The sequence below is a fragment of the Microbulbifer echini genome (genome assembly GCF_041447225.1).
Taxonomy (GTDB): Bacteria; Pseudomonadota; Gammaproteobacteria; order Pseudomonadales; family Cellvibrionaceae; genus Microbulbifer; species Microbulbifer echini.
In genome coordinates, this window is the sequence record NZ_JBGMEL010000001.1 from 346,027 (window position 1) to 403,697 (window position 57,671).

Genomic DNA, 57,671 nt, shown 5'->3' on the forward strand with positions numbered 1-57,671 from the left:
GACTATTCACTACCGCGACCGGTAATTCGCCGAACGGGCGCAATGCTTGGAGGAAGAGACTGTGATCTTCACACAAGTCAGCCTTACTCAATATCAAGTGGGGACGACAACCGGACTCCTTTGCCAGGGCCAGGTAGCGCTCAATGCGAGACAGGTTAAAGTCCTCATTCATGGAGGAAACAATAAAAACGCTATCCACATTGGCGGCAATCATTTGCACCTGCTGACCTCCGGGGGCCATTCGTTCAAACTGGCTGCTGCGATTCAGCATACGCTCAAAGTGAGCGGTTTCCCGCTGTAACAACAGCCAGTCGCCCACCGTAGGCATGTTCAAGGCCACGTTAGCGGTTAATGGCAGGGACACTATTCCTTGCTCACCCGCCAATTCCAACCGGTTGCGGTGCACCGCCATGACCCTCAGTGGAAGCGTTTGCTCCAGCTCTTCGAACGACAACTGCTGTAGAAAGAATGGCTTCCAGCCGAGTTTTTCTAGTGGAGAGACCTCGCGCGTGCGCTCATTAGAGAGGCCTGCAGATTGGATGCCGTGCCTGCTGACAGAACGACGGAAAAAGTGTGATTTACTCAAGATTGAAACCCTCTGGGCGCAAGAATGCACCTAGCGACCACCAATATGCGGTCAACAGAGCTTTCTTAAGGGAAAGCCCGACGTTTTGGAGTCTATCGCCGGGCGAAGCAGCTCGAGGCTACTACGGGACCCGGCGGAGGGTTGTAACAATCATCAATCATCCTCCGCGGTAAAATGAAATTCTGGACCCGGCCAAAAGCGCTGGCGGGTTAAGGGCAAATTAGCACTGCTTGGGTATCGGGGCAAGTCGATGGCTTCAGAAGAGTTCCCCCGCCACAAAAAGTAAAGCCGGCAAAAGCCGGCCTTCGAATCCGATTACAGCGAGTGCATCACCTTTCTCGACCCACAGTAACCTGATCAGTTGAGTATAGATCCGGCTTTTCCTTTCGCCATCTCCCTTACTCGTGAAACATCTTCTCCCGCAGGTATTTCCACCAAATGACGCTTTTATAACGGTTTTATGACAACCCTAATCTCTCGACCCGCGGCCTCCACCTCCATGGGGTGGGAGGTCACCACTGCATGACTGCGCTTCAATGCTTGCTGAGAGAAACGCAAAAGCCATTTCCAAGCTTACAAAGCACATAACAACAAACGGAAAAAACCATGCCAATCGCAAAATTCACAGAACCCGGTACAAGGATGGGGCTGATTCTGGGTACGCTTTTCTGCTCCATTCATTTACCCGCCTGGGCCTCAGACACGCCAGATCCCACAGCGGTCAATATTCCCGGTAACCTACAAAGCCAACTGGGTTGCGATGGGGACTGGCAGCCGGACTGCGCGGCCACCATGCTCCGTTATGACAGTGACGACGACAAGTGGCAGGGCCGCTTTTTAATGCCCGCTGGCAATTGGGAATATAAAGCGGCCCTCAACCGTCGCTGGGACGAAAACTACGGTCAGGGCGGGCACAGCAACGGTGCCAATATTCCACTCAATCTGGACGAGGCCCGCGAGGTCAAGTTTATCTACGACCACGAAAGCCACTGGATCACCGATAACACCAACAGTGTGATCGCAACCCTAGCTGGCAATTTCCAATCTCTGCTGGGTTGTCCGGAAAACTGGCAGCCGAATTGCCTGCGCACTTGGATGCAGGACGCCGACGGTGATGGCACCTACGCCTTTGTCACCTCCGCGCTACCCGCTGGCACCTACGAGTTCAAAGTGGCCCTGCATGAGGGTTGGGACGAGAGCTATGGCAATGATGGGGACAATGTCAGCTTTTCCGTGGCGGCAGACCATGACGAAATCTACTTTGCTTTTGAATCCACCAGTAAAGCGATAACCGTCAGCAGCGACGGCTTTGCCAAAGGTGATCTCAGCCGCGATAAAGCCCACTGGGTAGATGCCACCAGCTTCGCCTGGGATATTCAGCTTGAGGAGGGCGGCACTGTCAAATTGCACTACAGCCCGAGTGCCGAATTAAAGTTGGAAGATGGCGATGTCCTCTCAGAGGGCGCCATCGATCTCACTGCTCTCACCGCCCTGCCCGACAGCACCCAGCAAAAATTCCCACACTTGGCCGCCTTCAGCTCCTGGCAACTGCCCGAGCAGGCTTCCCTGAATGATCTGGTAATCCAGCAGCTTGCCCTCGCCGCTTACGATGCCGATGGCAAGTTACTCGACGCCTCCGGTGTCCAAATGGCCGGTGCCCTTGACGATCGCTTTTACTACGACGGTGATCTGGGTGCCCGTGTTGGCGAAGACCATATCCAGCTCGATCTCTGGGCCCCCACCGCGCGCTCGGTAAAACTGCATCTCTTCACCGACCCATCAAGCGAAACCGCCGATCGGGTTGTCTCCATGCAGCGCGACGAATCTAGCGGCGTTTGGACTGCCGATATCAACAAGCATTGGGACCGGGGCTTTTACCTCTATGAGGTAGAGGTTTACTCCTATTTCAGCCGCCAGATTGAAGCCAACCTGGTAACCGACCCCTATTCCCTCAGCCTCTCGATCAACAGCGGCAAGAGCCAGATCGTCAACCTGGACGACCGCGACCTGAAACCGCGTGGCTGGGATCGCCTGCGCAAACCCAAGCTGGCCCAACCGGAAGATATCAGCATCTACGAACTGCATGTGCGCGACTTCAGTATTGCGGACAGCACTGTGCCCGAAGCAGAGCGCGGTACCTTTAAGGCCTTCACACGATACTACAGCGAAGGCATGCGCCATCTGCGTAAACTGTCCCGTGCGGGCCTCACCCATATCCATCTCTTGCCGGCCTTCGACTTTGCCACCGTGAATGAAGACCGGGCGCAACAACAGCAAACCCCAGATCTTTCCATCTACGCCCCAGATAGCAGCGAGCAACAGGCCCAAGTGGACGCGGTGCGCGATACCGACGGCTTTAACTGGGGTTACGACCCGTTGCACTACACCGTTCCCGAAGGCAGTTACAGCACGGCCCCCGATGGCATTGCGCGCATTCACGAGTTCCGCCAGATGGTACAGGGGCTCTCCCACTCCGGCCTGCGCCTGGTAATGGACGTGGTGTATAACCACACCAGTGCCTACGGCCAGTACGACAACTCCGTACTCGACAAGATTGTCCCTGGCTATTACCACCGCCGGAGTGTGAATGGCGATGTGGAAATGAGCAGCTGTTGTGCCAACACCGCCAGCGAACACGGGATGATGGAAAAGCTGATGATCGACTCCCTTGTCACCTGGGCCCGGGCCTACAAGGTGGACAGCTTCCGCTTCGATCTGATGGGGCACCACAGCCTCGCGAATATTCTCAAGGCCCAGGCGGCACTGCAGTCGCTTACCCCTGAAGCCGATGGTATCGATGGCAACGCCATTTATCTTTATGGCGAGGGCTGGAACTTCGGCGAAGTGGCCGATGATGCCCGTTTTGTGCAGGCCCGCCAAACCAATATGGCCGGCAGTGGTGTGGGTACCTTTAACGATCGCCTGCGGGACTCAGTGCGCGGTGGCAATCCCTTCGGCGGCTTTGAGGAGCAGGGTTTTGCTACCGGCTTGTTCACCGACAGCAACGGCAAGTTCGAGGGTAATGACGAGCGCGCCACCCTGCTGACCCTGGCAGATAAAGTCCGAGTTTCCCTGGCCGGTAACCTGGCGGATTACCCTTTTGAAGATGCCAGCGGCAATATCATCACAGGCAGCGAGCTGATCTACAACGGCCAGCCCACCGGCTATACCGCCGACCCGCAGGAGTCCATCAACTATATCGCCGCCCACGATAATGAGACGCTATTCGACGGCATCCAAATTAAGGCCAGCGATAACGCCAGCTTACGCGAACGAGTGCGTATACAAGCCTTCAGTAACGCTCTAGTGCTCTTCGCCCAGGGAGTGCCTTTTATCCACGCCGGCCAGGATTTCTTGCGTTCCAAGTCGATGGATCGCGACAGCTACAACTCCGGAGACTGGTTTAACGCCCTGGATTTCAGCCTCGCTACCGATAACTGGGGCGCGGGCCTGCCGATCGCGGATAAAAACGAGGACGCTTGGCCCCTGATACAGCCTCTACTGGCAAACCCGGAACTGGCGCCCAAGCGTCGCCACCGTTGGTGGAGTGCCGCCCTGTTCCGCGAGCAACTGGCCATCCGCAACAGCTCGCCCCTCTTCCGCCTGCCGGAGGCCGAATTGGTAGAAGCGCACCTCAACTTCCTCAATACGGGGCCCGACCAGGTGCCGGGACTGATTGTGATGGAACTATCCGATCAGGACGGCAGCATTGATCCACGCTTTAAGCGTGTGGTGGTGCTGTTTAATGGGGATGATGAAACGGTAGAATTTTCCAGTGAAAACCTGCGTGGCAAATACTTACACAAGCACCCACGCCAGCGCCGCTCTATCGATCCGCGCCAGTACTGGGTGAAGTTCGATCGTGATAACGGTCGCTTTACCCTGCCCGGCCGCACGACCGCGGTATTCGTACAATTCCATCGCAGAGATTAATTTTGCGGAAATTAAAAAGGCCGGATAACTCCGGCCTTTTTATTGAGGAGAAAAAAGAGAGAGTTACTTTTCCTCTCCCCCTCCCTCTCCTTCGCCTTCGCCTTCATCCCCATTCTCAAACAGGTGTCCAAGTTTCCCCTTCTTGGTGGATAGATACTTGGCATTGTGAGGGTTGCGCCCGGACTGGTGCGGCAGACGCTCGAAAACCTCGATACCCAAATCCTGCAACGCTTTCACTTTACGCGGGTTATTGGTCATCAGGCGAATCGCATGAATACCCAGATGCTCAATCATCGCTTTCAGAATCGAGTAGTCCCGCATATCGGCTCCAAAGCCGAGCTGCTCATTGGCTTCCACCGTATCCGCACCGCAGTCCTGCAAATGGTAGGCACGAATCTTATTCAATAAGCCAATACCACGTCCTTCCTGACGCAGATAAAAAATCGCACCGCGTCCCTCCATGGCAATACGATGCATCGCGTGTTGAAGCTGGGCTCCGCAGTCGCAACGCAGGGAGAAAAGCGCATCACCGGTCAGGCACTCGGAGTGAATGCGGGCCAGCAGAGGTTCATCGGTATCGAAGTCCCCCATAGTGAGCACCACGTGCTCCTTACCGGTCTCCACTTCTTCAAAACCGTGCATCTCAAACATTCCCCAAGAGGTGGGCAGCTTTGAGGATTCCACATAACGAATGGTCAACTTAAAACCTCTTCAAGTCAGTTGCGGGCGCGCAGTATCAGCACACCACTCTGCTGTTGCATATCTACCCGGCCGAGAAAACTGTTTCCCAGAAGTACCACTTGGGGAAAGTTATCCGTGTGCACGGTAGCTTCTACATTGTGCAATTTAATGCCACCGATGGTGACACTGCTGAGATTGATCAAATAAGCACTGGTCATACCGCTTGCCGTCGACACCGGTATACGTTTGGCACCGCTGAGATTTAAACCGAGACGCTGGGCGGTAGGGTAATTGATCGCCAGGGTGCTCGCCCCCGTATCCACCATCACCCCAACCCGCATACCATTGATCCAGGCTTCGGTATTAAAGTGGCCGCGACGATCCCCCATCAAACGCACCTCGGCGCGCTCGGCCTGGGCATAACTGGCCGCGATCGGCGCATCGAGTGTCAGTTTTTGCTCTCGCCCATTCACACGAATGCGGGCGTAGCTAGTGGTCGCCTCAAGGAGACTCACCCCTTCCGGTGATTTTTTCCCCGGTTTGAGAATGTGCTGCCGACCGTCAATCTCCAACATGGCACTATCGCCAAACAGGCCCTTCAGCTGTACCTGCTGGGCATTAGCTGCGCAGGAAATCAGTACACCCAACAAAAGCCAAAATGCCTTTCGCATCGATAATCCCTATCTGCTAAGCACCCATAAACCACGCAGTGATTTGCAACACCAAGCCCGCGTAAACAGCCGCCAGTATATCGTCCAGCATAATCCCGACGCCACCTTGAACACGCCGATCCGCCCAACCAATCGGCGGGGGCTTGGCGATATCGAACAGGCGAAATAGTACAAAACCATACAGGGCCCAACCCCAGCCTACCGGAGCTAGAAACATGGTCAGCCAATAGCCCACCATTTCATCCCAGACAATTCCCCCGTGGTCGTGGACCCCCAGTTTGCGCGCGGCCGTGCCGCACAGGTAACAACCCAGCAGGCCCGTCACCACAAGGATTCCCAGGTACCAAAGCGGGGAGAGATCCTTCATCAGCCACCAGAAGGGAATCGCGGCCAGGGTGCCAAAGGTGCCCGGCGCCTTCGGCGCCAAACCCGAACCAAAGCCAAATGCCAGCATCAGAGAGGGATCACGCAAAAGCTGGGAGAAACTTGGGTTTTTTATGCTCATCGTTTTATTTCCGGCTCTTCCCGGCCAATGCCACTTAAAAGTGCTTATATCCCGTGGAGGATACCTGCCAGGGATTGCCATTATGCCAACAGCGCACCCCGGCATCGCCCTCGGTGAGGATACCGATCGCAAATATCTCCAGGTCCAGCTTGTTTAATTTCGCTACCTGCTGTTGGGGCACAGTGAAACACAGCTGATAATCATCGCCACCAGTCGCCGCCCGTTCCAGGGCCTCCTTTCCGGCGAGTGCCTGCGCCAGGGGGGCAACGGCCAGCTGCTCCAGATAAACATCGGCACTGACACCACTGGACACACAGATATGTCCCAGATCCGCCAGTAGACCATCGGATATATCCAAGGCGCTACTGGCTAACTCGGAAATGGCCGAGGCCAAGGCAAACTGGGGCTCTGGAAAAAAGTAGGCCGCTTCGGCCTGGCGCTGTGTCTCAGGATCTACCCGCTGCTCTCCCAGAATCACCGGCAGGGCAGCGGCGGCGGCGCCGAGGGGGCCACTGATATAGACATGATCACCTGGGGAGGCGCCGTCCCGGCGCAGAGGCATTTCCGTGTGTCCGATCACCTGAAGTGTGATCGATAAGGGACCTGCGGTCGTATCGCCCCCCACCAGGGAAACACCAAACTGCGCGGCAGTCTGCAGTAAGCCATCGGCAAACTGGCGCAGCCACTGCGCATCACTGCGAGGCAGGGTCAATGCCAAAGTGAACCACAGAGGGCGGGCATTCATGGCGGCCAAATCGCTGAGGTTTACCCGCAGCGCGCGCGCGGCGATCGCCGCGGGGTCCGCATCCTCAGGAAAGTGCCGGCCCGCCACCAGGGTGTCCATGGAGGTGGCCAGCTGGCCCGAGGCAGGTGCTTGTAAAAGCGCGCAATCATCGCCAATTCCCAACACAACGCCCTCGCCCTGTGCGGCACTGGCGAAATAATCGCGGATAATTTCAAACTCGCCCGGCGCAGTTCCCATAGCGTTGACTTCAGGATTTCTTGTCAGCGGTCACTTCCGAAGAACGCAGGTCTGCGGCAGTTTTATCCAGAATACCGTTGATATACTTGAAGGCATCGGTAGGACCAAATTTCTTCGCCAGGGCCACCGCTTCGTTGATCACTACTTTGTAGGGTACATCGATACGGCTTTTTAGTTCGTAGGTTGCCATGCGCAGCAGAGCACGGGATACCGGGTCCAGGTCTTCCACTTTGCGATCCAGGTGACTGGAGTAAGCGCCTTCCACTTCGTCGAGATTCTTGGCGACCCCGTGGAAAATATCGCGAAAATAGGCCACGTCGGCTTTGCTCATATCGTTGTCGGCGTGGAACTCGGCCTCAATGGCATTGAGACTGGCGCCAGCCATTTGCCATTGGTAGAGCGCCTGCATGGCGTAGTGGCGCGCCTTGCGGCGAGCGGATGCAGTTACGGTCATTATCTTTTCCGGTAAATACTTCTCAGAGTGGGCAGTGCCGGCATCATTGGCCGGCGCTGTGGCAATTAAATTTTGCCGAGCAGTGAAACCATTTCCAGTGCGGTTTCGGCGGCTTCACAGCCTTTGTTGCCAGCCTTGGTGCCGGAGCGCTCAATGGCCTGTTCAATGGAGTCCACGGTGAGTACACCGAAGGTCACCGGGATTCCCGTGTTGAGGGAAACCTGGGCCAGGCCTTTCGTACATTCACCGGCCACATATTCAAAGTGCGGGGTTCCGCCGCGAATCACCGCGCCCAGGGCGATAATCGCATCGAATTTCTTGCTCTCAGCCAGCTTCTGCGCGGCCAGCGGGAATTCGAAAGCACCCGGTGCGTAGTAGATGGTGATGTCCTCATCCTTGATCCCCTTGCGGCGCAAAGTATCGAGGGCGCCATCTTTCAGGCTCTCCACTACAAAGCTATTCCAACGGCTCACCAGCAGTGCGTACTTGCCAGTGCTGCCGACAAAATCCCCTTCAATCACTTGAATATTGCTCATAATTATTAATCCGTATTTTTCCCAATCCCGCGCAGCGACGAAAGTGCCGGGGCATTGCTGTACTGTTACTCTTCGACGTTCAGGTATTCTTCCACTTCCAGCTCAAAGCCGGAAATAGCGCTGAACTTAAACGGCGCACTCATCAAGCGCATCTTGCGCACTTTGAGATCGCGCAATATCTGCGAGCCGGTTCCCACTTGCTTGTATACCAAGTCCTGGCTCGGGCGCTGCTGCTTACCGCTGATCAGCCAGTCGATACTCTCTTCGATTTCCTCGGTCGTCTCGTTGTGACAAATCAACACCACCACACCCTTGCCCTCTTTCTCGATGCGCTGCATCGCGCGGCGGAAAGTCCAGGGGATAAATTTCTCATCACCGCGCTGAATCGTGAGTACATCGCGCAGAGTGTTGCCCACATGTACACGCACCAGAGTTGGCTCCTCTGGCGTGGGCTCTCCCTTGATAAAGGCGAAGTGGCGCTCACGACGCGCCTTGTCGAGGTAGGTAAGCAGCTTGAATTCACCGAATTCGGTACGCACTTTGCGCTCATTCACGCACTCGACGGTCTTTTCGTGTAGAGCGCGGTAGGTGATCAGATCGGCGATGGTGCCGATCTTGAGGTTGTGCTCCTTGGCAAACTGCTCCAAATCCGGGCGGCGCGCCATGGTGCCGTCTTCATTCATGATCTCAACGATCACCGCCGCCGCCTCGAAACCCGCCAGGCGGGACAGGTCACAACCCGCTTCCGTATGCCCGGCGCGACTCAGAACACCGCCGGGTTGCGCCATAATCGGAAAAATATGTCCGGGTTGTACGATATCGCTGGCCTTGGCATTTCTGGCAACCGCAGCGCGCACAGTGCGGGCGCGATCTGCAGCAGAAATACCCGTGGTCACACCTTCGGCGGCTTCGATGGAAACGGTAAAGTTGGTGCTGAACTGGGCACCGTTATCCCGCGACATAAGCGGCAGGTCCAGTTGCTCGCAACGCTCGCGGGACATAGGCATACAGATTAAGCCGCGGGCGTGGGTGGCCATAAAGTTGATGTCTTCGGCGCGCACCTGCTCCGCCGCCATCACCAGGTCACCCTCGTTTTCGCGATCCTCGTCGTCCATCAGGATCACCATCTTGCCCTGGCGGATATCGTCGATCAGTTCTTCAACTGTATTTAGTTCCATTGTTAACTCTGGATAAATTTATCAATTGCAAATTGAGTGGCTTTCCCTGCAGTGACACTCACCCGCCCTCACTGGCGCGGCATGCCGGGATGGGGCCAGCTAGCGCTTGTAAAACCCGTTTTGGGCAAGAAATTCTAGGGTCATACCCTGGCTACTGCTACTGGATTGCGCAGCCTCCTCACCGAGGAGCAGACGCTCTAAATAGCGCGCAATCAAGTCCACTTCCAAATTGACCCGGGTGCCGGCCGAGTAAGCCTGCATAATGGTTTCCTGCAGGGTATGCGGCACTATGGTGAGTTCAAACTCAGCGCCATCCACCGCATTCACCGTGAGGCTGGTGCCGTCGACGGTAATCGATCCCTTGTGGGCAATATAGCGGGCCAGGTTATCCGGCGCGCGCAGTCGAAAACGCTCGGCGCGGGCCTCAGATTTACGCCACACCACCTCGCCGATGCCATCCACATGGCCGCTGACAATATGGCCGCCAAGGCGGGTTTGCGGTGTGAGGGCTTTTTCCAGATTGACCCGATCGCCTTTTTTCCAGCGGCCTACACTGGTCACATCCAGTGTTTCCGCAGAGACATCTGCCCAGTAACCATCGCCGGGCAGGCCCACAACAGTGAGACAGACACCATTGGTGGCGATGCTGTCACCCAGCTGTACATCGGCAAGATCCAGCTTGCCGCTCCTGACCCGCACCCGCAGATCACCACCCTGGGGATTCAGCTCAGCAATCTCGCCAACGGCTTCAATAATTCCGGTAAACATCAGCGCTCGATATCCGTGGTTGCGGTAATGCGCCAGTCGTGTCCGACCGCGCGCATATCGGTAATCGTTATCGGCAGAATCGAGCCCATGCGCTCGATCGGCAATTCAAACAGCGGGCGTGCAGTGCTGCCGAGCAGCTTGGGGGCGAGGTAGACAATCAACTCGTCTACATGCCCCCGGTACAGGAACTCACCGGAGAGCGTCGCGCCGCTTTCAATCAACACCTCGTTACATTGGCGCCGCGCCAACTCTTTTAGCAGAGCCAACAGATCAACCCGGCCCTCTTTGTCCTGGGGCAAAACGACCACTTCGGCACCGGCCTGCTCAATACGCGCGCGACGCTCAGTATCGGCGCGCTCAGTGGTGCACACCAGTGTGGGGGCATCCCCCTGTAAAATAAAGGCTCTCGCCGGTGTACGCAGCTCGCTGTCGACAATTACCCGCAGGGGCTGCACTTCCGCCGCCTGCTCAGCTTCGAGCAGCTCCAATGCCATCTCATCGGCGCGCACATTCAGGTTCGGGTTGTCGGCACGCACTGTCTCGACCCCGGTCACGATTGCGCAGCTGCGCGCACGCAGGCGCTGCACATCGGCGCGCGCAGCGGGGCCGGACACCCACTTGGATTCCCCGCTGGCCATGGCGGTGCGACCGTCCAGGCTCATCGCGGACTTGCTGCGCACTAGGGGTAAACCCAACGTCATGCGCTTGATAAAACCGGGGTTGAGGGCACGGCAGCGCTCTTCGAGCACCGGCCCTTCCACTTCAATGCCCGCATCGCGCAATTTCTGCAGGCCACTGCCGGCAACTTCGGGATTTGGATCTTCCATGCCGTAGACCACCCGGGCAACCCCGGCCTTTACCAGCGCCTCGGCGCAGGGCCCGGTGCGGCCGGTATGGCTGCAGGGTTCAAGGGTCACATACACCGTGGCTCCGCGAGCCCGCTCAGCGGCGACACGCAGAGCTTCGATTTCAGCGTGAGCTTCACCTGCGCGCTTATGCCAGCCCTCGGCAACGAGATTGCCTTCACCATCGGTGATCACACAACCTACCCGGGGATTGGGCATGGTGGTATAGAGTCCGCGCTCCGCCAGCTGAATAGCGCGGCCCATAAGTGCCCGGGCACTCTCTACAGCAGATTGAGTCATTGCGTTTGGTTTTCCTTACTGGTCAGGCGTTCAATCTCTTCACTGAACTCGCTGACATCTTCAAAGCGCCGATATACAGAGGCAAAACGCACATAGGCCACCTGATCCAGCTCACGCAACTGCTCCATGACCAACTCACCGATAGCCCTTGCGGGCAACTCTCGCTCACCGGTTGCGCGCAGGGCGTGCTTGATCTGGGAGACTGCGGATTCCACCCGCTCAATACTGACCGGGCGTTTTTCTACTGCGCGCTGGATACCCGCGCGTAACTTGTCTTCATTGAAGGGTTCGCGCTGGCCATTTTGCTTGATGACTCTGGGCAACAGCAGTTCGGCAGTTTCAAAGGTGGTAAAGCGCTCATGGCATTCGAGGCACTCGCGCCGGCGGCGCACCTGATCGCCCTCGGCCACCAGGCGGGAATCAACTACTTTGGTTTCTTCTGCGCTGCAGAAAGGACAGTGCATGTGGGATCGTCCCCAGGGGAGTGGAAAATGGCCCGCAGTTTACCACAGCCGCTGCACCCTGTGACTGCACAGCGCACTGCGCCGGTGCAGCGCCCGACTACAGCCATAAAAAAAGCGGCTCGCCGAGCCGCTTTTCTTTACAAGGCCGATCAGGCCTTCTTGTACACCGGGAACTGTGCACAGATTTCCAGCACCTTCTGCTTCACATCGGCGATGGTCGCCGCTACATCGCCACCTTCCAGTGCGTCCAGAATATCGCAGATCCAGTGCGTCAGTTGCTGGGTTTCCTTTACACCAAAACCGCGCGTGGTAATGGCCGGAGTACCGACACGCAGGCCGCTAGTGATAAAGGGCGAGCGCGGATCATTGGGCACCGCGTTCTTGTTTACGGTGATATTGGCATTACCCAGAGCTTCATCGGCGTCTTTACCGGTGTACTCTTTACCAATCAGGTCAACCAGCATCAGGTGGTCATCCGTACCGCCGGACACAATGTTAATACCGCGATCGAGGAAGGTCTCTGCCATTGCGCGGGCATTTTCTACGACCTTCTTCTGATAAGCCTTGTATTCCGGGGTCATGGCCTCTTTGAAGGAAACCGCTTTTGCCGCAATGACGTGCATCAGGGGGCCGCCCTGGCCACCGGGGAATACGGCTGAATTCAGCTTCTTCTCGATGTCTTCGTTGGCGCGGGCCAGGATAATGCCGCCGCGCGGTCCGCGCAGGGTTTTGTGGGTTGTGGAAGTCACCACATCTGCGTGCGCAATTGGCGAGGGGTATTCACCGGTAGCAACCAAGCCGGCCACGTGCGCCATATCCACAAACAGGTAGGCACCCACTTTATCGGCGATCTCGCGGAAGCGAGCCCAATCCATGACTCGGCTGTAAGCGGAGAAACCGGCCACAATCATTTTCGGCTTGTGTTCCAGAGCCAGACGCTCCACCTCTTCGTAATCCACCTCGCCGGTTTCCGGGTTCAAACCGTACTGCACCGCGTTGTAGATTTTGCCGGAGAAGTTGACGCGGGCACCGTGGGTCAGGTGACCACCGTGGGCCAGGCTCATCCCTAACACTGTGTCGCCGGGAGCACACAGGGCCTGGTATACCGCGGAGTTGGCCTGAGAGCCGGAGTGCGGCTGCACATTGGCGTAGTCGGCACCAAACAGCGCCTTGGCACGCTCAATCGCCAGGGTTTCCACCTTATCCACATACTCACAGCCACCGTAGTAACGCTTCCCTGGGTAGCCCTCTGCATATTTATTGGTGAGGCTGCTGCCCTGGGCTTCCATGACTTGCGGGCTGGTGTAATTCTCGGAGGCGATCAACTCAATATGGTCTTCCTGGCGAGAATCTTCTTCGCAGATAGCTTCCCAGATTTCGGGGTCGTAAGAAGCGAGCGTGACAGATGAATCAAACATGGTGTTCCCTCGGTAATGCGGGCTGAGTAGAGACTTGTGAACTCGAAACCACTGTGCTCAGGCCTTGCAACTTGGCCTCAGGCGCCAACAGGTCGCACTGGCTACTCAAACAATCCTGAGCATTTTAGAAAGGCGCGCATTGTACACCAAGGCTCGAGGTATTGCGCAAAAACGCAAACGCAGCCCAATGGCCGCGCTTAGAAAAAATGACTGCCTTAAAAACGAACAACCAAAGAGCCCGACCAATAGTCCACGTCAGACTCAATAAAGGTGTATTCCGTCTCGAACAAAACCCGCTCGGTCAGCTTAAATCCGGCACCAATGCCCGCAGACGCACCGCTATCCGAGTATTCGCCAAAGTGATCAATCTCCAGCTCTTCACGGAGGTAACCAAGGCGACCCTTGAGATAAATATCACCCTCGGAACGGTAAGTTGCATAAATCGCCTGGGTCGCCAGAGAGTAATTCTCTGCGCCCCAGTAGTGGTAATTGAACTCACCTTCGACTACAGAATTAGTGAGTTCTGTTTCCAGGCCCCAACCGGAATTCCAGCTATACCCCGCACGAATGCCGGCATTGAGGGGGCTATCATCCCCGCTGACATCGGTGTTCATTACACCAAAAACAGCTCCGACATAGGCGCCTTCTGCCTGAACAGCTGTGGAACATGCTAAAACCACAACGGCAACCAAGGATCTAATACCAAAACCCATCACCTTCCCCTTACTTATGAAGATATATAAAGGCGGCGGATTATAGATTCCAACGAGATGTATGCAAGTGCTCACTTACCTGAATAGAGAACGACTGAAACCGTGCGCTAAAAGAGTTGCAAGGAGCAGCCTTACAAGCTGGAAAGGACGGGGGAAGCACAGCCTCCTCCGATTGAAGAGAAGGCCCAACCCCTCGGGTAAGGCTTATGTATTGACCACAGATTGCTGACCACAGAGACACTAAACAAAAATTCAGTACCGAGCGTGAATCCCTCGGTCTTCTTGCCCAAACAAACGGAACACTGGGTCAGATACACGACTCTGTCAGTATCGCACCAACCTTCAACGCGAGTTCTTCGCACTGGACGGTATCACGCCATGAATTAATAACGGCAAGAAAAGTATTCCTGCAGCCGACCCGCTCGAGCCTCCGCGGCGTTGCACTTGCCTAACTGCGCCAAAAGCCTCCCGCTAAATAGTGAAACTTTCCCCCACTTGATCCACATCAATTCTCTCCCCCCCTGCCGAGCAACAATAAGTCTCGAAACTGATCGCGGAGGTCTGGGATGAATAGCATCTACCGACAGCTCTGTTTAGACCATAAAAACATGCAGCAAATGCTCAACGCCTTTGAACATCTTCTGCAGGACCTTTTTGGAGATAGTGAGAGAGATCCGAATACCCTCTCGCTCATTTTGGATGCACTGGATTATTTTTCTGTCTATCCAGACAGGTATCATCATCCGGTGGAAGACCTAATTCTGGCCCGGCTTCTCACTAAGCCGGTACATGATCGCAATGCGATCTATGAAGCGCAAATGCAGCACGAACAAATTGCAGCAACCACCAAGCATATGTGTGCACTTTTTTATGCTGTTGCGAATAATGCCATGGTGGAACGAAGAGTTTTACAAGGAGCCAGCCGGGCTTACCTGCAGCTTCAACGCAGCCATATCGATCTGGAAAACTCAATAATATTCCCCCAAATAGAGCAATACCTACAGGTGGAAGACTGGAAGCAGATACGCAGGCAAGTAGAAGAAATTAAGGACCCATTGTTCAACAAAAGCACCAAAAATATTTATGAGTCTTTACACGAATACCTTACGCAACCAGAACAACCGATAAAAGCCTTCGCATAAAGCGTTAAAATTGGTCGCCAATTCAACAAGGAGGAAAGATGCAAATCAAGCGCCACGGAATCTCTATTGGCATGGAGAGAATGAACAGCGATTTCTTCCTGTACATTAAAGCCATCGGCCAACTTACACACGAAGACTACGAGCACATCACGCCCCTGCTCGAATACGCGCTTGCGGGAGTAAAAAAACCGCAAGTACGAATGCTGATAGATCTCAGAGATTTTGAAGGGTGGGGTCTACATGCTATCTGGGATGAACTTAAACTGACCCTAAAACACGGCAATGAATTCTACCGAATAGCCGTGCTAGGCGATGAGGGCTGGCAAGAGCTAGCCACTAAAGTTGGAGGATGGTTTGTCAGTGGCGAAGTGCGCTACTTCGAAAAACAGCATAAGGCCATGGATTGGCTCTCTCAGGCTCTAGAAAAAGAGTCAAAGAAAAGCGGTACCGGCAAGGAATTAGCTTTCTCCACACACTCCTGATAAGTAGTGGATTAAGGGGGCGTTTACGCCCCCCTTTTTTCTTCGTAAAACTCTTTCAGCTCAGTAAAGTCACACGCTTTCCCTTCAGAAAGCAACCCTCACAAGCCCTATCACGCATAGCCTCAACTATATATCGCCTTCATAACCGCAGTGAGTCCCAGCCAATTCACTAAGCCCAAGTAAATCTATTACCTGCACGACCCTGCCATTTACCCTGATAAGGTTCTGCCGCTGAAAGCGTGAAAATAACCGGCTAACCGTTTCTGCTGTCAGCCCCAGGTAATTAGCAATATCTGTACGCGGCATAGAGAGAATAAATTCACTGTGTGAATAACCGCGACTGGCGTAACGACTGGAAATATTGATCAACAATGCAGCGAGGCGAGTGTCTGCGGAACGCTTTCCCAACAACATTAATATTTCATTTTCCTGGCGTAATTCCTCAGAGAAAATACTGTATATCTGTTGCTGCAGGGCCGGAACCTGCTGAGCCAGGATTTCCAATTGCACAAATGGCAATCGGCAAACACTACTGTCTTCAAGTGCCTCAGCATAACTCGAATGCACTTGCTTGCTGTAGGCATCGAGTCCGAGCAACTCCCCTGGCAGGGCAAAATGTGTTACCTGCGTATCGCCATCTGCAGCAATAATTACACTTTTAAAACTGCCTGAACGAATGGCATAAAGATTTTGAAATGAGTCCCCTGGGCGGTAGAGAGACTCTCCCGCTTTGATCACTTTCTTTTTTCGAGTGACTTGCTCAAGACGAGCAATATCCTCCAGGGAAAGGCCTGCCGGTAGACACAGACGCCTGACAGAACAATTACTGCAACTTACCGCTACTGATGAGTCAATCATACCCAAGTGGCCGGATAACACTTTTCACAATTGTATCGGCAATAGGGAGAAGCGTCTCTATCCACAAATAAACATCAAAATCCATAGAACATTTTCCCAGAAAAGATCCATTCATTTCCTTAAAAAACTTTCATTTCCTGAAAAATTAAAATATTTTATCTGCCATTTTTGCAGGGAATAATTGACCAAAGGGTATTACTTGTTGTGATCCACGAGCCAACAATGCCGTGAACGGGCTACCGCGATCTCCAGGTGCTTTACGGATTCCTTCGCAACATGGTATCTATCACCATCTTCTGCTGTGCCTTACCACTTGGGTCTGCCTCTGTTTTATAAGCACAAAACTCATTGGCCCAAGTGGAGGTGCGCACCCGCACCGGCGGCTGATCACTCTCAATGACCTGCAAAACCACTTGTGCCACCTGCTCTGTGCTCTGGTAAAGGCGGGCTGTTTGTTCTGCTGTGCGCCCCTGGATACTCTGCAGGTATTGCTCAAAGACATCCCGGTAATCCCCCTCAGGCACGCCACCCTCTGCTTGCAACTGGGACAAAATACTGTTGGCAAATTCTGAATAGATGCCGCCGGGCTCAACGGCTGTAAATAAAATATTGAAGCTAGGTTGGATATAGCTGGCCATGGCCTCGGTATAGCCCTCCACGGCAAATTTGGCCGCACAGTACAACTCGTTAAAAGGCTGCCCCACCAGCCCTCCCACCGAGGAAATATTAACAACCCGGCCACTACGGGCTTTACGCATATAGGGGAGTACAGCCTTGGTACAGCGCACCACGCCCAGATAGTTCACATCCATCACCCAGTGGATCTCTGCTTCAGAGGCCATCTCTGTGGACTTTACAAAACCGGCACCGGCATTATTAATCAATATATCGATATGTCCCTGCTCCCGGATAATCGTATCCACACAGCGCTGGATAGTGTCCATATTTTGCACATCCAGTGGCAAAACCTTGAGTCCAGCACCGCGCTCAGCGGCCTCCTGCAACGGGGTAGCCTTCGCTAAATCCCGCATAGTGGCATAGACACAATATCCCAGTTCAGCCATTTTAATCGCCAAACTCAAACCCAGCCCCGTAGATGTTCCGGTAATCAGCACAACCTTACTCATAACCTTGCTCCGATGTCTCAATCCCCCTGCGAACAAGTAAACTTCTTAGTTTACCTATATGCTGACAAGTCTTTCTCTCATACCATCACAATGGGTTTTCTTGTACCTGGGCATTGGCCGGCTTTTCAGCCACCCAGGAGAAACTGTTACCATTGCCGGATTTAATGCCGCTGTTCGATAAAGGTAGCCCCTGGCTCCCGCAACAGCCCCCAAACCCACCCCCTAACACAGTTATTACTATGAGTATCGCCGACCTGGATTTTATTAAGGCCCTGCCCAAGGCTGAGCTACACCTGCACATTGAAGGCTCCCTGGAGCCGGAGCTGCTGTTTGAGCTCAGCAGGCGCAACAATATTGGGATTCCCTTCTCCAGTATTGATGAAATCAGAGCCGCCTATAAATTTCATAATTTGCAGTCCTTCCTGGATATTTACTATAAAGGCGCCTCGGTACTTATCCACGAACAGGATTTTTACGACCTGACCATGGCCTATCTGCAGCGCTGTCGCGAAGATAACGTTGTACACACAGAAATTTTCTTTGATCCCCAGACCCATACCGAAAGAGGCATTGATATTGGCGTGGTTATTCGGGGGATTCACCGTGCGCTAAAAGCCGCAGAGTCAGAGTGGGGAATGAGCAGCCAATTGATTCTCTGTTTCCTTCGCCACCTGAGTGAAGAGGACGCCATCGCCACACTGGAGTCCGCCAAACCCCACTTGGAATTTATCAAGGGCGTGGGCTTGGACTCCTCCGAGCTAGGTCACCCACCCAGTAAATTTCAAAAAGTATTTGCTATGGCCAAGGCGTTAGGTTTAGAGCGTGTTGCCCACGCGGGCGAGGAAGGACCGGCAGAATATATAAGGGAAGCCCTGGATTTACTCGAAGTCAGCCGGATAGATCACGGGGTTCGCTGTGTGGAAGATGAAACTCTGATTGAGCGCCTGAAGGAACAGGAAATTCCCCTCACTGTTTGCCCTCTCTCCAATACCGCGCTCTGTGTGTACGATGATATGAGCCAGCATCCCATTTTGGGCCTGCTGGAGCGCGGATTGTGCGTCACTGTGAACGCCGATGATCCGGCCTATTTCGGCGGCTATGTAAATAGAAATTATCTGGCACTAAGTGAAAGCCTGGGCATGACGAGAGAACAAGCTAAACGCCTGGCCATCAATAGTTTCAAAGCCAGCTATCTTACCGATAGTGAAAAACAGAAGTGGATAGATACTATCGAAGCACTTTAAAGAATCATTGGCCTGGCCCAGAGCATGGCCAGGCCAATGATTTAATCGTCATCATAGCCGCAGTGGGTACCCGCAAGCTCACTCAAACTCACCAAATCCAGTATCTCTACCGCACGGCCACTCACCTTGATCAGTTTTTCTTTTTGGAAGCGCGAAAATAATCGGCTCACGGTTTCGGCCGTCAACCCCAGATAATTGGCAATATCGGTACGTGGCATCGAGAGAACAAATTCGCTGTGGGAATATCCACGACGAGCGTAACGGCTGGAAATATTTATCAGTAATGCTGCCAAACGAGTGTCGGCTGAGCGCTTGCCCAAAAGCAGTAAAATATCGTTTTCCTGGCGCAGCTCCTCAGAAAAAATACTGAAAATTTGTTGCTGCAATGCAGATACCTGATGGGCCAGCAATTCCAACTGGGTAAAAGGTAAAAGGCAAACACTGCTATCTTCCAGGGCCTCGGCGTAACTGGGGTGAACGCGACTGCTGTAGGCATCCAGCCCCAATAATTCACCCGGTAGGGCAAAGTGGGTTACCTGGGTATCGCCATCCGCTGCGATAACGACGGTTTTAAAACTGCCGGAACGGATAGCATACAGGTTTGCAAAAGGATCACCGGATCGATACAGCGTCTCGCCAGCTTTTACAATTTTCTTGCGGCGCGTAACCTGCTCCAATCGATCAATATCTGCCTGGGATAATCCCGCGGGCAGACACAAACGTCTAACGGAGCAGTTGCTGCAGCTAACCGCTACTGAGGAGTCCATCATACGAAACCAGCCGGTAAACTAATTTGCGGCTATTGTACCCGCTGTGCCCTCGATCGTCTCCTGCAGAGAATTAAAGAACTCGGGAATATTGCGCATCCGTTTGCTGGTTGTGTAAATACATATCAAAAGCCGAGGCAACATTGCGTACGAACCAACGCCCCTGTTCGGTGACGACGATCGTTTTTTCATCCTGATAAATAAGACCATCGTCAAACATAGGCTGAAGACGCTGAAGCTCCTCGTGAAAATACTCGTCAAAGGGCACTCCAGCTCGACACTCTGCTTCAGTTTTGTCCAGATGCAGGCGACACATTAGCTCGGTAATCACCCATTGGCGCAGCTTGTCTTCATCATTCATCAGCCACCCGCGACTGGCTGCGTTGCCTCGCTCACCCACCGCCTGGGTATAGTCCTTCAGACGGTGCAAATTTTGCCAAAAGCCATTGCGGCTGTAGCTGATTGCCGATGCCCCTAATCCTACGAGGGCATCCGCGGGCATTAATGTATAGCCCTGGAAATTTCTCTGCAGCATCCCCGCATGTGCGGCCTTGGCTAATTCATCGCCTGGGCGGGCAAAATGGTCCATACCGAGGAATTCATAACCAGCATGGCCCAAATGCGCCACCGCCGCCAACTGCATGGCTACTTTTTCTGTGGAGGAGGGAATCAATTCGGTATCGATAAGGCGTTGGGCCTTAAAACGGTGTGGCAGATGTGCATAGTGATAGAGGGCGATACGATCCGGCTGCAAATCCAGTACTTTATCCAGGGTACTGTGCAAGCTGTTGAGATTTTGTTTGGGCAGGCCGTAAATCAAATCATAGGAAATTGACTCGAACCCTCGTTCGCGCGCCGCAACCGTCAGCTCGGTTACCTGATCAGCGCTACAAATCCTATTAATGGATCTCTGCACATCGATATCAAAATCCTGGACCCCAAGACTGAGGCGATTAAAACCCAGTTCCCGCAGGGTATCCAAAGTCTCCAGCTCGAGAGTGCGCGGATCGGCCTCGATGCTGTACTCCACCCCGTCGCCAGGGTGCAAATTGAAGATTTCACCAAGCCCTTCCATCAGGCGACGCATATCACCATCACTGAGGAAAGTGGGCGTGCCTCCCCCCAGGTGCAACTGGGTGACGGGCACCTGTGCCACTTTGTCCCGATACCAACGCGCTTCCTGCAACAGATTATCCAAGTAGCTGGAGGCGAGGCCATATTGCGAGGTGATTACCTTGTTACAGGCACAGAAATAACAAAGTGAGCGGCAAAAGGGGATGTGAACATACAGAGATAGGCTGTGAATATCTTGCAAGGTATCCCAGGGGCGGATGCTGCCATCCAGGGGTTTGAACCGGTCGGCGGTGGGGTAGGAGGTGTAGCGTGGGCAGGGTCCACTGTAACGGGACAGCAGCTCTTCCGACAAACCACCCATATTGCTCTTTGTCTCTTGCATCATATCTCGACAACCTCAATCAATCGTTTGCGACAGCCCCCCGCACAAACTAAAAGGCAGCTGCCGAGTTCTCACAGAGAAAACCACAGCAACTGCCCCACCCCAAAAACGAGAGTGTCGCTACCTTAGAAGCGGTAGCCAAGACCCGCCATATAGACCAGCGGATCGATATCTACATTGGCAGTCACTTTACCCAAGCCTGGTACCTTGACAGTGGCATCGGTCTCGATATCCATCCAGAACACAGACATGTTGAAAAGCCAGCGCTGGTCGGCGCCAAAGGCAAAGTCGATACCGGCTTCGGCGGCCAGACCGAAGGAATTATCCAGGGACAGCTTGGAATCACCACTGGCACCGAGACTCTTAAGAGTCGCATTACCTGTGCTAGTGATTTCCTCATCGAAGAAAGCGGTGTAGTTTACCCCCAAGCCCACGTAGGGCTGGATTGCAGACTGTGGTTCCATAGGGTACCACTGCAGCAGCAGGGTGGGCGGCAGGTGTTTGGTTTCACCCAGTTCAAAAGTCGCTCCCAGGCCCTCTGCGTTAATCTCGTGGCTAAAGGGCGTAGCGGCTACCAGTTCCACACCCCAGTGGTCGCGGAACATATACACACCGGTCAGGCCCAGTGCCGAGCCATTTTCCACATCCACACCAGTACCATTTTGTGCATCTCCATTTATGGAAAGTGCGCTGGAATTGGTGTCGGGTGCTACTGTGGCCATACCACCGCGCACAATAAAGCTGCCCTCTTCATAGGCCAGTACCGGTGCAGAAAGTACGGCGGTCAAGGCGGCTGTTGCACAAGCAGTTATACGATTCATCAACTTCTCCATATAGCGATTTAGCATTTTCCCGGCTCAGGAAGGCCCCCTCCAGGCACAATCACAAGTCGCAGGCAGGTTAACCGCTGGCCACGAGCCAAAGCTTGATCCAAATCAAGCAGTTGAATTTCGCAGAGTGAAAACCAGCGAACGCCCTGTTGCGCCATGTCTAGCCAAAATTTAAAGGATCCCGAACCGGGCGGCGAAGATAGCGACAGAGTTACAGCGAAGGAACTGGGAGGGCGGCTCTATTTGGTACCTATTGCCAATTTTGCGAACTGGTGCCAACTTTTACCGTTAGATGACAACGCTTTCTCCCCGGCTTCTGCCGATATCAGTCGGGGAGAAAGCAAGAGAAGCTTAGGGGATAAGACCGGCCAACCCTACCAGCTTAAGCCTCCCGCCGGACGGCGAAACATATTTTGGATACTGGAGAAGTCCAACGGCTGATTCTCGGCACTGGCCCCATGCAATTGATATAAATTTTTCGCCAGCGCGCCCATGGGTGTGGAGGAAGCGCTGGTCGCGGCAGCATCCATGGCAAGCCCCAGGTCTTTCAGCATCAGCGCCACGCTGAAGCCACCGGCATACCCATTGGCCGCGGGTACATTTTCCATGGCACCGGGGTAAGGGTTGTAATTAGCCAGGGACCAGTTATTGCCAGAGCTCGCGGTCATGATCTCGCTCAATACCTTGGGGTCTAACCCTTTATCGACGCCGAGCTGCAGCGCCTCGGCGGTGCCTGTCATATGAATCGCCAGCAGCAGATTGTTACAAATTTTTGCCACCTGCCCCGCCCCTGCTGCACCGGCGTGGAAAATCTTAACCCCCATCGCCTGCAGTGGCGCACGCGCGGCATCAATTACCGCCTCCTCACCCCCGCACATAAAGCACATGCTGCCCGCTTGAGCAGCGGCGGTACCGCCGGAAACCGGCGCATCGATAGCGCGCAGGCCCCGCTCACGCGCAGCCTCAGCCACAAGGCGAGCATCTTCTGCAGAAATAGTGGAGCAATCGATAACCAAAGTATTTGCAGGAAGCCTCTGTAACAGACCCTCCTCACCCAGGTAGAGCCCCTTCACGGCCTCGCCACTGGGCAGCATAGAAATCACAATGCCGGCACCATCAACGGCCTGCACAGAAGAGTCACAGGGTGTGCAGCCATCCCGCCGCGCCTGCTCCAGTGCTGTAGAATTCAGATCGAAAGCCGCTACCCTGTAACCGGCTTTCACCAGATTGGCAGCCATTGGGCCACCCATATTACCCAGACCAAAAAAGGCTATTTTTTCCATAAATGCCACTCCATATTTTGTTGTTGGTATCCCGCGCGTAAAGCGGCCCGGGTCGCTTTATAAATCCGCAAGCGGATGCGCCCCGCTCCATGGCGCCGCAAAGCAGTCCGCCAGCTGTTGTGGAATAATCTCCGTCAAGTACTGAGGTCGCCATTTAGGCGCGCGATCCTTATCGACCAACAGGGCCCGCACCCCCTCTTTAAAGTGGCCACTGGCACACAGGTTCACCGCGAGTACCAACTCCATGCGGAACACATCGGCGAGAGACCGATGGCGCGCGCGGCGCAACTGTTCCCACACCACCCAGGGTGTCAGCGGTGAGCCGCCGGCCAGTGTGGTTGCGGCGCGCTGCAGCCACTTATCCTCACCCTGGTAAGTGCTGATTGCCGCACAGACCTCAGGCAGACTGGCAAAATCCGTGAGTTGCTGGATCTGGTCAAAGTGCTCGCGTAGCACCGACTCGGGCCGCTGCAAAACGGGGAGCTCCTGGAGCTTAAGGCAGTGGCTGATTAATTGATGGTTAACATCGCTATCCAGTGAATATTCCAGTTCAGCCAGCGCGGCCAAAACGGGCTCACGCTGCGCCTGGGCAATAATGCGGTCGGCCATACCGACAAACAGGGCATCCGCACCGTTAAACTGGGCCCCGGTCAATCCCAGGAAAAGGCCCAGGCGACCGGGCATACGATTTAAAAACCAACTGCCGCCCACATCGGGAAATAAGCCAATCGTGATTTCCGGCATCGCCATTCGCGTGGTTTCAGTGACGATACGGTGGCTGGCGCCGGCCATAATGCCGATCCCCCCACCCATAACGATACCCCCACCCCAAACCACGATCGGTTTGGTATAAGTATGGATTTTGTAATCCAGGCGATATTCGCGAGAAAAGAAATCACTAGGGTAGCTATAGTCCGGGCTCTCGCCGTAGGCTGCCGACTGCTCGTACAACGCAACCACATCGCCGCCGGCGCAGAGAGCCTTGTCGCCACTGCCATCGATCCACACCGCAGCCACTTCATCATCCCTAGCCCAATCATCCAATTGTGCCGAGAGTCGATCAATCATCTGCAGATTCAACGCATTCAGCGCCTTGGGCAGGTTGAGGGTCGCGATCGCCAATGCGCCGCGCCGGGAGAACAATACCGGGGAGTCCTGATCCATTGCTTTCTATCTTATTGCACTTGTACTAGTTAGCGTCGCAGTTAATCACATATCAGATTCGGCGTCAGCCACACGCGGGTACAGTGGCGACAAGCGCTGGGGTGCGGTTGCACTTTTTACGCAAACTGATAAGTTGCGCGCAAATTCTGACCGATTCCAACACCCATTACGGAAGCTCAAATGGCCGAATACGTATACACCATGAACCGGGTGGGCAAAGTAGTGCCCCCCAAGCGCGAGATCCTCAAGGACATCTCTCTATCCTTCTTCCCCGGCGCCAAAATTGGCGTACTGGGCCTAAATGGCGCCGGTAAATCCACCCTACTGCGTATTATGGCTGGGGTTGATCAGGACTTTAACGGCGAAGCCCGCGCCATGCCCGGTATCAAAGTGGGCTACCTGCCCCAGGAACCCCAGCTCGACGCCAGTAAAACCGTGCGTGGCAATGTGGAAGACGGTGTGCGCGAAGCCATCGACGCCCTCGCAGGCCTGGAGCAGGTCTACGCGGATTACGCCGAGCCCGACGCCGACTTCGATGCCCTGGCGAAAAAACAACAGCAATTCGAAGACATCATCCAGGCCTGGGATGCCCACAATCTGGAGCACCGCCTGGAAGTCGCGGCAGATGCCCTGCGCCTGCCCCCCTGGGACGCCGACGTTAACAATCTATCTGGTGGTGAAAAGCGCCGTGTGGCCCTGTGCCGGCTGCTGCTCTCCCGCCCCGATATGCTACTGCTGGACGAACCCACCAACCACCTGGATGCCGAATCCGTATTCTGGCTGGAGCGCTTCCTGCACGACTTCACCGGCACCGTAGTAGCCATCACCCACGACCGCTACTTCCTCGACAACGTCGCCGGTTGGATTCTGGAACTGGACCGCGGCCACGGTATTCCCTGGGAAGGTAACTACACCACCTGGCTGGAACAGAAAGAGAAGCGTCTAGAGCAGGAACAGCGCGGCGAGCAGGCCCGCGCCAAAGCCATGCAAAAAGAACTGGAATGGGCCCGACAGAATCCCAAGGGTCGCCAATCCAAGAGCAAGGCTCGTCTCGCTCGCCTCGAGGAAATGCAATCCCAGGACTTCCAGTCCCGCAACGAAACCAACGAAATCTATATTCCGCCCGGTGAGCGCCTCGGCGACAATGTGATTGAATTTAAAGGGGTGAGCAAAGGCTTCGGCGAACGTCTGTTGATCGACGATCTCACCTTTCGCGTACCCAAAGGTGCGATTGTGGGCATTGTCGGCGGTAACGGCGCCGGTAAATCCACCCTGTTCCGCATGATTACCGGCACTGAACAGCCCGACTCCGGCGAAATCAATATTGGTGAGTCCGTCAAGGTCGCTTATGTGGAGCAGGGCCGCGAGAACCTGGATGATAGCAAGACCGTATGGGAAGCGATCTCCGACGGCCACGATATGCTAAAGATCAACAACTACGAAGTGGGCTCACGCAACTTTGTTGGCCGCTTTAATTTCAAGGGTGGGGATCAGCAGAAGCGCGTAGGTGAACTTTCCGGCGGTGAGCGCGGACGCCTGCACCTGGCCTACACCCTCAAGCAGGGCGCCAACGTACTGCTACTCGACGAACCTTCCAACGACCTGGATATCGAAACCCTACGCGCCCTGGAAGAGGCCCTGCTCAACTTCCCCGGCTGCGCCCTGGTAATCTCACACGATCGCTGGTTCCTGGACCGCGTAGCTACCCATATCCTCGCCTATGAGGGTGAGAGTGAAGCGGTCTTCTTCGAAGGCAACTACACCGAATACCACGAAGACTTTGTACAGCGCAAAGGGGAAGACGCCGCACCACATCGGATGCATTACAAAAAGCTGAAGACCTAAAAATAAAAAGCCCGCTTACGCGGGCTTTTTACAAAACGGTAAAGCTCATATATCAGTAATATTAGATTAGCAAGTTCCTAAACAATAGCTACCAACCTAAATAACCACCTGGAAAAGAAAGCCCTCAATCATTGCCCTTTAGCAATCATAAGCATCTTCCTCACCAAAGTAACAAGCTTTAATCATTCATCATATAGAAATTAATTTTCATCAGGCAGTGCAACACCTGCCTCTGGGCCAGCATAAATATTAGTTTCAGTATGCATACCATTTCTCCATATAAAATTTAAATAATGTCCCTAACGAAACATAGTTAAGAACAACACATAGCTTAACCTGAATCTAACACGACACACCATAATTAACCAAAAATTATGGGTGAGCGATCACAATTAGGCTGTTCGAATTTTTTCGCACACACTGGAACGATTGTCTCAAATTCTCAGGATCCAATGCCGCAAAACTTTCATCCAGTACTAGTAATTCCGCATTTTGCAGAATTGCCCGGGCTATAAACAAGCGACTCATTTCTCCGTGAGATAACCGCCAGCCCATTTCCCCAACTGTCTGCAGCATACCTGCGGGCATTTTTTTTAATAATGGCGTCAGCCCCAGTTCATCACAAATACTGTAAGCCCGGATTACGCTTTCTGGCTTTGGTGGCCATTCATCGCCCATTAATAAGTTAAATAAGAAGGAATCACCAAGTACATGATTTTCATGGAATTGGGGGGCTGACGCGACTAACTTGCGCCAATGTTCCGCGCCGATACTAGTTCGATCGTACCCATGAATTAGTAGGAGTCCATTATCCGGTTTTTGAACACCAGTAATTACATTCGCTAAAGTAGATTTGCCAGAACCGGAAGCACCTTGAAGAAGCAGACGGTCTCCCGGATAAATACTCAGGTTGCAATCCGCTAGTGCCGCTTTGTCTTTATCGGGATAACAAAAATACAACTCACGGATATAGCACAAGGGCTGACCTTCCCCTGGTATACTTGTCTCGTCACCATTCGCTTTGACGGCCGTGGACGTTACTCGCTTTGCGGGAGTCTCCAATGAAAAAAGCTCGCGTACTTTCTCCCAGGCGACAAGAGCACTGAGGGCGCTCGTAAATCCGCCCATGCACTTAAGTACCGCGCGATAACCAAGCAGTACCCCACCCAGAGCCACTGCAATCTGTGCACTTTCACTGTTGCCACTGACAAAAACCGGCATCAAGCCAACCACCCCCAACAGCAGCCAGAAACGCGGTAACAGGGCAATCAGGCGGGTCATAGTGCCATCCATAGTGGCAGAACTCTGTAAGTACTCCTCCTGCTCCCGATCTTCACCCTTGTGCCAATCCGCTGGGGGCTGTTGTACCAAACGGGTTCGGTGGCCAAGCATCTTCTCAATCAAGCGATGGGTCATGCGCAGGCGATCGCTGGTCCAGCGCCTTCGACTGAGGTACTGAGCCCGCCCCAGGACAAAGGCAAAAAGCAAAAAGATTGGGAGTATCCCCAAAAGCACTGGCCCACCAACACCCAAAAACAGCACCAGAGAAGCCAGTACCAATTCCACACCGCCAAGCAGTAACAAAAAGCCCCCCTGCAGAGCGCTGGCTTCGATATTTTCGGCATCGTAGACACGCCCAAGTACCTGACCCGAACCCATATGACGCACCTTCAAGGGATCTATACGCAAGGCACTGGCGAGTAAGCGCTGCTTTAGCAGCGCACCAGTTTCTAACGATATTGAGCCTTGTAAGCGCGCGGTGAGCATTGACAGAGGAATCTGTGTGATAAGTAGTAGCACCCAGGCGGCCAGCCAACCGGTATCTATACTGCCTTCGAGAACGGCGTAACCAATTAACCACCAGCTGGCCATAAATAATGCCATTTGTAGGGTATGGCAAACCATCATACTTAAAAAACGTATATGCTGGCGGCGGTGGTGCAACTGCTGCAAAAAAGGGCGGTGTGCAGGGAGACGAAGCAACCAACATTCATCAATTTGTAGTTCTGTCAGGTTCTCCCGCAACAGTGCTGAAGTCGCACGAATACGTCGCCGCCCAACGATACTGGCACTGTCGAGTAAATCGGTAATACGTTGATGCTGTAGGGCTTCATGCGCACGAGTTAGTTGGCTCAGCACTATCTGCGGACGCAACTTTACAACCTGCAAAGATGGAGTGAGCACGCGCAGATAGCGCCGGCTCCCGCCACACAAAGCGACAAAGAGTTCCTCATCAGCAACGCGCAAGCGAACCAATGCCGGCGCAGCCCGCACCAACAACTGTTCCAGCTCCCCATACTTACAACTGACACGCTCTATTTTTAGATCTAGCGATTCCGCGCCAAACAGCAAGTGAGCTTCCAGGTCCGATAGCACTTCTGAATTTGTACCATCACTAAGATCTACCGGGTCAAGGCCAGCCTGCTGAGCCAGGGCCCTCAAGGCGCTATTCGCTTGATTTACCGGCCAACAGAGGCTTTTCAACTGGCTATGCGAGCTCTCAGGCTTCACAATCCACCTCTTTGGATTGAGTGGCTCTTTGTGGTGTTTGCACTTTATTTGCAGGCTGCACCTCGCTAACACGCCCATCACTCATATAAAGGCGGCGCCAATCTTCATTCTGCCAGCACTCTTTCCAGAGGTTTTTTTCCGCTAATAACAGCTGGGCATAACGGGATTGTCTCTGTGCTTCGAGGTCTTTAGGGGCAGCATCTTCAACAATTTGCCCATCTTCCACGACCAATACACGGGGAAAGTTTTTAGTTTCTGAAATATCGTGAGTGATACAAATCAAGCTAACCCCTTTCCACAACTTTCGTACCCGATCGAGCAAGCGCTGACGCTGCTCGCGGTCAAGCCCTCGAAATGGTTCATCCAAGATCGCGCAAACAGGCGATTCCCGCCCCAAAGCACGCCCCAGGCGCACACGTTGGCCCTCTCCTCCACTGACCAGCGCGCCGCTTTCTCCCAGAGTGCCCTGCAAACCGTCAGGCAGAGATGCCACCAGCTTTAGAAGATCTGCCTGCTGGAGAATTGGATATAGGGGAGCATCGGCACTGTTGCCGTAGTGCAGGTTATTCAGCAAGCTACTGTTCCACAGTTGGATGGCAGGATCGACCCAAGCACACTGCAAACGGAAGCGGGCCTGTAATTCTCCTGTCAGCTCTTCACCATTCAGTAACACACGCCCTGTGGCCGGCTTGTACCAACCCAATAACAAACCCGCGAGGCTAGACTTGCCCGCACCGGATGCTCCAACAATGGCGATATGCTCACCAGGAGCAATTTTAAGATTTATATCCCTAAGAATGTTTCGCCCGCTGGCATTGACACTGACATTTTCGAAATGAAAAGACACGGGCTCTTTTAGACGAGGAATCTGTGTGTCCGCCGTATCTTTACTCTCCTCGCCGGGTACCGCCTGAAGAGGCTCCAGGGCTCTCAAGAGAGTATTGCGCTGACGCGGATATTCTCGCATTAATACCGCGATATCTTCTCCGAGTGGTGGCAGCGCCAGCACCCAGTAAATCAAGAGAAGCAGGTCGGGACTGGCTCCTCGAATCTGGACGCAGTAAATAACCAGAGCGCTCGTTAAAATACTATTCACCAGCAGCTGCACTACTTGGCTATTAAGCTGGAATCGTAATGAGGAATAACCGGCTTTAATCCACTCAGTGAGCAGGCTCTCATGTTCTCGGCGCACCGATTCGCCAGCACCATGGGTACGTATAGGAATGATCCCCAGTAGCGCATCCATATAAAACCTGGCCAGTGCACCAGCATGGGTTTGTACACGCATATTCCGATCACTGAGCGCTGGCTGGAACAACAATGGGATAACTATCTGTAGTCCCGCCATTAGCAGTACCAAAGGCGCGGCGGGGGGGGCAATCAAAATAATACCTACAGCCGTAGCAAGTAATGAAAGCCCCTTAAAAAGTATGCCGCCCCCCAATACTGGCAATTCCCGCAGAGCGGAAATACGATGGCTTCTCTCGGCAGTATCCGAGGTTGGACGACTTTGAAAAAAATGATCGGGGATTTTGGGAAGAGCAGAAAGAAAACGTATTCGAAAGCGATTTTCCAGGTGCCGCCCAATCATCAGTTGCACCTTTATCGCAGGTAACTGCACAAGAATGAGCGTCAGCATAAATCCTAGCAACAGAGTAACCGTGCCCAGTCTTTGCACCTCTGTAGCAAGTTCCGTGTGGATATCTATCAGGCCGCGAAATAGCAACGCCTCCACCATCAGACCAAATACCGCAGCGAGCATCGCCAACAAAACAATACTCGGAGCAAGCAGACCGTCTTCGCGTAAAAATCCCCATAATTGCTGTAGGGGACGTACTGGCGGCGCTCGCAGGGCCCTGGATAAAGCCTCGGACTCTGGATTTACTTCGGCAGTATCGCGCACCCCCTTCACGCTCACAATGACCGCGCCACTAAATTCCAGCTGCTTGGGCTCGACCTCAACGGCTTCCTTCCCTTCAGCTCCTGGGATCTGCTGCGGTTTCACACACCAGTAATTTTGTGGCACCAAGCTATAAGCATTGGTAGCGCCACTCGCAAAATCCGTCATCAGTTTACGTAACATTGCGCTGGCTTCTTTGCCACGGCGCACCGCTCCGGAGGAGACTAACGAAAACAACATCCGCACACTCGCATCGAGGAAAGCCAGCGAAAGCCAATCCCCAGGCTGCAGAGCACACGCACAACTTTCCTCGCTGACAACCTGAGAAATTTTTAACTGCTTTATGCGCTCGCGCAAAGGATCAAGAAAATCTTTTCCGCCAGCCCAAGCCCGCCAGCCCTGAGGCGGAACACGCATCGTGTGTATATGCAACTCGTCGAGAAAACGACACGCGCTGGGCCAGCGCCTTCCCGAAGCTGGATCCATAACCTGCACAATTCCACGGTGGTTGCGCCAGGCAACAACGAAATGGGTGTTGCCATTAGGCAGGCGCACCACCACCAATCCGGGCAAATAGCCGGCCGTATCCAGGAGCAGATGATCTTTGGGCACCACCATCTGTGTAGCATCCAACCCCAGCTCCACAGCAATTTTTTCCAGCGTGTTTATCGAGGTGCCATCTACATCGGTTTGACAGGCATCACGCAGGTGGCCGTAATGCACATTGACCCCAAAGCCCTCCAGCAAACACTTGAGAGAAGCCGGGCCACAATCCATATTGGAGGTCTGCACAACTTCGGGCACCAGCCAGCGGGTACCACCCTTCACTGCTGGGTCTCCAGTAAATTAGCCGTGCTTTCTACCTGCCCGGACAATAGATCCCCAACCCTCTGTAACAGTAACTGATAAGGTGTCTTGACCGCCGTGGCGATCTCAACCCTTGCCGGCAAATCATGCAGTAATGGCAATTGCGGGGGGGCCTCTCCGCGCAGGGATAATTCAACGAGAATCTGCCCCGTCTGAACCGCACTAGCCACCCGTTCAACACGGGCCTGTAGCTGGCCATAACGCGTCCAGGAGAATCCATCCAATTTCACCTGCGCACTTTGTCCCGGGCGAATATGACCCAGCGCCAAGGCAGGGGGGAAAAAAGCCTGAACAGTAATACGGCCCTCTGCCTGGAGAGTGGCAATCTGTTGCCCCGCCAACAAAACCTCTCCCTCACGAATATCTGCCAGAGACGCAAGTTTACCCGCGATAGGCGCACGCAACCGCTGTTCGTCTGCAGCCAAGGAGCTCTGCTGAATTCGAGTATTCACCTCTGTCAGCTGCCTCTGGAGATCTTCTCGACGCTGCCCTAACGCACTCACTGCCAACTGGTACTCATTAGCCAGCTGTTCCCGACGATCACTGATTGCACGCATTGCCGCTTCCGATGCAAGAGTGGCCATGGCCATCTGCTGGAAAGTACGTTTTGCCGCAAGGTAGTCCAGCTCGGAGCTTTGCTGCTTCTGCAGCAAGCGCTCATAGCGCGCCTTCACATCCGCCTGAATTTTCTGATTGCTCACCTGAAGTTCATGCTGTTGTCGCAGAAGTCTTAGTTGATCGCCCAACGCCTTATCATCCTCGGAAAATTTCTTATTCCGCAAGCTATGTTCGCGCTCGATCGACTGTAATTGTGTTGAGATACTCTGGGAGACTCGTGAATCACCATCCAAATCCAGGTCCAAGGCTTTGGTGTCCAGCTCAATCAATAAATCTCCACGATTGAGGGTATCGCCTAGTGAGGCCTGGATAGCAATCACTCTACCGGTTCGCTGGGTGCTGACATGAACGGTATTCTGCTCTTGCTCCAGTTTGGCTTGGTCACTGACACTATAAATAGTGATTTCCTGAAACAAGAACCAAACTGCCCAGGCTGCCATAAGGAGCACACCCAAAATACTCATCAATCCAGGGGAGTAGAAAGAATCAGAATTAATCGCGCGAGAAGTTTGAATAAACGGTGTTGGCAATACAATTCACCCAGTTCGTACCAATTAAGGCGTATGAAGATTCTTTGTGGTTATAGTACGAATACAGCCATGTGCTGAGTATCGAGCGGCCAAATCTAAATCCCTACTATCGGTTAGTCAAACCCGAAATTTTTTATTTATCCTTGAGAAAGCAATTTTTTTTATAGTGCTCACAAAGATATGACACCCCAATCGGCCGGGTACCTAACAACAACCAGCAGCAGCAGCAGCAGCAGCAGCAGCAGCAGCAGCAGCATTAAAAAATATCATTCCAGCTCATAAGGCAAGATAAGAAGTGACACGGCGAATGAGATATTTTTGCTTACGCACTGGAAGCTTCCTACTTTTTACTTCGCCTATTTCTGAGTTACCCAACAACTTGACACGCTCTCTACCGCAAAAGCCACCAAAATTCTGATAACCAGCACATCCTATACTGAAAAAACAATTTATGACTGCGTACAATACATGACGTAAACCTTTGTCCTGCTACACGGCTTATTTCACGGCGGAGGGTGCTGGGGGAGGGTGAGAAACGGCTAGAGGCTGCGGGACATCGCGTCTTCACGCCAGCCCAAACTGGCCTTGGGGAGCACTGCCACCTGCTTTCCCCATGAGTTGGTATCGACACCTTCACTGAAGATATCGTCAACTTTACAGAGTGGGAAGAACTATATGGAGTTACTCTATTAGGTCACAGCTTTGGGAGTATCACCCCATCCCTAGTGGCCGACAGGCTAAGACACCCTGTACAGCACTTAGTCTACCTGGATGCCGCTATAGCCCAAAATAGTCACTGTTTTTATGAGCAACTGGCCGAATATAACCGGCCTCAACGCCTGGCAGCGAGCCAACTCCTTCAGGAAACCCGTTGTTTTATGCCGACCTATGCAGCAAGCTTGCATATAACCAATCCTAATAATTTCGACTGGGTAGAGCGCCACCTAACTCCGCATCCTGTCCAACTCTACCTGGAACGAGTAAAGCGGTCCCAATCTGTCGGATTCGACATAAATTGTACCTATAGAACCTGTACAAAACCCGTACCCCCTCTTTTGTACTGAGCAGGCACTGGGCAAACGCGCAGGGCAATTGGCAACTCAGATACATACCGACCAGGCACAGCGCACCAATTACAAACTCAGGCATTATCAGTAATCTATTATTGAGGTTGCCTTGACCGCATACTAAAGCCAAATAAAGTACCCTCAAAATCTCCCTAAATACTCTGCTACCGATGTTCACACCTACTGGTGCTGCACTAAAAGTTACCGCCCTTTAAGGGTGTCTAACTATCCACTTGAAATTAGCATGTTAGCCAACAACAGCTACACTAGGAGTAGGTGAAATCAAATGAAATGTACAGCGCCAGAGCATCTCTTTACTAGTATCAGGGATCCTAAATATGCCTAGCTGCAAAATTTTTGTAGATTCCAAAAAACTGATTCCAGATTCGGTAGCCAATCTATTTAACGAAATGATAATTGAAGGATTGGAAGCACAGGGAGAGCAAGCACTGGTTGCCATTATTGAATCCAAACAGGTAGAACCCGCTGGATGTTATATTGAAATTATCTGCTGCCGAAAACCCGCCCGCACCCATGAAGTGTTACAGAGACTAGCTATTCAACTGGATAAGACGGCTCGAAGAATTTTTCAAACAGATGATCCTATCAGGGTAAGAATTCAGCTGATGGATGAAGACTTTATGTCCGGAGTGAACTAACTTTTCTGATAAAATTAAATCAACCTATAAAGATTTTAACTCTTGGCTTCAAGTAATAACTGCAATATTACCCATTTATTAATTGAAATTTCTCTCGGGGACAAGCACAACATAGAGAACCATAAAGTGTCCGATAAAAATTTCGCGCCCGCCCCAGGGTCAAACATTAAGCACAGAAGTACTACCTGAAATCCACAGCATATCTTCTCTGGAATATTACACCTGAAAAATCTCTGTTCGCGACGATGAATTTTAACCGCAATGCTCACTGAATTATTACTGGGTTACAGCATTCATACTCTCATCCTTACCCAATTATCACTCTTATCAAGCCACAGATAACTGTATATATAAACAACCATCTGTTTGATCCTCAAGGTAATCCTCCATGGATCGCAACAAAGTGCAGTTCCAGAAGGACATTAGCTTGATCCAATTTCTAAAGAATAAGGAGGCGAAAAGCCACGCTTTGATGCACTCTACCAATGACGTTAGCCAAACGGATTTTCTTGCCTTCACTGAGGGCACGACAAGTATTGCGACCCTTCTTATCGCAAGCTCAAACAGTGTAACCGGTGTCGACTCAGTCGTCGGTCACTCCTCGTACGACCTCTAACTCCACTAAGTTGCCCCTCACCACTTGGCTCCTAGGAATCTTTCGTATCTCGCATGATAAGAAAGGCATTTCCCGTATAAAGTTGTCGCGTCATCTAGGTACCTCTTACAACGCTGCTTGCGTGTACAAAACAGAAACTCATGCAGTGTTCTCCGATGATTTTGCGTGCTTCAATGCAATCACAGACACTGATTGTGTGCATGACAAGATTGTTTGTGGTGGAGGTCGGACTTCTGTTGAAGAGCTTAAATTATATTGGGTGAATACGGCTCTTGGTAATTTAAAGAGTGCGCTACGAAGCATCTACTATACGATTAGGCCGAAATATACACAGCGTTATTTGGCTGAGTTTCAATATCGAATAAATAGAAGATTTGACCTGTCATTGCTCACTCCTAAATTTTTTCATCTTACTTCGGACGCCACCGATGTCGGAAAGACTGCCGAATATTGGCTTAACATAGATGGTAATTAGGCAGCGTAATGAAACCGCATCCCGCTAAAAAAAACAGTAAAAATAGAACCTAAAAACAATTAAGCCCAGGAAAACTTCGAGATTACCTGAGCTTAACGGAACACTACAAATTAGAACATCACCTAAGAGATTTAATTAAAATCATATCTCAACCCTAATCGCACACTACGGGGAGTTTGATAGTAGTAGGGATCTCCAAAATATTCATAAGCTTCTGCTGTACCATCAAGGTCACCTTTTTCCTCAATTTCAACAACAGAGTCATTATTAAATATATTGAAAACATCTAAACTCACCAACAATTTTTGGTTGTTTGCCAACTCAACAGGGTATTGCGCGTTCAGATCTAAGTTCCAGTAATTCTCCGTTCTACCCAAGCTTCCACGTGAGTTAAGCCTCCCTTGGCAGTAGAAAGATTCAGAGCCATACTCTGCAGCAAAATCATCTGTTGGGTGCATACCAAAACAGTTTTTGGGGCGGCCAGTTTGCCACATAAAGTTAGCCCCCAACCTTAACCCCATATCAAAACTATAAGTACCAAACGCTTTTATGGTATGCCTACGATCATTTGGCAAATCCCCATACCCACCATGTAACAAACCAGGCTGATCGAAATTTGTTGTGAGGCCCGAGTCAGTTTGGCCATTATCTGAACGAACATAACCCTCATTATTACCCCAACTATGACCCCACGTATATGAGGCATCAAGTGACCATCGACCATCAAATGGGCGCTTGAAAGTAAACTCAACAGCACCATACTGACGCTTAGCTTCTGGGTACCCCAACTGGGCAGCGGATAAGTTGATGTACTCACCCTGCTCTGGTATATAGATACGCATATCATTACCAGGGTTGGTCAGAACATATTGGTGGAATCCACCAAAAACATCTTCAACACTAGCCCCACCTACTTTAGATGCATCCCAGGTGCCCGTTGAGGTATAGTGGCTTATTACCGCCGCATCAATTGCCAAATCTTCCAGAGCCACCTCTAAGTTACGATAAATACCTCTCACACCAAGCTGAATTCCATTATCCAAAAAATATTCATACCCAAGGATATATTCCGACTGATACATTGGATCGATATTTTTATCCACGACACTCCTGGTATCTTTTAGACTGCCGTCTGCAAAATAAAATAGTCCGTCAGAATCCCCTAAATTACAGGGAGTTGCATCGTTATTAAGGCAGGAACTTTCCCAATCAAACCACTCGCTAGTATATAACTCCGCCCCTGCAAGCCTTACATTTGTGTTTGAAGCCACAGGAAGATAATAAAGCCCTGCGCTTGCAAATACTTTTTGCCTACCATCTCCAGATGGATCCCAAACAGTAGAAAAGCGCGGCGCCCATTGGTCACTAATATCAATAAACTCCTTTCCGGCGGCATTTTTATTAGTGAACGTCTCATTGCGAAGCCCAAACTGTACAGACCAATCATCCGTTATCTGCCAAGTATCTTGCAGATATATTGCAGAAGACTCGGTCTCGAAGCTTCCTACGTTTTCATAAATAAGCTGGCGAGCCCGGCCTAGCTCTGGATATAATCTCCATATTTCGCCACCCGAATATGAAGTATTCTCAGTAAGACTATTAACTTCATTATCAATACCGACTTCCACCATATGGTCATCGATGGTCCAGGAAAAATCTACACGAAACATTTCTCGCGTATCTTCACCCACCTCCACACTTGATCCAACCCAATTACCAATAGATACACGACCAGGGTTATACCAATAAACGGTAGAAGCTTCATCGTTACCTGGAACTTCACTTCGATCCTGTGAATTTTCACCATAGGAGATACTTAAGGTCATAGAATCATTCAAGTTACCTATATAAGAAGCAATCCAGTTATGACCTCCCCGGCCATAAACAATATCCCCAATATAATCACCTGTTTTACCGGTATCAGAATCGTAATTATAAATTCCTTCAACAATATCACGCTCATCACTAAAAGCAGTAAACTCTACTCGATGATCTTCATTGATATAACCATCAAGCTTCACTCCCCAAAAATCTGACTTTGTTTCCTCCTTGTATCCGCGCCCACTAGTTATTCCGTAATATTCTTGGTTTTCAACAACATTACTATAGAGAGCGTAGAAGAAAAGTCGATCTTCTATAATCGCGCCGGAAGCATATATATTGGCTTCACGAGTATCCAACACATCTTTATCATTATCCCAAACAAAAGTATTTGGAGCCGTATCAGTTTCTTCATCATAATAAACACTGGTACCGAATTTAAACTCATTTGAACCACTCTTTGTAGTGGCATTCATAACACCGCCAGTAGAGCGACCAAACTTTGCCGAATATCCACCCGTCTTCACCTGAATATTATCGTAAAATTCGAATGGTACCGTTGAATAACCTAAGCCATTTCTAAAATTAGTAGTATTCAGCCCATTGATATAACTTACATTTTCAGCAATTGAGGAACCAGCAAAACTGGTTCCACCACCAAATTGGTCAAATGTTCGATCACCTTTGGAAACACTTGGAGCAAGAAGTGTAATTGAATTTAAGTTGCGCGCCACTGGCAGCTCAATGATTTCGTCAGATGAAATAACCAAACCAGATTCAGCAATACCGATATCCCGCTGAGATATAGGCTGACCATTAACGACAACCTCCTCCATCTGAGAGCTATCACCAAGCAATACATTGACCGTCCCACCCAAACTCACTGAGACCAATCGAGTTTCAGTAACTTCATCACCAGATAAAAGTTCTAATTGATATTTACCAGGAGGCAAACTTCCTACCCTAAACTCACCTTTATCACTAATTGATATATCTCTAGAAACGCCTCGAGATAGATTAGTGACTCTCACTTTGTCAGATTTTTCCACATTGACAACAGAACCTCTAATCGCACCGGTCGTATTGTCTGCCAAAGCGACCTGACTTGCTGCAAGCACTGCTCCTATTGATACAGCAATTAAACTCTTCGAAAACCCCTTCCTAGCTTCACTTAATGAAATCATAAAACCCCCAGGTAAATTTATTTTATTTAGATAACTGGGACGCGATCAGGCACATCGAGATAGCAATCCCGAGAAACTATATTCTTAACTTTGTAAATCCAAAAATGCACCAGAAAAATGAGAGGCAAGTCTCAAAAAGTTCATAAAGATGGAATCATTTCACAAAAAACAACTGAAAAAATGATATTCAAGCCAAGAATTTTGTGGCTTTCTGACGCAAAATTGTAAAAGCTCTAACCTGAAAAATAGTATTTCCTTGAACCCCATAAAAATAATGGAAACACAGCAATAGCTGTGTAAAACCATATTTATATTTAGGCTCTCCCAAAAATATGAAAATACTAACCCAAATAAAAAATGAGAATTGAGAAGGGATATTTACTAGAATTTAATCCACTATAGACAGAGATAAAAGTACTAAGAAAGGGATATAAAAGAACTTAAAGCTACTCTAAAGGTAGCATCGGCAGCATTTAAAAAAGGTGGTTTACCCACCTTTTAAAAAAGCTGATTAACCCTTTATTTACGCAAAAACTCCAACATCCACCGGGCAACCGCATTCTCGTGAATATCGTTTTGCAAGGATGCCTGCCCCTTTTCCACAACATCCGTACCAAAAGCTTCGCGACGCAGCTCCATTAAGCTGTTTGAGTAGGGCTTGGTAAATTCTGGATGAGCCTGAAAAGTGAGCATATGGTCATCCACCTGGAGCATTGCCATCGGGCAGAACTCACTGGATGCCAGTATCCGGCCACCGGGCGGCAGTGTAACCACTTGATCCTGATGCGTGACCAGAAGGTTGAAACTGTCCACAGGTTCAGACATCCAAGAGGGGGTCTCTTGCATTTCGTAGGAGTGCACCCCAAGGCCCCATCCTTTATCCGACTTGTGGGCCCTCCCTCCCAATGCCTGGGCAATTAGCTGATGGCCAAAGCAAATGCCGATGGTCGGTTTTTTCCGATCATGCAGCTTGCGCACAAAATCCATCAGGGGCGGTATCCACTCTTTATCATCATAAACACCCGATTTACTGCCGGTGATCAAATAGGCATCTACCTCATCGACCTGATGCGGATACTGACCGTGCTGCACCTCGTAGGTGGTGAATTCCAGTGTGGAATCCTGGCTGCGCAATAGGTCAGCGAACATCTCCGGGTATTCACCGTATTCGCCCACCAGTTCTTTGCGCACATCATCGGTTTTTAATACTCCAATCTTCATTATTTCACCGCTGGGTTGACTGCTGAGTTTTCGGATTATGGCATATAACAGAATCCTAGGTCGGCTGGCCTATCGCAAAAAACTACGCCTCCAAAGCTCCCCTTCCCTTCTCATATCCTCTTCAGTTCACCGCTTGGGTAAGAGGCCTGTTGGCACTCCAGAATCAATTCCCTCTAAGTGCGCCTGGAACAGCAGGGACATCGCCAGGCAGGCAATCGACGACCAAGTATCCCGCAACATTCCAGCGCGGGCATTCTTACCTCCAGGACTTTTGTGTATGATCGCGGCCTTAGCACATTTTTCAGCCAATTATTGGGCTAACGGATATCCCAGAGGCAATTAGGGTTACCCGCCAACAAAATTGAGGACAAACAATGACCACAACGACCTCCCCGAGCGACCGGCAGGACGGCCCCCCCGGACGCAAAACGGCCTTTACCCGCTTCCTGGACGTGGTGGAATGGCTAGGCAATCTGCTTCCCCATCCCATCACTCTCTTCGCGCTCTTCGCCGTGGGCGTTGTGGTACTGAGTGGCATCGCTTCTTATTTTGGCCTTTCGGTGGCCGACCCGCGCCCGGTGGGTGCGGCGGGACGCGACCCCGATGGTGTCATTGAGGTCTTCAACCTGATGAGCGGTGATGGTCTCAGGATGATCGTCACCAGCCTGGTGCATAACTTTACCGGCTTCGCGCCCCTGGGCACCGTTCTGGTAGCCCTCCTCGGAGTGGGGATTGCCGAGCACTCGGGACTGCTAAGTGCCGCCGTGCGCGGCCTGGTGCTTCAGGCCTCCAAGCGAACAGTGACCGTCATTGTTGTTTTCGCCGGCATCATTTCCAATACGGCCTCGGAACTCGGCTATGTGGTTCTGATTCCCCTGGCCGCCATGATTTTCCACTCTCTGGGTCGTCACCCACTGGCGGGTCTGGCTGCCGCTTTTGCCGGTGTCTCTGGCGGCTACAGCGCCAACCTATTATTGGGCACCGTGGACCCATTGTTATCCGGCATTACTGAATCGGCAGCCCACATGATCGACCCCACCTACAGTGTGGGCCCCGAGGTGAACTGGTTCTTTATGATCATCAGTACCTTCCTGATTACCATCGTGGGTAGCTGGGTGACCATGGCGATTGTGGAGCCGAAGCTGGGTAAGTACGATCCCAACGAAGCCTCCGTGGACCTGAGTCAGGACAAACTGGGCACCCTAACCGACGATGAAAAACGCGGGCTCAAATATGCTGGCCTCGCTGTTCTCGCCGTCTCTGCGGTATTTGCACTCTCGGTAGTGCCCGAATGGGGTGTGCTGCGCAATCCCGAAACCGGTCTGGTGGCTGGCTCTCCATTCCTAAAAGGTATTGTGTCTCTTATTTTGGTGTTCTTCGCTATTCCCGGCTTTGTCTACGGCAAGGTGGTGGGCACTATGAAGAACGACCGCGATGTCATTGATGCTATGGCCAGAAGCATGAACAGCATGGGCATGTATATTGTGCTGGTGTTCTTTGCGGCGCAGTTTGTAGCTTTCTTCAAAGTCACCAACTTGGGAACCATCTTTGCCGTACTCGGCGCCGACACCTTACAGAGTATCGGCCTGACGGGCCCTCTGCTGTTCCTGTTCTTCATTATGATGTGCGGATTTGTGAACCTAATGCTGGGTAGCGCCTCGGCACAATGGGCCGTTACCGCTCCTATCTTTGTACCTATGCTGATGCTTCTTGGGTACGCACCGGAAGTGATCCAGGCCGCCTACCGTATTGGCGACTCGGTGACCAATGTGATTACTCCGATGATGAGCTACTTCGGTTTGATCATCACCTTCGCCGCCCGCTATAAGAAAGACCTTGGTATGGGCACGCTGATCGCCACAATGATCCCCTACTCCATCTTCTTCTTTGTTAGCTGGACCGCCCTGTTCTATCTCTGGGTATTTGCCTTTGGCCTCCCTGTTGGGCCCGGTGCAGCAACCTATTACGGTGGCTAAAAACCCCTTACTGAAAAGGCCCGCTCTTTAGCGGGCCTTTTCAAATGCGAAAGAAATGTACAAGCTCCCCCCTCAATAACCCCTCCTGCCCCTTAGGTATCATCCGGTTTCCATCTCCAATAGGACCGATTTACCCGCTAGGACATTTTTTCGATAGCCATCACTAAAAAATTAATATTCCCAGTGACGCAGTCGTCATAAAACAAAAAGTGTCAAAATGAACAGCAGGAGCATTTATTACCAATTTAAATTATTTATAAGGAACTATTTTTCAAGAGAGGCTAACCCTAAGCACTCCCAAGTGATTAATAGCCTTTAAATCATCCAGAAAAAACGAGTAACATTACATCGTAATAACGTTTAGCGGAGATCGATACGCGGATTATCGCCAGCAGAGCCCTGCCCTGATCTAACTATCATTTATTTTCCGCTCAGGACGAGCACTGTGGTTGTGCCCTACCTTACCTTCACTACTGGAGGTAAAGATTGCTATTGCCCTCCATCACTGACATTTCAGGACGTCAACTTAAAGCAGGCCCTGGCCGGCAAGACTGTCCTCTCATCCAGTTGCAGTTAAGCCCTCAACAGATCAATACGATGAGCCATAAGGCCGCTCTTTATCTGTAATATCCGCCCAAATTCGATCTATGCCGCCGGATTAAACCCTTTCACCCTGAGAAATCTATAACAGCAACTTTCCCAGGGATTCACAGGATTAATAAAAAATTGACTCAACAAATAAGAACGACCCTGTTAACAGGCTTTTACGAGTTGGTGAGCCAATTAAAAGGTAGCCCTGAGGCACTACTGATCAGTTCGCGCATCAACCCCCATCAGGTGGAAAGCCTGGATGGATATCTCGGCTTGGATTTGGTCGCCGATCTGGTGGACAGAGCCGCGACCCAATTGAACTGTTCTGACTTTGGCTTGCGCCTCGCCTACAGCCAAGGAGCCGCCGCCCTCGGGTCCCTGGGTGCCGCTGTACTACAGTCCCTTACTCTCGGCGAGTTCCTGAATGCTGCGGTTAAACAACTGGGTAGCCCACCCTATGACCTTCGGGTTGAACTCACAAAAAAGGGCAGATACACACACCTCAATTTCCACTGCATTGATGACCTCGAGCACTTACTCCCTTCGGACTCCCACCTAGCCCCACAGCAATGCCGGGAGTTTCTGGTTGGGGTATCTCTCGTGGCCCTGCAGCACCTGTGCGGGAGTAACTTTCAACTGGAGAGCGTTCACCTAAAAACTGAACGGCCCCTGCATGAATATTACGAAAACTTCTTTGGTGTCCCGGTGCACTTTGGCCAGGAAAATGATGCATTTATTCTAAATAGCGGCTCACTGCTACAACCCACGGAGAAATGTAATCCGAGCCTGCGCCCGTTATTGAAAACTTACATTGAAGAGCTGTTACAGCAGGGAGAGACCAGCCTGGTAAAACAGGTCCAGCAGCTGATTTACTGCCTGATGCCATTGAAGCGCAGTAGCCTGCAAGAAGTAGCCAACCAGCTGGGGATGCATAAACGCACCCTGCAACGCCGGTTGCGTGACCGGGAGCTGGTCTTTGAGGATTTACTGGACCGCATTCGCCGGGAGCGCGCCGAGTTTTATTTGAGCGGTAAACAGCCGCCTATGTCACAGATTTCCGATATGTTGGGCTATCGCGAGCAGAGCTCCTTTAACCGCGCCTGTTATCGATGGTTTGGCACCACCCCCATGCGGATCAGGCGGCAGCTAATGGCACAGTTGGCGGAAAAGGAAGCCGCAGAAGCTGAGCAAGCACTAGAGACAGTCGAATAAACACCAGTTCACAAGGTTTTGGCTACGCACTCCTATCGCAGCCAAAACCTTGTGCTTTACCTGCCATAAGGTAGACCTACTACTCCCCTAATATCGCCAGAAAAAAATTACCTCTGTCAGGCAACGTTGCATATTACTCTGAGCGGGCGCCAGCTACAGCTCACCACTCTATGCCCCTGCGAGCGGCAATACCGCTGTTGAACGCATGCTTTTCCGCGCGCATTTCACTTACGGTATCGGCGATATCCTTAAGGTACTGCTTGGCGCCACGCCCAGTAATAATTACCGTCTGTTCCCTTGGGCGCTGAGTTATCGCCTGTAATACTGCCTCTTTATCCAACCAGCGGTAATTCAGCGCGTAGGTCAGCTCATCCAATACCACGAGGTACACCTCTTTATTGCGCAGGGCCTCCCGGGCTTTCTCCCAAAGCGCTATAGCAGCAGCTTTATCGGCGTCAAAGTCCTGAGTTTCCCAGGTAAAATCGGTACCCATTTGGTGCCATTGCAGCGGGTGGGCAGCACTCATCAATAGGTTCTTCTCACCGCACTCCCAGGTCCCCTTTATAAACTGAGTGACTACGGTGGAATAGCCATAACCCAGAGCACGGGTAACTGTGCCCATAGCCGCAGTGGTTTTGCCCTTGCCATCACCGGTGTAGAGAACCACTATGCCGCGTTCCTCCAGAGCTTTGGATACCGCCTCATCCACAACCTTCTTGCGGCTTTGCATACGCGCCTTATGGCGACCATTTTTGTCTTGTGATTCAGGACTCATAAACACCAACAAATATTAGAATTAATGAAAATGTGCATATTCACTTTCTAGGATCAAAAGGGAAATAATTTCCCGATCAACAAATGCCCCTCCCCATATCGCCACCAGTGTTATTTTATTCCAGGGGAAAAGGCATCGTTTTCTGTTTTTAATTCCTCATGGCTAAAAAATCTGAGAGAAAATCCCAAATCAGCGGGTCCTGCCAAAGGATATTATGTCCACCAACAAAAATGCCCAAACGTGCATTGGGTATCTGCTGAAATAAAGCCTGCTGATTTTCAAAAGGGGCAACGTTATCATAGCGGCCCGCACATATCAGTGTTTCCACCTTTAATGCCGATAAACGCGAAAAAGTATCGTGCTCCTTTCTCGCTTGCAGTTGCCGTGAACGGCACATAACACCGTCAGATTTCTTTGCGGCCAGCTCACAAACGTGCTGGTAATAATGGCGTAAAGGCGTGTAGAGCGTGGGATTGGTATCCCTGTAATCCGTATCTTGCAGGCGACTATCGCCCGCCGTTATCCATAAATGCACCTTATCATCGAGGCTCATTGCCTCAAGATCGTATTGATGGAATGGGAATGAAGCCCCTCCCCGCCCACCTGAACTGGTCACAAGCAAAATTAGTTTTTGTACTGCGTGAGGATATTGCAGAGCAAACTCCTGGGCGACCATACCACCAAAGGACTCCCCAACCAGGTAGGCGTCCTGCCAACCTACATGCTCCATCAGGTATTTAAGGTCAAGGGCATAATCAGTCATGCTGGGAGAGTCAAGCGGTGAATTGGACTGGCCAATACCGCGGGGATCAAAAGTCAGTATTTGAAAGTAATTTGCCAGCGGGGAATCGTAAATTGTCGGTGACACTCTAAGATCGCTGAGGGTGCCGGGATGGAATACTAGACGGGGGCCATTTCCGCGAATTTCAAAGTGCAATGCCACGTCGTTAAAGCGAAATACCGCCATATCGCGCCTACCACTACATAATCAAATCGCAACAATTGGACCGCCTACTCGGGAGCCCCCTAAATAGCGTAGATCAATCGATTGGGTATAAAGTGAAAAAGAGGATAAGAAGTGAGATAGCCTGCAAAAACTATCTCACTTCGCCCATCTTTTACAGGCTAAACTCTACACCGGCATAAACTGCAGCGCCGGTTGTGTGATAACCCGCGACTTCACGGTAGTCCCGGTCCAGCACATTCTCACCACGAAGATTAACACGTATATTGGGGGAGACCCGATACACTGCATTCAGATCAACCTTGCTATAGTTTTCCAAAGCAATTCTGGTATAACCATCAATACGATCCTCAACCCGCTGCCAGTTACCACTCAGGATCAACTTATCTCCCAGCCATTGCTGGCTTAGGCCGAAGTTAAATACTCTCTGGGGAACTCCACCACGCTGAGCGCCTGTGAAGTCCTCTGAGTTCAGCCAAGTGCCAGTTATCGACCAATCCAGGTTGCTATTAAGGTTGCCGCCCAAGGACAGTTCCACCCCCTCAGATTGACTCTCACCATCATCCTGCTCATAAGACCAGGTTGTGTAGTTATAAAAAATAGCATCGCTGATCTCCTGGTCGAAGTAGGTCAGCTCAGCCTGTAATAATTGTGCCCACTGGTATTCCAGGCCCAACTCATAACCACGACTGGTTTCAGCCCCCAAAGAAGCATTGGTAGTATATTCGTACGGGCTCGGAGCACGATAACCGGTTCCAAAACTCGCACGATACTTGAGCTGCTGATCTTCGCCTAGAGAAACTGGTAGGGCTGCAGAGACACGCCAGCTATTATGATTCTCAACTTCCAGGCTATCCCGGCGATACCCCAGTGTATAAAATAACATTTCAGCAAAGTCACTATGCCATTCAGTAAATAAGCCGGTGCTTTCCAATACCTCATCACCTGAAGTGATACCGGCAAACTCTGTAGCATATTTCTGCTGTTCATATTCCCCCCCAAAAAGCAGTTTTCCGCCGTTCAAGGTATTGCTGCCGATATAATTCGCCTCTCGAATTTCACCATTTGTTATAAAGGGAAGGGACCCAGGGCTGATACCCTCTTCGCGGTCAATCTCCTGTTGAGAAAGGCTCACTTTATGATTCCAGTTGGCTAACTGGTAATGACTACTAAAGATGAAAAATTCCTGGTCGAAGCGACTCAGGCAATCATTAGGAGAAGCCGAAAAACAGTTGTCGTACTCGGTCTCAGTATCCACCTTGCGGTACTGACCCTCGAGAGATAGATTTTCATTTATCTGGTAACCAAGACGTGCACTGGTAGTAAAGTTATCGTAACCATCTTCCTCACCAGAAGAATCTATTTCGGTCGCATTAAAACCATCGGTGGAATAGTCGGAAACATTCAAGTCATAGTACCAGGACTCAATGCTTCCCCCCAGGTTTGCACTGGTGGTCTGGCTTCCGTAACGGCCCGCCTCCACAAAAGCGCTGGCATTAATGCTTTCAGTAGACCTCTTGCTGATAATATTAATCACGCCACCAGCGCCAGCACCGTACAGCATACCCTGTGGACCGCGCAGAACTTCGATGCGCTCTATATCACTGGCCTGCAAGTGCTGCAATTGGGCACTAACCTGCAAACCTGTCGGGTCGGCAATATTCACCCCATCGAGTATTACCAGAGTGCGGAAATTACTTTCTCCACGAATAAACAGAGAACTGACCTTGCCGGCACCGCCACTATTATTGGCAGCCATCCCCGGTAGAGTGCGAATCACATCCAGTAAGCTGGTATATCCCAGGCGTTCAATATCGGTGGCATTAAGAATTGAAACCGATACGCCCAGCTGGCTCTTAGGTAAATCCAGGCGACTAGCCGTTACATTGACTTCTTCCAATTCCGCCGCAAAAGACAACAGCGGTTGCACCGCAGTAAATACTGCAGCGGCTAATATAGTTTTTTTCATTGTGGTTCCCCAATCTCGAACAGAAAAACGGATTGAGGGAGGGTGAGTACAATCGGTGCGCAACCCGCAGTGGGCACACTGACCAGACAAAGCCCTCCGCTTTATCCTCGAGGCCGGATAGAAAATTCCGGCTTTTGCCGCGGGCCGGTATCGGGCTTATCGTATTTCACAAAGAAAAAACGACTTACCGTTGCGGGGGCAGCGCCGGACTCTGTACATACATCACCGGACTTCCCGTTTACCCCAGCCAAGTAAAAAACACTGCTGGGCACCCAAGGCGGCGGAAAGTATAACAGCGTGGCAAGCGCTTCCCTAATTAGGACACAGTATTTTGCCTAGTGGATATTTTCCCGATAAATTTTATTCTGTCGCCCCGATCTCCTCTGACTTTCCGCAATATTTCTTTACCAAAAATCCACATTACTTGCGTATTCCTGAACTATGTTGGCTTGCAGCCACTGGTTAAAAAATATCCCTACGCAAAGAGGGCATACCAGACGCCGGTGTTACCCCATACCTGCCCCTTTGCAGGTAAAGCCCACTCGCCTCCAAAGGAGCACACCATGCACAAGGTTATTCTTCCCATCGCCTTACTGGCCATGATTTCCACGGCAAGCGCGCAACCGCGCAAGCCTCCCCAGGAAGCTTTCGATGCCTGTAACGGTATGTCGGAGGGGGATGCCTGCAAAGTGGAGACACCGCGCGGCACCATGGAGGGCACTTGTCGCAAGCCGCCCCAGCAGGAGCAAATGCTTTGCGTTCCGGCAAAAATGGAAGGTCGCGGCCCGCGCAAAGATAAAAAAGAGGATGCACAGTAACGATTCCGGCCTTTCGGGGGCCGCGCAGTTTGAGAGTATTGTATGACAAAGTGGTTATTACTCAGCCTTACCTGTGTCGCCCCCATGGCTCTGGGTCGCCAGCCGCAAACTGCCGTTGAAGCCTGCCAAAATCTGACCTCCGGCAGCAGCTGTAACATCAATCACAACAGTGGACAGTGTTTCCGTCTGTCTAAATCTCAGGCTCTGATCTGTAGAGCGGACAAATTGGTTATCGCCAAAACCTCTTTGCAAGACCGCGCCAGTGGCATGCCCCCAGCGCGCAGGCACCAGGTGATACAGTCAGAGGGGCTGCGGAACAAAGTCCCCGCCGACAGAGACCCAATCGCCTCCAGCCGTATTAAAGTTACCCTTCAAGGGGCTTGGCGTGTCATTGAAGCCAATGGTATTTCCGCGCACAAAACTGGCGCATTCCCAAATTCCGGTAATCCCCACGAAATCGCAACCCAGCGCTACAAATACCAGGTGCCGACCTCTCCAAAAATGGCGGCAAAGCCCACATCGGTAACCCTGCAAAACTTCGGCATCGCAGTGAACGGTGTGCCCTTCGATCCCAGTGCGGCGGAGTGGTATCTGGGCAATCGCGGGCTCTGGCGCTACGAGGCGCTCTCCGGGGCCGTGCCTCTGGGTGTGGACGAGAACTACGCCCATGTACAGCCGAACGGGGCCTATCATTATCACGGCCTGCCCAGTGGTCTGCTGGCACGACTGCAAGTAAATGCGGATCGGCACTCGGCGTTAATCGGTTGGGCTGCGGACGGCTTTCCAATTTACGCTTTGTACGGCTATAACGAAGGCGGAAACGAAGAGTCCGGCATTGTAAAGATGCACTCCAGTTACCGGGTAAAATCCGGGCAGCGCCCCAAAGGCCACGCCCAGCCCGGCGGCTATTACGATGGCACCTTTGTCGCAGACTATGAGTTCGTCGAGGGGGCGGGTTCCCTGGATGAGTGCAATGGCCGCTTCGTGCGCACTCCGGACTTCCCCCTGGGCACCTACGCCTATTTTCTCACTGAGGAGTGGCCGATTATCCCGCGATGTTTCAGGGGCACACCCTCAAAGGATTTTCGACGCGGGCCGAGAATGGGGCGGCCCAAGCACCGCGTAAAAGGTTAGGCTGAGGGGCCCCTGTTGAGGGCTGAGTGTTGGAGGCTCGGTATTGAAAACTCAACCGCTGGATTTTCGCAACAAATCCAGCGGTACAAAATCGGCGATGCCGTCGCGCCAGCGAAATTCACAGCTCACCCCGTAGGCCTCACCAATCAACGCCGGCGTAAGCACGGCCTGCGGCGCGCCCTGCGCCAGAAGCGCCCCGTCCAGCATCAGCAAAATCCGATCGCAGAAGCGCGCTGCCAGACTGAGGTCGTGCAGAGCCAGTACCACCGTTTTTCCGCTATCGGCCAGGCTGCGGAAATTCTGCATCAACTGCAGCTGGTGGCGGATATCCAGCGCTGCGGTGGGTTCATCGGCGATCAATAACGGCGCCCGCCCCACCAACAAGCGGGCCAGTTGCACTCGGCGCAGCTCACCACCGGACAGCTGAGTGACAGGGCGTTCGGCAAAGGCCTGAGCATCCACCAGCAACAAGGCCTGCTGCACCCGCTGTTCGCGGTCCGGCAAACGCCCCCAGGGCAGCAGCCCCAGCGCAACCATATCCGCCGCACAGAGACTCCACGCCGGGGTTTCCGACTGTGGCAGGAAAGCGCCCAAACGGGCGCGCTGGGATGCCGCTAGACGCCCCGCGTCCTCGCCGTTGAACACTATCCGCCCGGTACTGGGGCGCTGCACCCCGGACAGGCACTGCAACAAACTGCTCTTGCCGGCACCGTTGGGGCCCACCACCGCCGTCAACTCATAAGGCTTAAACGTACAGTCCACACTCCGCAGGACATTCTTGCGCCCGCGCTGCAGCCCCAGCGCGATACAGGCCGCTTCAATCCCTTGCTCAGCCGTATAACTCACAACCACTGCCCCCTGCGCGCGTTCACAATCAGCCAGAAGAAAAAAGGCGCCCCGATAAAAGCGGTTACCGCGCCGATGCGCAGTTCCTGGGCACCGACAACATTAATCACCAGAATATCGGCCAGCAATAACAGCAGCGCGCCGGCCAGAGCACTGACCCACAGAAGCTTGGCGGGGTCCTGGCGTACCAGCGGGCGCACCAGGTGCGGCACCACCAGCCCGACAAATCCGATGGTACCGGCCACCGCCACGGCACCGCCCACGGCACTGGCGATGCCTAAAAGAATGATGAAAGGATACATACGACTCTGAAAACCCAGGGAAGCTGCGCTGTCTTCCCCCAGCGCCAGTGCGCGCAAATAATTGCGCGTAAAAAACAGACAAACTGCCCCCAACCCTAAAAATGGCAGGGCCAATAACAACTGATCCCAGCCTCGATTGGCCAGTGAACCCATTAGCCAAAAAACCACTTCCTGCATGGCAAACATGCTCGGCGCATAGTTGAGCGCCAGTGCGATCAGCGCCGACAGAAACGCATTAATGGCCACCCCGGCCAGCACCAGGCGCCCGGCACTGGCACCGCGCCCGGCCAGCAGCCACACCGCCGCAGCCGCGCTGAAGGCACCGCCGATCGCCAGAGCCTGCAACAACCAGCCGGATTTCCAGGCGGTGCCGTAATAAAGAAATAAAACCGCCACCAGCGCCGCGCCACTGGAGACACCGAGCAGCGCCGGTTCGGCCAGGGGATTGCGCAGCATGCCCTGCATCGCCGCACCGCCCATCCCCAGGGCGGCGCCCACCAATAGCGCCAGCAGGGCGCGGGGCAGGCGCAGCTGCCATAGGATAACCGCGTCACTGCTCTGCCCACCCCAGCCCTCGGCCAGCGCGCTGACAAGATCCACCGATACCGGGCCACTACCCAGGGCGCCGATCAGGGCCACCGGCAAAGCGGCGATCAACAAAAAAACTGCGCTTTTATTGTGCTTTAACAAGGGTTTCTCTCTTATCCATAAGCTGTTGCAGCGTATCCACCACCGCCAGTACCGGGCACAGGCTCAGCTGCGACGGCAGGGTATAGGTGCGGCCGCTGTCGATATAGCGCTGCAACACCGGGTGGCGGGCCGCCAGATAGGCCAGCGCAAAATGCTGCTCACTGCCGTAGAACACCAACAGATCCGGCCGCAGAGCGATCACCTCTTCCAGGCTGATACGGCCGAGCCCCTGCCCACTGGCCAGGTTTTCAAAGCCGGCGCGCTGCAGCAGTTGGTGCTCCAGCATACCGCTACCGTAGGTGATGTTGTTGGCGGAGAGGATCACCGCAGTGGGGCGCCCTCCGCCCGTGGACTGTTCGAGCAGCCCGCTCAGCGCGCGCTTCTGCCTCTGCAGTGGCGCCAGCGGCCCCAGTACCTGTTCCAGCGCATCGAGCTGCTGCTGCAATTGCTCCAGGCTGTAGGCATCGGGAATAGTTACCACATGCACACCCAGTGTCTGCAGCCGCTGGGCCGCGCGCTGGGCGCCGTATTGCCCCGCGAGAACCAGATCCGGCTGCAGGGGCAGCAGCTCTTCTGCACGGGCGCGATTGAGCTGTACATGCTGCGGAATCGGCAGGGAGCGATACTGCTCGGCACCGGAGAGCCAAGTCAGGGAGACGATATCGGCCGGTTTCGCCCAGTGCAGCAGCACCTGATCCAGGCACAGGTTGAGCGAGGCGATGCGCTCATAGGCCTGGGCTTTTCCTGCAAACAGCAGTGCCGCACCGAGTAGTAGCCACCAGGGGAGATAGCGTTTATGGGAATGTGCGGCCATCCTGATCAGCTCATATCGATCACGGCGAGGGCTTCCGCCAGGGTTTTTACCGAATGCATTTCCAAGCCCTCGATATCGTTTTTAAGGCGGTTGGCGGCGGGCACGATCGCCTTGCGGAAACCGTGCTTGGCCGCCTCGCGCAGGCGCTCCTGACCGGAGGGCACCGGACGGATCTCGCCGGATAGGCCCACCTCGCCGAACACCACCAGATCCCGCGACAATACCCGATTGCGGAAACTGGAAACCACGGCCAGCAACAGGGGCAGGTCGGCGCTGGTCTCCACCACTTTGACCCCGCCGACCACATTGATAAACACATCCTGGTCGCCCACCAGTACCCCGCCGTGACGGTGCAGCACCGCCAGCAGCATATTCAAGCGGTTTTGGTCGAGCCCCACGGCCACCCGGCGGGGGTTGCCCAGGCTGCTGTCGTCCACCAGCGCCTGCAGTTCCACCAGCAGCGGGCGGGTGCCCTCCCACACGGAGGTTACCACCGAGCCGGAAGCGATCTCCTCGGCGCGCTGTAGGAAAATCGCCGAGGGGTTGGAGACCTCTTTCAGGCCCTGTTCGGTCATGGCAAACACCCCCAGCTCATTCACGGCCCCGAAGCGGTTCTTGTGCGCACGCAGGGTGCGAAAACGGGAATCGTGGGTGCCTTCGAGTAGGATGGAGCAGTCGATAATATGCTCCAGCACTTTGGGCCCGGCGAGGCTGCCGTCTTTGGTCACATGCCCCACCAGAATGAGCGCGGTACCGGTCTGCTTGGCGAAACGGGTTAGATAAGCGGCGCTCTCGCGCACCTGGGCCACCGAGCCCGGCGCCGACTGCACATCGCTCATATGCATCACCTGGATGGAGTCCACCACCATCACCCGTGGATTCACCTCCTTGGCCGCCAGGCAAATACGCTCTACATCGGTTTCACTGAGCAGTTGCAATGAATCGGTGGGCAAACCCAGGCGCTTGGCGCGCATAGCTACCTGCTGTAAGGACTCCTCGCCGGTGATATACAGCGCCGGCATATTGGTGGCCAAATGGCACAGGGTCTGCAGCAGCACGGTGGATTTACCCGCACCGGGATGGCCGCCGATCAGGACTACCGAGCCCGGCACCAGACCGCCGCCCAATACCCGGTCCAACTCCGAAGCGGAGGTGGGAATACGCGGCAGCTCGCTCAGATCAATTTCCGAGAGCTTTTGCACCTTGCCGGCACCGGCGGCACCGGCATAGCCACTCTGCGCCTCGGTAAAATTGGCCGCACGGCTGTCTTTATGCTCCACACCCAGACGTACTTCAGACAGGCTGTTCCAGGCACCGCAGGCACTGCACTGTCCCGCCCACTTGGTGTAGTCGGCACCACATTCATTGCACACGTAGGCCGTTTTGCGTTTTGCAGCCAAGGTCATTCCCCCAAAGCGTCGCCCGATCGAATTGGCGCACAGTTTACCCCTTATCCCACTCCAGCGGGCAGCGCTTAACGGTCAGGTATGACTCACCTCTACCTCGCCGGCGAGTTGGCACCTGTTTCACCTGTCTCGTGGGTCTACGCGATTGATCTAGATCAATTCACCGTCTTTTCACCGGGCTAATATCCGGCGCGGCGCAGCTCTTTTGCAGGTTGAGCCGGAGCAAGACTCTCGATAACGCAACAACACCGACAACCGATTAAACAGGAAGTAACTATGTCGTCTATTTCTCTTCGCGGCGCAATTCTGGCGCTCGTCATGGCCTCGACCCCCGCCCTGGCTGCAGATCACGAAGTTAAGATGCTGAACCAGGGCAAGGACGGCATGATGACGTTCGAGCCCGCCTTCCTGACAGTTGCAGCGGGCGATAGCGTCACTTTCCTGCCCACCGACATGGCCCACAACAGCCACTCGGTACTCTCCCCGACCGATGGCGCCAGCTGGAATGGCAGCATGGGTGAAAAAGTCACCGTGACACTGAACAAAGAAGGGGTTTACCTGTACCAGTGCGATCCGCACCTGCCCCTGGGCATGGTGGGCGTAATACAGGTGGGTCAGGCGGGCAATCTGGAAGATGCCAAGAAACACGCCGAGGGAATGAGTGAACGAATTGCGGTCAACAAGGAGCGTCTCAACCAGTACCTCGACCTGATTCAATAAGAGGAGCCGCGGCGTGGACATCTTATTTGAGCAAGGCCCCCACCTGGTTGCACGCTTCTGCGATCTGGTCGAGGAGCAGAACGGCAGCGACGGCGTACAGGCCAACCAGTTTGTGATACGCCGCGGTACCAAGGGTGCGTTAATTGATCCAGGTGGCGATCTCACTTATACGCCCCTGACCATCGAACTCAGCCGCCATCTCAATCTGAGTGATTTGGAATATATCCTGGCTTCGCACCAGGATCCGGACATCATCGCCTCCCTGCCCCGCTGGATGCTGCACTCACGCTGCAAAGTGGCGGTATCCAAACTGTGGTCGCGCTTTTTGCCACATCTCGTGTCTGGATTTGTGGCCTCGCGCGCCGGCAGCGAACGGTGGCAAGAGCGTATCATTCCCCTCAGTGACAAGGGGGAAATTCTGCCCTTTGCCGGCAGCGAGATCTGGGCCCTGCCCGCGCACTTTATGCACTCCTGCGGTAATTTCAGCTTTTACGACCCGATCAGCCGTATCCTGTTTTCCGGCGATGTGGGCGCCTCCCTCGGCGGCGAAGAGGGTGAAGTGAACGATTTCGACATGCACATTCCCTCCATGGAGGGCTTCCACCAGCGCTATATGGGCGGCAACTGGGCCTGCCGCCTGTGGGTAAAAATGGTTCGGGAGCTGAACCCCGCCATGATCGTACCCCAACACGGCGGATACTTTGCCTCTGCGGAAGTCAAGGAGCGCTTCCTCGGCTGGCTGGAGCGCCTGGAGTGCGGCCCGGACCTGCTGCGCCATCAGGATTACCGATTGCCTCTGGGAAAATCCTGATTCGACCGGATTGCGCGGGGAGTGGAATGCTCCCTGTGCTCCCGCCCTGACCGCTTGCGCCCTCTGCAGACCGCACATACACTGCCTAGCGAACTGCTTCTGACTCACGTTATGCGCAACGGCTCCTTTCGCACACTGCTGCTCATTTTGCTGCTGGCCTTCGCCGGCCTGGCATCGGCCGTGCCCTGTGCGGAGCCCGCCGACATAGCGCCGCAGAGTATGACAAACGGCGAACAAAGCCACTGCGCATCCGATCAGCCCGCTGACTGCCGCAGCGAACACAGCGGCGACTGCGGAATCGAATGCAGCTGTTGTCCTGGACTGAGCAATAGCCTCGCCGCAGTCTCGGAGAGCAAACCCAACTTCACCCGCTCGCCCCCCGAGGCAACCGCTTATTCGGTATTTACCCCCGCCCCCGACCCGGAAAATACCCTGCGACCTCCCATCCTTCGCTGACCTCAAGATCCAACCGCAAAATTCTGATTAGACCTTTTTCGCCTGCCCGAGACCAAGCGCACCCGCGCCATTTGGTTCGCGCAACGATTATTTTTGAACGACAGGAGTTATCCCATGAACCGCTCTTTAATGGCTGCCATTGCCACACTTTTGACCGCGCTAGCGTTGAGCGCCTGTGCCGAACCGGACAAATCTCCGGCGCAGAGCCTCACCACTTACAAATCTGCCACCTGTGGCTGTTGCAAGGTGTGGGTAGACCACGCCCGGGACAACGGCTTCGATGTGGTGGCAAAGGATGTCGATGATCTTAACGGCGTCAAAAAGCAGCACAGAATTGAACCCCGCTACCAGTCTTGCCACACCAGTGTGTCCAGAGAGGGCTATGTTTTCGAAGGGCATGTACCCGCTAAATTGATTCAGCGCTTTTTACAGAATCCACCGCGGGGTGCCTACGGGCTGGCCGTGCCCGGTATGCCACTGGGCAGCCCCGGCATGGAAGTGGGCAACCGCTTTACCCCCTACCAGGTAATGCAGCTAAACGAGGACGGCAGCAGTGTGGTGTATGCACAGATCGATGCGGCCGGAGAACAGTTCTGAGGACTGTCGATGACAAAATCCCACGGGTGCGACGCGCTGACGCGCCGCACCTTTGTGACCGGAATCAGTGCCGGCATGGCCCTCCTGGGTCTGCCCGGCTTCCCCCCCCCCGCCAGGGCGAGGGTGCCTCCACCGGCGACGCTTATAGGCGACCGCTTTGACCTGACACTGGGCTATCGCCCGGTCAATTTCTCCGGTCTTCCCGGCACGGCCCTAGCCATCAATGGCGCCACTCCCGGCCCCATTTTGCGCTGGAAAGAGGGCCGGACTATCACCCTGGATATCCACAATCCGCTCCCCACAGGCAGCGCAATTCATTGGCACGGTATCAAACTGCCGAGCACCATGAACGGCATACCCGGCATCAGTTTTGCCGGTATTCTGCCCGGTCAACGCTTCCGCTACCGCTTTAATGTGCAACAGAGTGGCACCTACTGGTATCAAAGCGCCTGGGGCTTTCAGCAGCAACAGGGACTCTACGGTGCCATCGTCATCGACCCAGCCGAAGCGGACCCTATCACCAGCGACCGGGACTATGTGGTGCTACTGTCGGACTGGAGCGATGAACGTCCCACCACTATTTACGCCAACCTGAAAAAAGACGGCCACTACTACGGTCGCCGCCATCAGCGCACTGCCACCGATCTTTGGCGCGAAGTGCGCGCCAAAGGCATCGAGCAGACCCTGCGCGAGCGGCACCGCTGGAATTTGCTCAGTCAATCCGACCGCACTGTCTCCGATGTCAGCGGATATACTTTTTTACTCAACGGGCAGACCCCCGAAGACAACTGGACCGCTCTGTTCAAGCCCGGAGAAACCGTGCGGCTGCGTTTTATCAACGCCTCCGCCATGACCCTGTTCGACCTGCGTATTCCCGACTTGGCCATGACCGTCGTCGCGGCCGACGGCCAAAATATCCAGCCGCTGCGGGTGGATGAATTTCGGCTCGGCACCGGCGAGACTTACGATGTCGTAGTGCGCCCCAGCGGCGACAGACCTTACACCGTATTTGCGCAAGCTATCGACCGTAGCGGCTACGCCAGTGGCACCCTAACCCCACAGGCAGGGCTCACCGCCGAAGTGCCCCCTATGGACCCAATCCCGGTGCTGGGCAAACGTGACCTGGGCCTGACCAATGCCAATTCCACGCCGGACTCTGACGAAGAATCTATGGCGAGACTCGCTCCCGCAGGGCTGGGTAGTAACAGCCCTATCGCCCATCCATCCAGTGAAAAAAGTTTTGCCGTAGCAACCCGCGCACAAGCACCCGCGAGTGGCTTAAATGATCCGGGGGTGGGCCTGCGCCTACACCGGCGACGCCACAACCGTCGGGTACTCACCTACGCCGACCTGCGTAGCCTCACACCCACAACCGACCAGCGCCAACCCCAGAGAGAATTACAGCTTCACCTAACCGGCAACCAAGACCGCTATATGTGGTCTATCGACGGCATTAAATTCAAAGATGCCTACCCCCTGGTTTTTAATCACGGCGAACGCCTGCGCATCACCCTGGTAAACGACACCCTGCTTATCCAGCCGATGCATCTACACGGTTTCTGGAGCGAGCTGGAGACCGGGGACGGAACCTATTTGCCGCGCAAGCATACAGTTCTGGTGCAACCCAGCGCCAAAATCAGTTATCTGGTCAGTGCCGATACCTATGGGCGCTGGGCACTGCAAAGCCAGATGTTGTATCGCACACAGGGGATGTGTCGAGAGGTGCGTATTGTTTAAATTATTTTCCTGCACTTTAACCATCGCACTTTGCCTCCTGAGTACGGCGATTTATGCCCAGCAGCAAGGCCCCATACACCACAGCATCCAATTTCGCAGTGGAGGGGAAAAACCCGTAGTAAAAGTCAGCCTCGATTATTTTGAACTACGTG

General features: G+C 53.1%; 48 protein-coding genes, 1 pseudogene and 1 riboswitch (2 of these 50 only partly in view). Of the genes and pseudogenes, 17 read left to right on the forward strand and 32 right to left on the reverse strand.

The annotated features are described in order from the left end of the window. On the reverse strand, nucleotides 1-586 hold the 5' portion of the coding sequence (gene rsgA / locus ACCI51_RS01440; protein WP_371842335.1) for a ribosome small subunit-dependent GTPase A. The gene continues 542 nt to the left of window position 1, outside the view; the window shows 586 of its 1,128 coding nt (coding positions 1-586); the start codon lies at nucleotides 584-586; its stop codon lies beyond the left edge, outside the window. Between the two features lie 606 nt (nucleotides 587-1,192). On the opposite strand from rsgA, the gene pulA reads away from it, so the two are divergent. Beyond that, nucleotides 1,193-4,519: a pullulanase-type alpha-1,6-glucosidase gene (pulA, locus tag ACCI51_RS01445; protein WP_371842336.1), complete on the forward strand. Its 3,327-nt coding sequence runs from the start codon at nucleotides 1,193-1,195 to the stop codon at nucleotides 4,517-4,519. 63 nt (nucleotides 4,520-4,582) lie between these two features. Here the strand turns inward: pulA and ribA are convergent, their stop codons facing one another. The 12 genes from ribA to ACCI51_RS01505 form a co-directional block, all read right to left on the reverse strand. After that, complete coding sequence (gene ribA, locus ACCI51_RS01450; RefSeq protein ID WP_371842337.1) at nucleotides 4,583-5,218, reverse strand: GTP cyclohydrolase II; 636 nt, start codon at nucleotides 5,216-5,218, stop codon at nucleotides 4,583-4,585. A gap of 17 nt (nucleotides 5,219-5,235) precedes the next feature. Continuing rightward, on the reverse strand, nucleotides 5,236-5,871 hold the full coding sequence (locus tag ACCI51_RS01455) for a retropepsin-like aspartic protease family protein (protein ID WP_299579778.1): 636 nt from the start codon (nucleotides 5,869-5,871) through the stop codon (nucleotides 5,236-5,238). 16 nt (nucleotides 5,872-5,887) lie between these two features. Beyond that, nucleotides 5,888-6,376, reverse strand: a complete 489-nt coding sequence (locus ACCI51_RS01460) for a phosphatidylglycerophosphatase A family protein (protein ID WP_371842338.1) — start codon at nucleotides 6,374-6,376, stop codon at nucleotides 5,888-5,890. 34 nt (nucleotides 6,377-6,410) lie between these two features. After that, a complete protein-coding gene (gene thiL / locus ACCI51_RS01465; RefSeq protein ID WP_371842339.1) occupies nucleotides 6,411-7,358 on the reverse strand; it encodes a thiamine-phosphate kinase in 948 nt (315 codons plus the stop codon). Nucleotides 7,359-7,368: 10 nt separating this feature from the next. Then, nucleotides 7,369-7,812 carry a transcription antitermination factor NusB gene (gene nusB, locus ACCI51_RS01470; RefSeq protein ID WP_299579787.1) on the reverse strand — a complete coding sequence of 148 codons (444 nt, stop codon included), beginning with the start codon at nucleotides 7,810-7,812 and terminating at the stop codon, nucleotides 7,369-7,371. 65 nt (nucleotides 7,813-7,877) lie between these two features. Continuing rightward, nucleotides 7,878-8,348, reverse strand: coding sequence for a 6,7-dimethyl-8-ribityllumazine synthase (gene ribH / locus ACCI51_RS01475; protein ID WP_299579790.1), 471 nt, complete (start codon nucleotides 8,346-8,348; stop codon nucleotides 7,878-7,880). A 65-nt stretch (nucleotides 8,349-8,413) separates the two neighbouring features. Further along, a complete protein-coding gene (gene ribBA / locus ACCI51_RS01480; protein ID WP_299579793.1) occupies nucleotides 8,414-9,526 on the reverse strand; it encodes a bifunctional 3,4-dihydroxy-2-butanone-4-phosphate synthase/GTP cyclohydrolase II in 1,113 nt (370 codons plus the stop codon). A gap of 99 nt (nucleotides 9,527-9,625) precedes the next feature. Next, on the reverse strand, nucleotides 9,626-10,294 hold the full coding sequence (locus ACCI51_RS01485; protein ID WP_371842340.1) for a riboflavin synthase: 669 nt from the start codon (nucleotides 10,292-10,294) through the stop codon (nucleotides 9,626-9,628). Further along, nucleotides 10,294-11,439, reverse strand: coding sequence for a bifunctional diaminohydroxyphosphoribosylaminopyrimidine deaminase/5-amino-6-(5-phosphoribosylamino)uracil reductase RibD (gene ribD, locus ACCI51_RS01490; RefSeq protein WP_371842341.1), 1,146 nt, complete (start codon nucleotides 11,437-11,439; stop codon nucleotides 10,294-10,296). Before ribD ends, ACCI51_RS01485 begins: the two co-directional genes overlap by 1 nt. Further along, the gene (gene nrdR / locus ACCI51_RS01495; protein ID WP_299579802.1) at nucleotides 11,436-11,903 is read right to left on the reverse strand and encodes a transcriptional regulator NrdR; all 468 of its coding nucleotides are present in this window, start codon (nucleotides 11,901-11,903) and stop codon (nucleotides 11,436-11,438) included. Before nrdR ends, ribD begins: the two co-directional genes overlap by 4 nt. Nucleotides 11,904-12,052: 149 nt before the next feature. After that, the gene (glyA, locus tag ACCI51_RS01500; RefSeq protein WP_299579805.1) at nucleotides 12,053-13,321 is read right to left on the reverse strand and encodes a serine hydroxymethyltransferase; all 1,269 of its coding nucleotides are present in this window, start codon (nucleotides 13,319-13,321) and stop codon (nucleotides 12,053-12,055) included. A 215-nt stretch (nucleotides 13,322-13,536) separates the two neighbouring features. Further along, nucleotides 13,537-14,034 (reverse strand): outer membrane beta-barrel protein, encoded by a 498-nt coding sequence (locus ACCI51_RS01505; protein WP_371842342.1) that lies wholly within the window; start codon nucleotides 14,032-14,034, stop codon nucleotides 13,537-13,539. Between the two features lie 566 nt (nucleotides 14,035-14,600). Between ACCI51_RS01505 and ACCI51_RS01510 the strand changes: the two genes are divergently transcribed. Next, the gene (locus ACCI51_RS01510) at nucleotides 14,601-15,176 is read left to right on the forward strand and encodes a hemerythrin domain-containing protein (protein ID WP_371842343.1); all 576 of its coding nucleotides are present in this window, start codon (nucleotides 14,601-14,603) and stop codon (nucleotides 15,174-15,176) included. A gap of 38 nt (nucleotides 15,177-15,214) precedes the next feature. Further along, on the forward strand, nucleotides 15,215-15,658 hold the full coding sequence (locus ACCI51_RS01515; protein ID WP_371842344.1) for a SpoIIAA family protein: 444 nt from the start codon (nucleotides 15,215-15,217) through the stop codon (nucleotides 15,656-15,658). Between the two features lie 126 nt (nucleotides 15,659-15,784). Here ACCI51_RS01515 and fnr (ACCI51_RS01520) read toward each other — a convergent pair whose 3' ends face one another. Together fnr (ACCI51_RS01520) and ACCI51_RS01525 are read right to left on the reverse strand one after the other, a co-directional pair. Continuing rightward, a complete protein-coding gene (fnr, locus tag ACCI51_RS01520; protein WP_371842345.1) occupies nucleotides 15,785-16,516 on the reverse strand; it encodes a fumarate/nitrate reduction transcriptional regulator Fnr in 732 nt (243 codons plus the stop codon). Between the two features lie 257 nt (nucleotides 16,517-16,773). After that, nucleotides 16,774-17,643: an SDR family oxidoreductase gene (locus ACCI51_RS01525; protein ID WP_371842346.1), complete on the reverse strand. Its 870-nt coding sequence runs from the start codon at nucleotides 17,641-17,643 to the stop codon at nucleotides 16,774-16,776. Between the two features lie 239 nt (nucleotides 17,644-17,882). Between ACCI51_RS01525 and ACCI51_RS01530 the strand changes: the two genes are divergently transcribed. Next, entirely contained in the window at nucleotides 17,883-18,887 is a 1,005-nt protein-coding gene (locus ACCI51_RS01530; RefSeq protein WP_371842347.1) for an adenosine deaminase, read from the forward strand. A 41-nt stretch (nucleotides 18,888-18,928) separates the two neighbouring features. Here the strand turns inward: ACCI51_RS01530 and fnr (ACCI51_RS01535) are convergent, their stop codons facing one another. The 5 genes from fnr (ACCI51_RS01535) to ACCI51_RS01555 all read right to left on the reverse strand — a co-directional run bounded on the left by fnr (ACCI51_RS01535) (nucleotide 18,929) and on the right by ACCI51_RS01555 (nucleotide 24,387). Continuing rightward, entirely contained in the window at nucleotides 18,929-19,657 is a 729-nt protein-coding gene (fnr, locus tag ACCI51_RS01535) for a fumarate/nitrate reduction transcriptional regulator Fnr (RefSeq protein ID WP_371842348.1), read from the reverse strand. A 70-nt stretch (nucleotides 19,658-19,727) separates the two neighbouring features. Continuing rightward, on the reverse strand, nucleotides 19,728-21,113 hold the full coding sequence (hemN, locus tag ACCI51_RS01540; protein ID WP_371842349.1) for an oxygen-independent coproporphyrinogen III oxidase: 1,386 nt from the start codon (nucleotides 21,111-21,113) through the stop codon (nucleotides 19,728-19,730). A 122-nt stretch (nucleotides 21,114-21,235) separates the two neighbouring features. Continuing rightward, nucleotides 21,236-21,931, reverse strand: coding sequence for an OmpW/AlkL family protein (locus ACCI51_RS01545; RefSeq protein WP_371842350.1), 696 nt, complete (start codon nucleotides 21,929-21,931; stop codon nucleotides 21,236-21,238). Nucleotides 21,932-22,314: 383 nt separating this feature from the next. Further along, the gene (gene mmsB / locus ACCI51_RS01550; RefSeq protein WP_371842351.1) at nucleotides 22,315-23,223 is read right to left on the reverse strand and encodes a 3-hydroxyisobutyrate dehydrogenase; all 909 of its coding nucleotides are present in this window, start codon (nucleotides 23,221-23,223) and stop codon (nucleotides 22,315-22,317) included. A gap of 57 nt (nucleotides 23,224-23,280) precedes the next feature. Then, nucleotides 23,281-24,387 carry an enoyl-CoA hydratase/isomerase family protein gene (locus tag ACCI51_RS01555; RefSeq protein ID WP_371842352.1) on the reverse strand — a complete coding sequence of 369 codons (1,107 nt, stop codon included), beginning with the start codon at nucleotides 24,385-24,387 and terminating at the stop codon, nucleotides 23,281-23,283. 180 nt (nucleotides 24,388-24,567) lie between these two features. Between ACCI51_RS01555 and ettA the strand changes: the two genes are divergently transcribed. Beyond that, a complete protein-coding gene (ettA, locus tag ACCI51_RS01560; protein ID WP_299579843.1) occupies nucleotides 24,568-26,232 on the forward strand; it encodes an energy-dependent translational throttle protein EttA in 1,665 nt (554 codons plus the stop codon). 372 nt (nucleotides 26,233-26,604) lie between these two features. Here ettA and ACCI51_RS01565 read toward each other — a convergent pair whose 3' ends face one another. Genes ACCI51_RS01565 through ACCI51_RS01575 form a run of 3 tightly spaced genes read right to left on the reverse strand, consistent with a single transcriptional unit; the run spans nucleotide 26,605 to nucleotide 32,568 of the window. Beyond that, nucleotides 26,605-28,743, reverse strand: a complete 2,139-nt coding sequence (locus ACCI51_RS01565; protein ID WP_371842353.1) for an ATP-binding cassette domain-containing protein — start codon at nucleotides 28,741-28,743, stop codon at nucleotides 26,605-26,607. Further along, nucleotides 28,733-31,471: an ATP-binding cassette domain-containing protein gene (locus ACCI51_RS01570; RefSeq protein WP_371842354.1), complete on the reverse strand. Its 2,739-nt coding sequence runs from the start codon at nucleotides 31,469-31,471 to the stop codon at nucleotides 28,733-28,735. Before ACCI51_RS01570 ends, ACCI51_RS01565 begins: the two co-directional genes overlap by 11 nt. Then, entirely contained in the window at nucleotides 31,468-32,568 is a 1,101-nt protein-coding gene (locus ACCI51_RS01575) for an HlyD family secretion protein (protein ID WP_371842355.1), read from the reverse strand. The genes ACCI51_RS01570 and ACCI51_RS01575 overlap by 4 nt, the downstream gene beginning before the upstream one ends. A gap of 1,495 nt (nucleotides 32,569-34,063) precedes the next feature. Here ACCI51_RS01575 and ACCI51_RS01580 point away from each other — a divergent pair. Together ACCI51_RS01580 and ACCI51_RS01585 are read left to right on the forward strand one after the other, a co-directional pair. Then, nucleotides 34,064-34,384, forward strand: a complete 321-nt coding sequence (locus ACCI51_RS01580; RefSeq protein ID WP_371842356.1) for a hypothetical protein — start codon at nucleotides 34,064-34,066, stop codon at nucleotides 34,382-34,384. Between the two features lie 388 nt (nucleotides 34,385-34,772). Then, nucleotides 34,773-35,464 (forward strand): annotated as a pseudogene (locus ACCI51_RS01585) (transposase). Between the two features lie 142 nt (nucleotides 35,465-35,606). Here the strand turns inward: ACCI51_RS01585 and ACCI51_RS01590 are convergent. Further along, nucleotides 35,607-38,480, reverse strand: a complete 2,874-nt coding sequence (locus ACCI51_RS01590; protein ID WP_299588046.1) for a TonB-dependent receptor — start codon at nucleotides 38,478-38,480, stop codon at nucleotides 35,607-35,609. 519 nt (nucleotides 38,481-38,999) lie between these two features. After that, nucleotides 39,000-39,701 (reverse strand): glutamine amidotransferase-related protein, encoded by a 702-nt coding sequence (locus ACCI51_RS01595; protein WP_299588043.1) that lies wholly within the window; start codon nucleotides 39,699-39,701, stop codon nucleotides 39,000-39,002. A 374-nt stretch (nucleotides 39,702-40,075) separates the two neighbouring features. Here ACCI51_RS01595 and ACCI51_RS01600 point away from each other — a divergent pair, with 374 nt between their 5' ends. Both ACCI51_RS01600 and ACCI51_RS01605 read left to right on the forward strand, forming a co-directional pair. After that, nucleotides 40,076-41,677, forward strand: coding sequence for an AbgT family transporter (locus ACCI51_RS01600; RefSeq protein ID WP_299588041.1), 1,602 nt, complete (start codon nucleotides 40,076-40,078; stop codon nucleotides 41,675-41,677). Between the two features lie 726 nt (nucleotides 41,678-42,403). Then, nucleotides 42,404-43,480, forward strand: a complete 1,077-nt coding sequence (locus ACCI51_RS01605) for an AraC family transcriptional regulator (RefSeq protein WP_371842357.1) — start codon at nucleotides 42,404-42,406, stop codon at nucleotides 43,478-43,480. 160 nt (nucleotides 43,481-43,640) lie between these two features. Here the strand turns inward: ACCI51_RS01605 and cobO are convergent, their stop codons facing one another. The 3 genes from cobO to ACCI51_RS01620 form a co-directional block, all read right to left on the reverse strand. Next, nucleotides 43,641-44,255: a cob(I)yrinic acid a,c-diamide adenosyltransferase gene (cobO, locus tag ACCI51_RS01610; protein WP_299588037.1), complete on the reverse strand. Its 615-nt coding sequence runs from the start codon at nucleotides 44,253-44,255 to the stop codon at nucleotides 43,641-43,643. Nucleotides 44,256-44,403: 148 nt separating this feature from the next. After that, entirely contained in the window at nucleotides 44,404-45,222 is an 819-nt protein-coding gene (locus ACCI51_RS01615; RefSeq protein WP_371842358.1) for an alpha/beta fold hydrolase, read from the reverse strand. Nucleotides 45,223-45,373: 151 nt separating this feature from the next. After that, nucleotides 45,374-47,188: a TonB-dependent receptor plug domain-containing protein gene (locus ACCI51_RS01620; RefSeq protein ID WP_371842359.1), complete on the reverse strand. Its 1,815-nt coding sequence runs from the start codon at nucleotides 47,186-47,188 to the stop codon at nucleotides 45,374-45,376. A 125-nt stretch (nucleotides 47,189-47,313) separates the two neighbouring features. Continuing rightward, nucleotides 47,314-47,479, reverse strand: a riboswitch (cobalamin riboswitch). 272 nt (nucleotides 47,480-47,751) lie between these two features. Between ACCI51_RS01620 and ACCI51_RS01625 the strand changes: the two genes are divergently transcribed. Both ACCI51_RS01625 and ACCI51_RS01630 read left to right on the forward strand, forming a co-directional pair. Then, entirely contained in the window at nucleotides 47,752-48,006 is a 255-nt protein-coding gene (locus ACCI51_RS01625; RefSeq protein WP_371842360.1) for a hypothetical protein, read from the forward strand. A 42-nt stretch (nucleotides 48,007-48,048) separates the two neighbouring features. Continuing rightward, nucleotides 48,049-49,140 carry a YHYH protein gene (locus ACCI51_RS01630; RefSeq protein WP_371842361.1) on the forward strand — a complete coding sequence of 364 codons (1,092 nt, stop codon included), beginning with the start codon at nucleotides 48,049-48,051 and terminating at the stop codon, nucleotides 49,138-49,140. Nucleotides 49,141-49,191: 51 nt separating this feature from the next. On the opposite strand, the gene ACCI51_RS01635 is transcribed toward ACCI51_RS01630, so the two are convergent. The 4 genes from ACCI51_RS01635 to radA are packed head-to-tail and all read right to left on the reverse strand — an operon-like array spanning nucleotide 49,192 to nucleotide 53,198. Further along, complete coding sequence (locus ACCI51_RS01635) at nucleotides 49,192-49,986, reverse strand: ABC transporter ATP-binding protein (RefSeq protein WP_371842362.1); 795 nt, start codon at nucleotides 49,984-49,986, stop codon at nucleotides 49,192-49,194. After that, a complete protein-coding gene (locus ACCI51_RS01640; RefSeq protein ID WP_299588022.1) occupies nucleotides 49,983-50,978 on the reverse strand; it encodes a FecCD family ABC transporter permease in 996 nt (331 codons plus the stop codon). Before ACCI51_RS01640 ends, ACCI51_RS01635 begins: the two co-directional genes overlap by 4 nt. Continuing rightward, complete coding sequence (locus tag ACCI51_RS01645; protein ID WP_371842363.1) at nucleotides 50,962-51,792, reverse strand: ABC transporter substrate-binding protein; 831 nt, start codon at nucleotides 51,790-51,792, stop codon at nucleotides 50,962-50,964. The genes ACCI51_RS01640 and ACCI51_RS01645 overlap by 17 nt, the downstream gene beginning before the upstream one ends. A gap of 5 nt (nucleotides 51,793-51,797) precedes the next feature. After that, nucleotides 51,798-53,198 (reverse strand): DNA repair protein RadA, encoded by a 1,401-nt coding sequence (radA, locus tag ACCI51_RS01650; RefSeq protein WP_299588017.1) that lies wholly within the window; start codon nucleotides 53,196-53,198, stop codon nucleotides 51,798-51,800. Nucleotides 53,199-53,516: 318 nt separating this feature from the next. Between radA and ACCI51_RS01655 the strand changes: the two genes are divergently transcribed. The 6 genes from ACCI51_RS01655 to ACCI51_RS01680 form a co-directional block, all read left to right on the forward strand. After that, a complete protein-coding gene (locus ACCI51_RS01655; RefSeq protein ID WP_371842364.1) occupies nucleotides 53,517-53,918 on the forward strand; it encodes a pseudoazurin in 402 nt (133 codons plus the stop codon). A gap of 13 nt (nucleotides 53,919-53,931) precedes the next feature. Further along, entirely contained in the window at nucleotides 53,932-54,729 is a 798-nt protein-coding gene (locus ACCI51_RS01660; protein ID WP_371842365.1) for an oxygen-binding di-iron domain-containing protein, read from the forward strand. Nucleotides 54,730-54,750: 21 nt separating this feature from the next. Next, nucleotides 54,751-55,185, forward strand: coding sequence for a hypothetical protein (locus tag ACCI51_RS01665; RefSeq protein WP_371842366.1), 435 nt, complete (start codon nucleotides 54,751-54,753; stop codon nucleotides 55,183-55,185). 114 nt (nucleotides 55,186-55,299) lie between these two features. Beyond that, nucleotides 55,300-55,782 carry a DUF411 domain-containing protein gene (locus ACCI51_RS01670; protein ID WP_371842367.1) on the forward strand — a complete coding sequence of 161 codons (483 nt, stop codon included), beginning with the start codon at nucleotides 55,300-55,302 and terminating at the stop codon, nucleotides 55,780-55,782. Nucleotides 55,783-55,791: 9 nt separating this feature from the next. Beyond that, the gene (locus tag ACCI51_RS01675) at nucleotides 55,792-57,519 is read left to right on the forward strand and encodes a copper resistance system multicopper oxidase (RefSeq protein ID WP_371842368.1); all 1,728 of its coding nucleotides are present in this window, start codon (nucleotides 55,792-55,794) and stop codon (nucleotides 57,517-57,519) included. Beyond that, nucleotides 57,512-57,671, forward strand: the start of a protein-coding gene (locus tag ACCI51_RS01680; protein WP_371842369.1) for a copper resistance protein B. Its footprint extends 578 nt past the window's final position; 160 of the gene's 738 nt are visible here — the first part of the coding sequence; its start codon is at nucleotides 57,512-57,514; its stop codon lies off the right edge, out of view. Before ACCI51_RS01675 ends, ACCI51_RS01680 begins: the two co-directional genes overlap by 8 nt.

What these genes read in the sequence shown, in the direction of transcription:
- ACCI51_RS01580 (WP_371842356.1), top strand. Translation starts at nt 34,064, where the DNA reads ATGCCTAGCTGCAAAATTTTTGTAGATTCCAAAAAACTGATTCCAGAT.
- ACCI51_RS01595 (WP_299588043.1), bottom strand. Translation starts at nt 39,701, where the DNA reads ATGAAGATTGGAGTATTAAAAACCGATGATGTGCGCAAAGAACTGGTG.
- ACCI51_RS01555 (WP_371842352.1), bottom strand. Translation starts at nt 24,387, where the DNA reads ATGGATCAGGACTCCCCGGTATTGTTCTCCCGGCGCGGCGCATTGGCG.
- mmsB (WP_371842351.1), bottom strand. Translation starts at nt 23,223, where the DNA reads ATGGAAAAAATAGCCTTTTTTGGTCTGGGTAATATGGGTGGCCCAATG.
- nrdR (WP_299579802.1), bottom strand. Translation starts at nt 11,903, where the DNA reads ATGCACTGTCCTTTCTGCAGCGCAGAAGAAACCAAAGTAGTTGATTCC.
- ribH (WP_299579790.1), bottom strand. Translation starts at nt 8,348, where the DNA reads ATGAGCAATATTCAAGTGATTGAAGGGGATTTTGTCGGCAGCACTGGC.
- fnr (WP_371842348.1), bottom strand. Translation starts at nt 19,657, where the DNA reads ATGATGGACTCCTCAGTAGCGGTTAGCTGCAGCAACTGCTCCGTTAGA.
- hemN (WP_371842349.1), bottom strand. Translation starts at nt 21,113, where the DNA reads ATGATGCAAGAGACAAAGAGCAATATGGGTGGTTTGTCGGAAGAGCTG.
- ACCI51_RS01455 (WP_299579778.1), bottom strand. Translation starts at nt 5,871, where the DNA reads ATGCGAAAGGCATTTTGGCTTTTGTTGGGTGTACTGATTTCCTGCGCA.
- ACCI51_RS01590 (WP_299588046.1), bottom strand. Translation starts at nt 38,480, where the DNA reads ATGATTTCATTAAGTGAAGCTAGGAAGGGGTTTTCGAAGAGTTTAATT.
- thiL (WP_371842339.1), bottom strand. Translation starts at nt 7,358, where the DNA reads ATGGGAACTGCGCCGGGCGAGTTTGAAATTATCCGCGATTATTTCGCC.
- nusB (WP_299579787.1), bottom strand. Translation starts at nt 7,812, where the DNA reads ATGACCGTAACTGCATCCGCTCGCCGCAAGGCGCGCCACTACGCCATG.
- ribBA (WP_299579793.1), bottom strand. Translation starts at nt 9,526, where the DNA reads ATGGAACTAAATACAGTTGAAGAACTGATCGACGATATCCGCCAGGGC.
- ACCI51_RS01625 (WP_371842360.1), top strand. Translation starts at nt 47,752, where the DNA reads ATGCACAAGGTTATTCTTCCCATCGCCTTACTGGCCATGATTTCCACG.
- ACCI51_RS01655 (WP_371842364.1), top strand. Translation starts at nt 53,517, where the DNA reads ATGGCCTCGACCCCCGCCCTGGCTGCAGATCACGAAGTTAAGATGCTG.
- ACCI51_RS01525 (WP_371842346.1), bottom strand. Translation starts at nt 17,643, where the DNA reads ATGAGTAAGGTTGTGCTGATTACCGGAACATCTACGGGGCTGGGTTTG.
- ACCI51_RS01575 (WP_371842355.1), bottom strand. Translation starts at nt 32,568, where the DNA reads ATGGCAGCCTGGGCAGTTTGGTTCTTGTTTCAGGAAATCACTATTTAT.
- ACCI51_RS01505 (WP_371842342.1), bottom strand. Translation starts at nt 14,034, where the DNA reads ATGGGTTTTGGTATTAGATCCTTGGTTGCCGTTGTGGTTTTAGCATGT.
- glyA (WP_299579805.1), bottom strand. Translation starts at nt 13,321, where the DNA reads ATGTTTGATTCATCTGTCACGCTCGCTTCTTACGACCCCGAAATCTGG.
- ACCI51_RS01630 (WP_371842361.1), top strand. Translation starts at nt 48,049, where the DNA reads ATGACAAAGTGGTTATTACTCAGCCTTACCTGTGTCGCCCCCATGGCT.
- fnr (WP_371842345.1), bottom strand. Translation starts at nt 16,516, where the DNA reads ATGATTGACTCATCAGTAGCGGTAAGTTGCAGTAATTGTTCTGTCAGG.
- pulA (WP_371842336.1), top strand. Translation starts at nt 1,193, where the DNA reads ATGCCAATCGCAAAATTCACAGAACCCGGTACAAGGATGGGGCTGATT.
- ACCI51_RS01485 (WP_371842340.1), bottom strand. Translation starts at nt 10,294, where the DNA reads ATGTTTACCGGAATTATTGAAGCCGTTGGCGAGATTGCTGAGCTGAAT.
- ACCI51_RS01670 (WP_371842367.1), top strand. Translation starts at nt 55,300, where the DNA reads ATGAACCGCTCTTTAATGGCTGCCATTGCCACACTTTTGACCGCGCTA.
- ACCI51_RS01515 (WP_371842344.1), top strand. Translation starts at nt 15,215, where the DNA reads ATGCAAATCAAGCGCCACGGAATCTCTATTGGCATGGAGAGAATGAAC.
- ACCI51_RS01460 (WP_371842338.1), bottom strand. Translation starts at nt 6,376, where the DNA reads ATGAGCATAAAAAACCCAAGTTTCTCCCAGCTTTTGCGTGATCCCTCT.
- ACCI51_RS01620 (WP_371842359.1), bottom strand. Translation starts at nt 47,188, where the DNA reads ATGAAAAAAACTATATTAGCCGCTGCAGTATTTACTGCGGTGCAACCG.
- ACCI51_RS01600 (WP_299588041.1), top strand. Translation starts at nt 40,076, where the DNA reads ATGACCACAACGACCTCCCCGAGCGACCGGCAGGACGGCCCCCCCGGA.
- ACCI51_RS01615 (WP_371842358.1), bottom strand. Translation starts at nt 45,222, where the DNA reads ATGGCGGTATTTCGCTTTAACGACGTGGCATTGCACTTTGAAATTCGC.
- ACCI51_RS01675 (WP_371842368.1), top strand. Translation starts at nt 55,792, where the DNA reads ATGACAAAATCCCACGGGTGCGACGCGCTGACGCGCCGCACCTTTGTG.
- cobO (WP_299588037.1), bottom strand. Translation starts at nt 44,255, where the DNA reads ATGAGTCCTGAATCACAAGACAAAAATGGTCGCCATAAGGCGCGTATG.
- ACCI51_RS01645 (WP_371842363.1), bottom strand. Translation starts at nt 51,792, where the DNA reads ATGGCCGCACATTCCCATAAACGCTATCTCCCCTGGTGGCTACTACTC.
- ACCI51_RS01545 (WP_371842350.1), bottom strand. Translation starts at nt 21,931, where the DNA reads ATGAATCGTATAACTGCTTGTGCAACAGCCGCCTTGACCGCCGTACTT.
- ettA (WP_299579843.1), top strand. Translation starts at nt 24,568, where the DNA reads ATGGCCGAATACGTATACACCATGAACCGGGTGGGCAAAGTAGTGCCC.
- ribD (WP_371842341.1), bottom strand. Translation starts at nt 11,439, where the DNA reads ATGACTCAATCTGCTGTAGAGAGTGCCCGGGCACTTATGGGCCGCGCT.
- ACCI51_RS01510 (WP_371842343.1), top strand. Translation starts at nt 14,601, where the DNA reads ATGAATAGCATCTACCGACAGCTCTGTTTAGACCATAAAAACATGCAG.
- ACCI51_RS01530 (WP_371842347.1), top strand. Translation starts at nt 17,883, where the DNA reads ATGAGTATCGCCGACCTGGATTTTATTAAGGCCCTGCCCAAGGCTGAG.
- radA (WP_299588017.1), bottom strand. Translation starts at nt 53,198, where the DNA reads ATGACCTTGGCTGCAAAACGCAAAACGGCCTACGTGTGCAATGAATGT.